We start from the raw sequence: 49,017 nt of genomic DNA, 5'->3' as shown, positions 1-49,017 counted from the left end.
GGGGTGGCTGCACTTCTACAATCACCATCGACCCCACAGCTCAACCGGCGGCAAGCCGCCGGTCACCCGGATGACCAACCTCCCCGGACATCACAGCTAGCGGAGCACCCGGTAACGCAGGTGGGTCACGCCGTTCCCGTCCAGCCGCCGGACCAGGTCCAGCTCGACCGGGTCGGTCTCGGCGAACAGCCGGCGGCCGCCGCCGAGCAGCACCGGGACCAGGTGGATCTCCATCTCGTCGAGCAAACCCGCGCGCAGCAAGGACTGTGCGGCACTCGCGCCGTGCACCATCACCGGCCGCTCGCCGGCCGCCGCCACCGCTTCGGTCACGCACGCGGTGACGTCCGTGTAGAACCGCGCGCTTCCGGGCGGCTCGTCGCCGGGGTCGACGTGGTGCGTCAGGACGTGGATCGGGACGCCGTCGTGGTGATCACCGTTCCAGCGACCGGCCAGCTCGAACGTCCGGCGGCCCGAAATCAGCGCGCCGGTGGCCAGCGCCTCGCGGTAGACCTGGCCGTTGAGACCGTCGCCCAGCCGGTCGTCCAGCCAGTTGAACAGGCGTCCGCCACCACGGCCGAGCTCCTGGCCGGCGCGGTCGTCGGGGCCCGTGACGAACCCGTCGAGGGACATCGACATGTACAGAATCACCGGGGACATGAGAACCTCCTTCACCGGTGCGTCGAACGAGCGGCGCCCGGATCGACAAGGTTCAGCCGTTTTCCCGGGCCCGGCTGATCACCTCCTCCAGACGCAGCGGGCTCGACGGGTGGTGGGTCAGGCAAAGTGGCGTCGCCACCTGGCGGAAGCCGAACGCCTCCCCCGCCACGTAGAACTGCGCGCGCTCCAGGCGTGAGATGTCCGCGACCGGGCTGCCCTTCGCGCGGGCCAGCTCGTTGGCCGCCGCGATCTGGGCCGGGCTGTTGAGGCGGCCGAAGAACTGCGTCATCGCGTTGCCGACCACCTGGTTGTGCAGGCCCTTCGGCGCCTGCGTCGCGAACAGCAGCCCGAGGCCGTACTTGCGGGCCTGGGACGCGAGCACGATCGTGCTGCGCGTGCTCGCCGTCAACGTGCCCGACGCGGCCAGTGTCTGGGCTTCGTCCATCACGAACAACGCCCCGAGCGGCCGCTCGCCCGCCGGGTTGCGCTTGATCCAGGCGAACAGCTCCATCTGCAGCTGGTTGACGAAGTTCTGCCGCTGCTCCTCCGCCGGCAGCCCGACGAAGCTGATCACCGACACCCGCGCCCGGCGCCCCGCGCCCGGGGTCAGCAGCACGCCCGGGTCCACGGGCTCGCCACCGCCGGCGAACAGCGGGTCGTTGACCATCGCCGCCTTGAGCACTTCGGCCAGGTCGGCCGCGATCCGCTTGGCGTCGTTGAGGTTGCTGACGTCCTCGGGCAGATCGGACAGCAGCTCGATCAGCTCCGGCAGGCTGCGCGCCCCGGTCCGCGCGTAGTGGATCACCGCCTGTCGCAACACCGCCAGGCCGATGTTCGCCTTCACGGTCGTCCCGGTCAGCCGGGCCTGCGGCGCCAGCGTCGCCACCGCCACCTCGACGGCCGCCGTGAACTCGTCGGCGTCGTCCAGAACCCCGGCGAAATCGGGCAGCGGCTGGAAAGCGAGCGGCCGCCCAGTCGCCCGCCCGGGCGTCCAGACCACGACGTCCGTCTCCGCCAGATAGCGCTTGGCCAGCTGAGCGTCCTCCGGCCCCCATCCGGCGGGCGGCTCGGGCCAGGCGTCACCGAGGCGGGAGAGGTCGTTGTTCGGATCCAGGACGATCGCGGAAACCCCCAGCAGAGCGCACTCCTCCACGATCCGCCGAAGCAGCACGGTCTTCCCCGACCCGGACCCGGCGAAGACCGCGGCGTGCTTGCGCAGCGCCGAAAGCCCGATCCGCACGGGCTCCCCCGACCCGACGACGGTGCCGAGGGTGACCTCCCCCTCCGCCGGCGGCGGGTGCGTCCCCTCGGCAGCCGACTGCCCCGGCGGCTTCTCCGGCAGGACCGCGGACAACAGCTCCGACCGGCTCGCGGGCCGCCGGTCGATCAGCCACTCGTGCAGCTCACGGCCGCCGGTGCCGAGCATCTTCTGCAACGCCCAGAAGGTGCGGACGTCAGCCGGGCTCGGCGGGACGGTCTTGCCTCCCGCGGTGGTGAACTTGTCGACCTCCTCCCGCGTCTTGGCGCCGCGTCCCCAGGCGTCCCGGAGGATGACGAGGTGGCGGTTGTCCGCTCCCTGCAGCTGCCCCGCCGCGGAACGGGCCTTGCGGAACCGGCTCAGCGCGGCACGCGGATCACGGGCGGCGATCGCCCGGAACGCCCAGTGCTCCTGCAGGTCCGCGGCCTCGTCGAGGGTCCGGGAGAGCCAGGCGTGCACTTCGCTGCGCCCGTTCTGGCGCTCACACGACCACTCCAGGTCATCATCACCGACTTCGGTGACCCAGCAGCGCAAAGCGGCGGAGAGGAGGTCGGGCATCGCCTTGTCCACGGTCTTCTCGGCGAGCAGCTTCTCGGGCTCCGCCTCCGCCTGCAGCTTCTCGAACTCGGCGTCGAGGTCGGCGAACCGGTCGTGCTCCACCGCTGTCCGCACCACCGGAGCGATCGGCACGGCCACCTTCTCGTCGAAGGAGGTGAGCTCCTGTGCCTGCCCGGCGCGCAGGCACAGTTCGATGTGCGCGCCGATACGCTTCAGCAGCTGCCGCGGAGTCCACTGCTCCCAGGGTTCCGCGAACGCCACGGGCGCGACGGGCCAGGTCGGGTGCGGCGGGGTGAACTCCATGGCCTGGTAGGCGACTCCGAGCCGTTTCGCCACCAGGGCCCGGCCGACTTCCGGGTCGAGGATCCGGCCGAGCGTGACGGACTCCCGGAAGCGGTCGGGCACCGTACCCGTCGACTTGCTCTTGATCTGATCCCAGGTGCTGGGCAGGCAGGCCAACACGGTGACGGTCTTGTGGGTGACTTCCCGCAGTCCCATGAGCCCGTCGGCGATCTGCGCCACGAGCAGGCCTTCCTCGGCGTTGTTCCCGATTTCCTGGGTGCGCTGGGCGGACCGGGCGAGGAGGGTGTCGAGCTGGTCTACAGCGATCACGACTGGTCCGGTCAGGGCGAGCAGACGGGTGATCTCCCGTACGAGAACACGGGCGGGCTTCGGCCGTGAGTAGATGTTCCACTGCCGGGCCTCCGGCGTGAGCTGCTCGTCACCGTCGAGGAAGTCGTCACCGATGTATTTCGCACCGCGGTCTTTGCTGGCGATGAGCACGAGGGCGCGCGCGGTATCCCCGCATTCGTCCGCGACCGTCGCGTTCAGGGACTCCACCCCCTCGATGAACGCCTCGACGTCGTCCACGGTCAGGCCGCGCCCGCGCCGGATCCTCGCCTCCACGTCGGCATCGACATGGGCTCGCAGGCACACGCGCAACAAGAACCTCTTCAGCTGCGACTCACCCGAATCGTCCGAGCGGGCCAGCCCGTGACGCAGTGCCTCCGCCGTGTTCTCCCAGAACGCGTCGGCAGCGGTGACGTCGTCGAGGAAGAAGTACCCCCGCGCACGGTGCACCTGCCGCCGGACGAGGCCCAGCAGGTGGGTCTTGCCCACCCCCTTGAGTCCGCGCAGGACCAGACCGATCGGGCTGGGACCGTCGCTGATCTTGGCGTCGCGGATGCCCGTGTCGATCGCGGCGAGGGCGTCGGCGTGCAGGCCGTCGACGTGGTACGGCGAGTCCAGCCAGACGTGATCGGGGGTGTCCGCCCAGTCGAAGCTCAGCGTCGCCAGTGCCTTGAGCTCGTCCATCACAGGGCCTCGATCGAGAGCAGGTGGTTGTCCTCACCGCCGATGCGGATCGCCGCCTCGTGGTCGGCCGCGGTGAGCGCCTTGCGGTTGTCTTCCGGGACGAGATGCACTTTGCCCGCACTGCTCAGCTTCTTGAGCACCGCGTCGACCTCCGCCGCGGGCGCGCCGAGCTTGGGCCGCAGGTCCACCAGTCCGACCCAGCCGCGCGGTTCCCGCACCAGTTCGCGGTAGGCGACGCGGATGCGCTCCTCGAGGGGCACGTTCGAGACCTCTTCCTCGGCCCGCTTGCTGTCAGGTGCTCCCGTGGCCGGCCCGAAGACGTCGAAAAGCCGCTTGTCCTCCCGATGGAGGTACCCGTTCAAACCGCCGAGCAGCACGTACAGCGCCGAAGCCAGAGTGCTCTGCCCCCGCGGCGGCGGCGGGCCGTCGGCCGCCAGCTCCTCCTCGCACCAACCCCAGCCGTCGTCGGTCAGCACGTGCACGAAGCTCTTCCTCGGCCCGGTCGGCTTGCTCTCGACGTACCCTAGATTGTTCAGGTTCGTGCGGGGCCGGCCGGTGAGAGTGAACCCCACCAGCTCCTGCAACTCCTGGTTCGGTACTTCGCGGCCCAGCACCATCAGCGTGAACATCGCCGCGGTTTCCTTGTGCTTCAAGCGATCGGTCATCCGTGATCCCTCCGGTGGTTCGGCTTCGTCGTGCTCTGGGCGCGGGCGTCGAGCGTCCGCAGGAGCCAGTCGATCGACTGGCGCACCTTAGGTGGCGCCGGGTGGTGGTCGCGGCCGTCCGGGAAGCGGGGCTTCACCGCCACCGCGAGGTCCGCCGCCAAGTCGCGGGTCCGCGCGCTGTCACCACCGCCGACGGCTGATTGCAAGGCCGCGACCAGTTCGTCGACCAGGTCCCAGCGGGACGGGCGCAGCCGCGATCCGCGGGCCTGGCCGAGCACCGAGGCCAGATCGGCCTCGTCGTCCGCGTCGACGAGCGGGGTGAACCCCTTCAGCTGGCCGGCCAGGTCGCGGGCGACCCCGTCCAGGCCGCGCGAGCCGCCGAGCCTCAGGTAGCGGAGGTTGCCGACGTAGCCCGGCAGCCCGGCCGCGTCGGTACCCGCCGTGAGCACCGGGATCACCCGGCGGTCCTGGCCGAGCGTGCGGTGCAGGAACAGCTCGACCTCGGCCGCCTGCCAGCGGCTCACCTTGCCGTCGACGAGCAGGCACAGGTGCCGCGCGTCGTCTTCGGCCCGCGCGAGCAGGGAGCGGTCGCCGGACAGGGACTTCACCACCCGGACGCCCTGCTTCTTCAGGGCGGTGACCAGCTCGTCCGCCGTGCCGACCAGCGGGCGCGGGATGCTGACGCGCAGTTCGTGCTTGAACTCCTGCCGGCTCGCCCGCACGGCGGCAACGTAGGCGTCACGGTTTTCGGCCAGCAGGTCGGTCCGGTCGAGCCGGCAGGCGATCACGGCCGCGACCGTCTCGAGCGCGAACCCGATCTGGTCCGCGCTCGGCGTCTTCTCCGAAAGCACCGGCAACTGCTCGCCGAAACTCCAGTAGGACACGTAGGGCAGCGTGAGGTGGCGGGACATCGTCTCCGGCTCGACGGCCTGGTCGAGCCAGGTCCGGTACAGCTCGGTCGTCTCGTCGACGACGATGCGGCGCCACGCTTCCGACCGGTCGTACTCCTCCCGGTTGTCGAACCGCGACAGCACCGGGAGGACGGTCAGCCGGGCGCGGTCGAACGGCAGACCGTTGCGCGCCACGTCGGCGCGCCGGGCAGCCTCCATCGCGCCGAGGATGCTCTGGCGGTTCGCCGTGAACAGCAGCACGAGGTGGTCCGGCAGATGTGCCGTGCAGATCCCGCCGATGTCGGAGATCCCGGTGCGGCTGTCGATGAGCACGAAGTCGTACCGCGCGATCCACTGCTCACGGCATCTCTCGAGGTACTCGCCGAACCCGTCGTCGTACAGGCGATCCCAATCGATCTCCTGCACCTGGCCGACGTAGCCGGATTCCTCGCTGCCGGCCGCGAGGAAGTCGAGCACACCGACGTCGGCCAGTCGCTGGACGTGCGCCTCCGGCTTGAACCGGCCGTGCCGGAAGTCGTCGACGAGGTCGACCACTCCCCCGCTCGGCCGCGCGGGCAGTCGCGGCCGGAAGTAGTCGCTCAGGCCGGGGGCCTCGAGGTCCCAGTCCAGGCAGAGCACGCGGTGACCCCACCGGGCGAGCAGCACGGCGATGTTGGCCAGCGTGAAGCTCCGGCCGACCCCGCCCTTGTAGGAGTAGAAGGTGAAGATCGTTCCCGGCATCGGTCAGAACCTCGGCCTTCGTGCCCGCGTCGGCGGCTCCGGGTCCGGGGTCCGCACCGGGAAGTCGTCCCGCCACTCCGGCGCTCCTTCGATGAGCTCCTCCAGCTCCGCGGCGATCTGCTTGATCTGCTGGTTGAAGTCGAGGTAGGCCGGCGCGGTCTGGAAGTGTTCGAACGGGTGGTTCCACTGCTGCAGGTCACGCGGCCGCCGGGCGTGGGCCCAGTCGGGGAAGTGGCGGGAGTCGCAGAAGATCACCGGGTAGATCAGGCGCCGCCCGGCGCCGAGTGCCTCGCGATCCGCCATCGAATACCACTCGGCCAGGCACCGCTCGTCCCGGAAGTACTTCGGGGAGCAGATCGGCACCAGCACGCGAGAGCGCAGCAGCGCGGAGTGCAGTTCATCCGGCCAGCTCGCCCCGGTGGACACCTGGTCGTCGAAGAAAATCTTGACGTCGTCGAAGAGGTTGTTGTCGAGCACTTCCGACAGGCGCGGGTGAAAGTGGTGGCGAATCCAGTCGGATATGTCACTGGCGGTGCGCCGATAGCTGATGAAGACGTCGTACTCGTACACGCGTGACGCCGCCCCTTCACCGCTCCCACCAAGCGGAGCTCATCCTAGATCCGCCGGACACCGGTGAAGAAGACGGGAAAGCTGACAAACTCTGGACAATAACTGGCCACGCATGAAGTCGTACCGAGAATGGTACCTTGACAAATCGAGAAGCCGCGGATACAAGACGCGAAACATTTCCTGCATACCGATATCCAGGATCGGTGAATCACCGACCGATCCCGAGGGGAACCCGATGTCCGACCGAGAAGTACCCCGGGTGTTCGTCACCTACGCGCACGACACCCCGGAGCACAAAGCTCTCGTGGAAAAGTTTGCGACGTTCCTGCGCGGCGTCATCGGCTTGGACGTGCACCTCGACTCGTGGTATGACAACGTCCGTCGCGACTGGTCGCTCTGGGCCACCCAGCACCTCAGCGAGGCCGACTTCATCCTGGTCATCGCTTCCGCCGAGTACAAGCGCCGGGCCGATGGCACGGCGCTGCCCCACGAGGGGCGGGGATCCCAGTTCGAAGCGGCGATCATCCGGGACAACCTGACCCGTGACCTGCGCCGCGAAACCGAGCGGGTGCTGCCCGTCGTCCTGCCGGGCCGCTCGGTCGACGAGATCCCGACGTTCCTGAACGGTCACTCGACGACCAGGTACCACGTCAGCGAGTTCACCGAAGCCGGCGTCGCCGAGCTCCTCGCGGCGATCACCGGGCAGGGGCAGTACCCGATGCCCCGCCGCGGCGTGTGGCGCGGCGGGGAGCGGGAACCGCAGCCGATGCTCGCCGGCGCGCTGCCGTGGGCCTCCGCCAGCCACGGGGTGCGACGCGGCCCGGCGTCGATCGGCGACGTGGAGTACGAGCACAGCATCGTGCTGCGGCCGACCACGCCAGCGGCCACCGGCCCGGGCTTCGTCGAACTGGACCTCGGTGGCCACTACCAGCGGTTCACCGCGGTCGCCGGAGTGCTCGACGACGCCCGGGATCCTTTCCAGGTCGGGCGTTTCCGCGTGATGCTCGACGGGCGACCACGATCCGAACACGAGGTCGCGGCCGGGAAGCCGGCGACGATCGACGTCGACGTCACCGGCGCCCGCCTGCTCCGGCTCGAGATGTCGCGCCCGGGAGTCGCTGCGTCTCCCTTCGGCTCCGCAGCCGTCGTCATCACGCGGCGGGGACGACCGCCGGAGCTCGCCCTCGGGGATCCGACCGTGATCTAAGGAGTGATGACCACCTTCAGCGCCGAGTTCGCCGCGGCGTTGGCGAAGACTTCGTACGCCTCGTCCATCTCGCCGAAGGTGAACGTGTGCGTGCCCATCTTTTCCGCCGGGATGCGGCCCGACGAGACCATCTTCAGCAGCGTCGGGATCGAGACCGTGTCCACCAGGCCCATGGTCAGGGTGACGTTCTGGATCCACATCTCCTGCATCGGCAGCTCGACCGGCGCGCCGTGGACGCCGATGTTCGCGATGCGGCCGCCCGGGCGGACCAGGGACGCCGCCGTCTGCAGGGTCTGGGGGTAGCCGACCGCCTCGATCGAGACGTCTACGCCGAGGCCGTCCGTCAGGCCCAGCACGTCGGCGCGCGTGTCGGGGCCCGCTTCGATCGCGTCCGTCGCGCCGAAGTCGAGCGCTTTCTCCAGGCGGAACTTGTTGGAGTCCACCGCGATCACCTTCGACGCGCCCCACAGGCCCGTCGTCAGGATCGCCGCCAGGCCGACCGCGCCCGCGCCGACGACCGCCACCGTGTCGCCCGGGCGGACGCGGCCGGCCAGGACGCCGACCTCGTAGCCCGTCGGCAGCGAGTCGGCCAGGAAGATCGCCTGCTCGTTGGTGACGTCGTCCGGGACCGCGTACAGCGACGTGTCCGCGAACGGGACGCGCACCAGCTCCGCCTGGGTGCCGTCGATGAGGTGACCGAAGATCCAGCCGATCCCGCCGACGGTCTGGCAGTGCGACGGCATCCCGCGGCCGCAGTACTCGCAGCGGCCGCACTGGGTGATCGCCGGGACGAGCACCCGGTCGCCGACGGCGAACGCGCGGACCGCGTCGCCGACCGCCGTGACCGTGCCGACCGCTTCGTGGCCGAGGATGCGGCCGTCGGTCACCGCGGCGACGTCGCCCTGCAGGATGTGCAGGTCGGTGCCGCAGATGGTGGTCGTGTCGACGCGCACGACCACGTCGGTCGGCTCCTGGACGACCGCGTCCGGGACGTCTTCCCAGGCCTTCGCGCCCGGACCGTGGTAGACCAGCGCCTTCATCGTCGCCTCCGGCGACCGCCCGGCACCCGCGTCCGGGCACGGCCGCCCACCGAACGTAGGACGGTGGCGGCCGCCCGGCTGTCGCAATATGAGACTGCGGCTCAGGTGTACCAGGTGGGTTCCGGCACCTCGCCGCGCAGCGCGTAGACGCCGACCTCACGCCGCTTGTAGGCCACCGGGTCGTGCAGCGAGTGCGTGCGGAGGTTGCGCCAGAACCGGTCCAGGCCGTACTTGGCCGCGCTCGCCCGGGCGCCGGTGAGTTCGAAGATCTTGGTCCCGATCTCCAGACCGGTTTCGATCACGCGCTGCTTGGCCGCGGCGATCAGCACGGCGAGCTCGCCGCGGGCCTCCGGCGTCAGCTCCTCCCGCGGTGCGTGCAGCACCCGGGAGATCGCCGCGCCGGCCTTGTCGGTGAGGGCCTCCGCCGCCCACAGTTTCGCCTGGAGATCACCGTAGCCGTCGAGGATGTACCACTCCTCGGTCGCGGTGTCCTTGTCGTCGCCGCCGTACGGCCACGGCCGGGTGCGCTCGCGGGTGTAGGCCAGCCCGGCTTCGAGGGCGCCCTGGGCGATGCCGAGGTAGAAGTTGGTGAACACGAGCTGGATCGCCGGGACGTTGAGCGTGTTGTACGTGAGCGGGCGGAACTTCCGGTCGACGTACCCGGCCGCGCTCGCCCACGGCACCCGGACGTCGGTGATGCTGACGCTGCCGGATTCGGTGAGCCGCTGGCCGAGGTTGTCCCAGTCGTCGTGGAAGACGATACCGTCCTGGTTGGACGGTACGATCGCGAAGACGTGGTCCTCGGTCCCTTCGAGGATGCCTTCGAGCACGGTCAGGTCGGACACCTTGCTGCCGGTGGAGAACGACTTGTGTCCGTTGTAGACGATGTCGTCGCCGTCTTCGGTGATGGTGAGGTCGGAGTCGCGCGGGTTGACCGCGCCGCCGAAGAAGAAGTCGCTGGTGGTGTAGAGCTCTTCGACGGCGGCGATCTGCTCGTCGGTGGCGACCAGCCGCGCCGCCCAGGCCCACAGGTAGTGGTAGCCGAGCAGCTGCCCGATCGAGCCGTCCGCGCGGGCGATCTCGCGGGTGACGCGGTAGGCGGTGTCCCAGGTCTGGCCACCGCCACCGTGTTCGGCGGGGCCGAGCAGGGTCACCAGGCCGGTGTCCTTGAGCAGCTGCACTTCCTGGTACGGCGTGGCGTTGCCGCGATCACGCTCGACGGCGTCGACAGCGAGCTTCGCGGCGACGTCCTTCGCCGTCGCGATCCCGCGCGCGCGGGTGTGTTCGGGAGGGGATGGGTCAGGCGGTACAGCGGGTGAAGGGGCTGCCGTCCATGATCCCGAGCACACCGTGACGCTTCGTGGGTGTCAACGGACGTCCGCGCGCTGGGAACCTGCTTCACTCGCTCTCGGCGTTGCGGCTCCGACGTGATGTGAGGGAAGCCGTGGACCTTGTGCTTCCGAACCTAGCCGACCAAGGGCAGCAGCACCTCGTCGACGATCGCCGCGACCTCGGCCTCGGGTACCGGCCCCGCCTCGATGTGCGCGACCAGGACCAGACGCGGCCCGACCGCCGCGACGCGCGCGGTGCCGGCCTCCCCCAGCAACTCCTGGATCAGCTCCTGGCGCGGCCGGAACACCAGCTCGCGGACCCGGTCGAACAGCGCCGGGTGCCGCTCGCGCTGGGTGATCAGCTGCACGAGCGCGCGGCCGTGCGGCTCGTCGAGGACCCGGGCGAACCCGCCGAGCAGCACCATCAGGTCGGAGCGCAGATTCCCGGTGCGCGGCGGACGGGTCTCGCCGAAGCCGGCGGCCGGGTCGGTCAGGGCGGCCAGTACCAGGTCCGCCGTCGTGGACCAGCGCCGGTAGAGCGCCGCCTTCCCGGTGCGGGCGCGCAGGGCGATCTTCTCGAAGCTCAGCTCCTCGAAGCTCGACTCCGCCAGCTCGGCCAGCGTCGACGAGTAGATCGCCCGCACCAGCTCGTCGCCTCGCCGCCGTGTGTCCGGCATCGCCCTCCCTCTCCGTGTACCGTGCTTAGTGAACGATACCGTTCCTTATCGGGGAGTGCCACATGAGCAGGACAGCCCTCACGAACGTCCGGGTCTTCGACGGCGCCGGGCTCACCCAGCCGCGCACGGTCGTGATCGACGGCGCCACCATCGGGGAGGACCCGGCCGGCGCCGAGACCGTCGACGGCGGCGGGGGCGTCCTGCTGCCCGGGCTCATCGACGCCCACGTCCACCTGGACAGCCGCGGGAACCTCGAACAGCTGGCGCGCCACGGCGTCACGACCGCCCTCGACATGGCCTCCTTCTCGGCGTCCCTGCTCGCGTCACTGCGCGATCAGCCGGGACTGACCGACATCCGCAGCGCGGGGCTCCCGGCGATCGGGCCGGGCGGGATGCACGCCCGGATGCCCGGCATGTCGGCCGAAGCCGTCGTCACCGATCCCGGGCAGGCGAAGGACTTCGTCGCCGCCCGGGTCGCGGCGGGGTCCGACTACCTGAAGATCGTCCTGGAGGCACCCGGTCGCGGCGGCCCGGAACTCCCCGCCGCCCGCGCGCTCACCGCAGCCGCGCACGAGGCGGGGCTGCTGGTCGTCGCGCACGCCACTTCCGCAGGCGCGTACACGATGGCCTTGGACGCGGGTGCGGACGTCCTCACGCACGCACCGCTGGGCGCGCCGATCACGGCGGACGACGTCGCCCGCGCCGGGGTCGTCGCGCCGACGCTGATCATGATGAAGGGCGTGTCCGCGACCGCCGGGCGGCCACAGCTCTACGAAGGCGCAAAGACCTCGGTGACCGCGTTGTACCGCGCGGGCGTGCCGATCCTCGCCGGGACGGACGCCAACAACGAGCCGGGCGTGCCGACGGCGGTCCCGCACGGCGCGAGCATGCACGACGAACTCGAGCTGCTCGTCGGCGCCGGTCTGTCCACAGTGGACGCCCTGCGTGCGGCGACCGTCCTGCCCGCGAAGCACTTCGGGCTCGACGACCGCGGCACCGTTCGGCCGGGCCTGCGCGCCGACCTGGTCCTGCTCGACGGCGACCCGGTCGCCGACATCACCGCCACCCGCGCGATCACCCGCGTCTGGTGCGCCGGTATCGAGGTCACGGACCCAGCAGGGCGATAGAGGCGCGCACCGCGAGCTCGGTGACGTCGCCGGCCCGGCCGCCGTCCTCGACGGTTGTCGCGATCAGCTCGCGCAACCCGCCCAGGAGCATGATCGAGAGCTGCCGGGACGGCGGCTTGATGCCGGCCGCCCGCATCTCGGCCGTGTCGGTCAGCCGCTGCGTCATCGCGATGAACCCTTCCATCGCTTCACGCTGCAGGTCACGTGACGTGGCGCCGAGCGCGGGGACGTCGCGGATCCAGCTGAGCGTGATCGCGGGTTCGGCTTCCGCGCAGGCGATCCACGCCTCGATCGCCTGCCGCACCTGCTCGGCCCAGGGCGCGCCGGGGTCCACGGCCTCGGAGATCTGCCGGATCATCTCGCGGTTCGCGTCGGCGAGCAGCGCGATGAAGCACTCTTCCTTGCCGGAGAAGTGTTCGTAGAACGTCCGGCGGGACGTGCGGGCGCGGCGGACGACGTCGGCGACCGTGGTCTCGCGGAACCCGGTCTCGGTGATCGAGGCGGCCAGGCCGTCGAGCAGCCGCTGCCGGAACTGGCCGGTGTCCACCGTCGTCACCGTGGTCACGCTATACCTCCTCGGCCGAGGGATCCTCTTGAAACCGGATGGTACCCCGGCGTACCGTACCGACGGTACGCTCGCGTACCACCAGTCGGGAGAGTCGATGACGACCGTGACACGACCACCAGGCCCCGTGACGCTGCCACCGGGGCCGACGGCGCCCCGCGCCGTCCAGGGCGCCTACGCGCTGACCAGCCCGCTGCGCGGAATGCGCCGCCTGCGGGAGAAGTACGGCGACGCCTTCACCGTGAACGTGCCGATCTTCGGCAACGCCGTCGTGATCAGCGGCGCGGCCGAGGTCAAGCAGCTGTTCACCGCGGGAGCCGAGCTGGTCGACAACCAGGAGGTCAACCTCGGGCGGGTGCTCGGCCCGCGGTCGCTGTTCGCGCTTTCGGGCGAGGAACACCGCCGCCAGCGCAAGCTCTTGGTCCCGCCGTTCCACGGACGCCGGCTCGCCGCGTACGAGAAGATCGTCGAGGAGGAGACCCTCCGGGAGCTGGCGACCTGGCCGGAAGGCCGCCCGTTCGCGACGCTGCCGTCGATGATGCGGATCACCCTCAACGCCATCCTGCGCGCGGTGTTCGGCGCCGAAGGGGCCGAGTTCGCCGAGCTGCGCGCCCTGCTCCCGCCGTTCGTGACGCTCGGCTCGCGGCTGGCCGTGCTGCCGATCACCAAGAAGGGCCGCTGGAACCCTTGGCGGCGCTTCGAGCGGATGCGGCGGGAGTACGACGCGATCGTCGACCGGCTGATCGCCAAGGCCCGCCCGGACGGCGACGACGTCCTCTCCATGATGCTGCAGACCCGCTACGACGACGGCTCCGGGCTGAGCCGCGAAGAGATCGCCGACCAGCTGCTCACCCTGCTCACCGCCGGGCACGAGACCACCGCGACCACCCTGGCCTGGGCGGTCGAACGGCTTCGGCGGCACCCCGGCGTGCTGCGGGACCTCGCCGAAGCCGAGGACGGCAAGCTGCTCGACGCGACGATCCTCGAGGTCCAGCGCACCCGCCCGGTCATCGACCTCACCGCCCGGCAGGTCAAGCAGGACGGCTTCCGGCTGGGCCGGTGGACGCTGCCGAAGGGGTACGTCGTGCTCGTCAGCATCGCGCTGATCCACGACGACGACGCGCTCTTCCCGCACGCCGCGATCTTCGACCCGCACCGCTTCGAGGGCGCGCGCCCGGACCTCTACCAGTGGATCCCGTTCGGTGGCGGCACCCGCCGCTGCCTCGGGGCCGCGTTCGCGACCATGGAGATGACCGTCGTCCTGCGCACCCTGCTGCGCGACTTGACGCTCGAGCCGACCGCCGAGGCGGACGAGCGCTGGCATTCCCGGGGCGTCGCCTACGCTCCGGCCAAGGGCGGGCGCGCGGTCGTGCGCCGCCGGGGAGGTACCGCGTGAACGAGCAGATCGCCGACGTCGGCCGGGGGATTTCCCTGGCGTACGAACGCATCGGGGACACCGGCGCCGAGCCGCTGGTGCTGGTCGCCGGGCTGGGCCAGCAGCTGCACAGCTGGCCCGACGCGTTCTGCGCCGAGCTGGCCGGGCGCGGCTTCCAGGTCGTCCGCTTCGACAACCGCGACGCGGGACGTTCGACGCACCCGCGGTTCCGGCCGTCGAGCCTGCCCGCGATGTTCGCCGGGCGCTTCCCGCCCGAGCAGTACGACCTGAAGGACATGGCCGCCGACACCGTCGGCCTGCTCGACGCGCTGAGCCTGGACCGCGTGCACCTCGCGGGCGTGTCGATGGGCGGCATGATCTCCCAGTCGGTGGCGGCGCTGCACCCCGCGCGGGTCCGGACCCTGACGTCGATCATGTCGACGACCGGGTCCCGCCTGATCGGCCGCCCGGCGTTCTCGACGTTGCGGCTGATGGGCGGGAAACCGCCGAAGTCGCGCGAAGAGGCCGTCGAAAGCGCCGTGAAGATGTTCCGGCACATCGGTTCGCACGGCTTCCCGTTCGACGAGGCTCACGTGCGCGAACGGGCCGGGACGGGCTGGGACCGCGACCCGACCTCGGGCGGGGTCGGCCGTCAGCTCGGCGCGATCCTCAAGTCCGGCAACCGGACGCCGTGGCTGAGGAAGGTCACCGCGCCCACGCTGGTGATCCACGGCGACCGCGACCGGATGGTGCATCCCACCGGCGGCGCCGCCACCGCCCGAGCGATTCCGGGCGCCCGGCTCGAAACCGTCCGCGGCATGGGCCACGACCTGCCCGAAGGCGCCTGGCCGGACCTGCTCGACCTCATCGACGGCCACGCGAGGAGCAGCGATGTCACGGCCCCGTAGCCTCACCGGCCGGCCGGTGGTGATCACCGGTGCGGCGTCCGGCATCGGCCGGGCACTGGCCACCCGCCTGTCCGCGCTCGGTTCCCCCGTCGCGCTGGCCGACGTCGACGAAGCCGGGCTGAAGGCCACGGCGGCCGGGCTGCGCGGGCCCGCGCTCACCCGGGTCCTCGACGTCCGCGACGCGGCCGACCAGCTCCGCTTCGCCGGCGAGGTCCGCGCGTGGCTCCCGGCCCCGCTGGCCGCGGTGTTCAACAACGCCGGCGTCGCGGTGACCTCGACCGTGCTCGAGGCGGTGCCCGAGGACGACGACTGGCTGCACGACATCAACTTCCGCGGCGTTGTGCACGGGACGCGGGCGTTCCTACCGATCCTCGCCGGACAGGGCGAGGGCGCGATCGTCAACACGTCCAGTGTGTTCGGCCTGGCCGGGATGCCGTACCAGAGCGCCTACTGCGCGGCGAAGTTCGCCGTCCGCGGCTTCACCGAGTCGCTGCGCCACGAGCTGCGCGGCACCAGCGTCCGCGCGATCACCGTGCACCCGGGCGGGATCACCACCAACATCGCGCGCAACGCCCGGATGCGGCGCGACCCCGAAGGCCGCGGGCGCACGAAGGACGAGATGGCCGCGCAGTTCGAGGCGATGACCATGACGTCCCCCGAACGGGCCGCGGCGATCATCCACACGGGCGTCGACCGGGGGAAGGCCCGTATCCTGGTCGGGCCGGACGCCTACCTGTTCGACGCGCTCACCCGCGTCACCCCCACCCACTACCACGCCGTGCTCTCGCGCCTGCAGAACCGCGTGCGTGCCCGGCAGACGGAGGCCGTGAAATGACCGAGCACGTCGACGTGCTGATCGTCGGGGCCGGCCTGTCCGGTGTCGGAGCCGCCCACCACCTCCACTCCGCGTTCCCGCGCAAGACCTACACGATCCTCGAGGCCCGCGAAGCCATCGGCGGCACGTGGGACCTGTTCCGCTACCCCGGCGTGCGGTCCGATTCGGACATGCAGACCCTCGGGTACCGGTTCCGGCCGTGGACCAGCGAGAAGGCCATCGCGGACGGGCCGTCGATCCTGCAGTACGTCCGGGACACCGCGACCGAGGCCGGCATCGACCGGCACATCCGCTTCGGGCACAAGGTCGTCCGCGCGGAATGGTCCACAGAGGACGCGTTGTGGACGGTCGAGGCCACGCACGGCGGCGAGCCCGTGCGGTTCACGGCGAAGTTCCTGTACCTGTGCAGCGGCTACTACGACTACGAAGGCGGCCACACCCCGGAGTTCCCGGGCATCGAGGAGTTCGGCGGCACCGTCGTGCACCCGCAGCACTGGCCCGAAGACCTGGACTACACCGGCAAGAAGGTCGTGGTGATCGGCAGCGGCGCGACGGCCGTGACGCTCGTCCCGGCGATGACCGACCGCGCCGAGCACGTCACCATGCTGCAGCGCTCCCCCACCTACATTCTCTCGCTGCCGTCGGAGGACGCGCTGGCCAACCGGCTGCGGAGCCTGCTCGGCCCGAAGCTGGCGTACCCGATCGCGCGCTGGAAGAACGTCGCCGTGAGCACGCTGATCTACCAGCTCAGCCGCCGCCGTCCCGGCGTGGTCAAGGCGATGATCCGCAAAGCCGCGATGAAGCAGCTGCCGCCCGGGTACGCCGTGGACACGCACTTCAAGCCGAAGTACCAGCCGTGGGACCAGCGGCTGTGCCTGGTGCCGGACGGTGACCTGTTCCGCTCGATCAAGCACGGCGACGCCTCGATCGTCACCGACCGGATCGCCGGCTTCACGAAGACCGGGATCCGGCTGGAGTCCGGTGACGAGCTGAAGGCGGACGTCGTCGTCTCGGCCACCGGGCTGCGGCTGCTGGCCTTCGGCGGCATCGAACTGGCCGTCGACGGGCACGTCGTCAAGCTGCCGGAAACCATGGCGTACAAGGGGATGATGCTCAGCGGGGTGCCGAACTTCGTGTTCACCATCGGCTACACGAACGCGTCCTGGACGCTGAAGGCCGACCTCGTCGGCGAGTACGTCGTCCGGCTGCTGCGCCACCTCGACCGGACCGGGCACGACCAGGCCGTCCCGGTGAACGACGACCCGGCCGTCACCGAACGGCCGCTGCTCGACTTCGACGCCGGGTACGTGCTGCGGTCCATCGAGGAGTTCCCGAAGGCCGGTTCCCGGGCGCCGTGGACGCTCGGCATGAGTTACGCCCACGACGTCGTCAAGCTGCGGCACGGCCGGATCGACGACGGCGCGCTGCGGTTCTCGCGGCGGCCCGCCCGAACGGGCAGACTGGGCGCATGACGCCTTCGCCCCGCCGGGCCCGCTGATGCACAGCGCGGGCCTGGTCCTGCACCCCCGCCGCGACTCCGCGGCCGCCGTCGAGGCGGTGCTCGGCTGGGCCGGGAACCGCGGCATCGAGATCCTCGGCATCGCCGACGAGATCGTCCGGCTGAACTGCGCCGCCATCGGGGTGACGTCGGAGGAGCTCGGCCGCCGCTCGGACCTGCTGGTCAGCCTGGGCGGGGACGGCACGATGCTGCGCGCCATGCGGCTTGCCGACGGGCAGCGCGCGCCGGTGCTGGGCGTCAACCTGGGCAAGCTCGGCTTCCTGGCCGAGGTCGACGTGCCGGACCTGCCGAGCGCGCTCTCGGCGATCGACGGCCAGCAGTTCACCGTGGAGCCGCGGCTCGCCGTCGACGCCGTGCTCGACGGACGGCGGATCACGGCGTTCAACGACATCGCCGTGGTGCGCGTGCCGGGCGACGGGAGCGCGGTCGTCGCGGTCCGCGTCGGCGGCCAGCCGTTCGTGAGCTACTCGGCGGACGCGGTGATCGTCGCGACGCCGACCGGCTCGACGGCGTACAGCTTCTCGGCGGGCGGGCCGATCACGAGCCCGTCGGTGGAGGCGCTGCTGGTGACGCCCGCGGCGCCGCACTCGGCCTACAGCCGGGGCGTGGTGCTCTCGGTGCACGACACGGTCGCGCTGGAGGTCCTGCCGACGAGCGGCCGTCTCGCGGTGGAGGTCGACGGCCAGGTCGCGGGCTACGTCTCCCCCGGCGACCGGCTGGACCTGCGCGGCCGCCCGAGCGCGGCCCGGGTGGTCCGCCTCGGGATGACGACGTTCTACCAGCGGGCGCGGCGCAAGCTGCGCCTGACGGACTCGGCGGAGATCCCCCAGGACGGCGACCACTAGACCGAGCGTGGGGTGCGTCACAGCGCGGGTGTGTCTGCGATGGTCACGGAATGGTCACGGGTAGCGTCGCCGACTTCGCCTGAACCTGATGAGCGCCCCCGGAGTGTTTCCACGCATGCTGTCCCCCGCACCGATCCGTCCCTCCCTGCCCGCCCGGCTGCTCGTGCCCGGCGCGCAGGCCGCGTTCGCCGCGGCCGTCGTCCTGCTCGCCGTGCTGCACCTCGACCGGAGCCTGGCGCCGCTCGACCCGGTCACCGCGATGCTCAGCGACTACGCCCTGGTCCCCGGCCGCTGGATGTGGGACGGCGCGCTGATCCTCACCAGCACCGGCTCGGCGTTGCTGCTGGTCGCGCTGTACCGCCGCGGTCTGCTGGCCAACCCGGCGCTCGTCGCGGCGAAGGCACTCTGGTGCGTCAGCCTGCTGACGGTGGCGATCTTCGCGAAGGACCCGCAGGGCGGGGCGATCACCACCACCGGGAAGATCCACCTCTACGCCTCGGCGGTCACCTGCCTGAGCCTGCCGGTCGTCGGCTGGGCGCTCGGCCGGCGGCACCGCGACGACCCGCGCTGGCGCCGCTTCGCCACCTGGTCACGACGGCTGGCGCTGGCCGCGATCCCGTTCTACCTGCCGTTCATCGTCCCGTTCGCGGTGAACGTCGTGCTCGGCGGCCACCTCCCGACCGTGGCCACCGGCCTGGTCGAACGGCTGATGATGGTCCTGGAGATCGCGTTGCTGGCCGTGCTCGGCGTCTGGGCGCACCGCGCGGCGACCACACCCCGGCTCGCCAGGGCCTGAGCCCGCTTAGCCGGGCTGTTCCTTGGTCCGGTGCAGCAGCCAGTCGCGGCCGGTGTCGATCAGCGCGTAACGAACGTCTCCTTCACGGCCGTGCAGCGTGAACAGCATTCGCTTGTCCGTGCGGTCGTGCTCCTCCCACCAGCCGGTGTCGGCGATCGACTTGTGCTCGTCCTCGTAGCCGAGGTGGTCCATCGCGTGGTCGGGCACGGCGACCGCGAGCCGGTTGGCGCCCGGCGACGGCGGCAGGCCGCGCGGCACCGCCCACGACCGCAGCACGCCACCCTCCTCCAACCGCAGGTCGAAGTGGTGCCGGGGCCGCCAGTGCTCGTGCAGCACGAACGCCGGACGCTGCTCGTTCACCCCGTCGACCATCCGCTCCACGATGCCAGAAGTTCTGGGCGCATACCCGTTTTCACCCCTTCGAAACCGTCCTTCCGTGGACTTGACCGGCTCCAGAAAGAGGCGCACGGTGGGGAGTCATGAGCGATGCGGCCGGCATGTTACGAGCGGCGGGTCTGCGGGTAACCGCGCCCCGGCGGGCGGTTTTGACGTGGCTGGCGGAGCACCCTCATTCCACTGTGGACGCCATCGGCACCGGCGTCCGCACCCTGCTGGACTCCGTGTCCACCCAGGCGCTCTACGACGTACTGGGCGCGTGCACGGAGGCCGGCCTGATCCGGCGGATCGAACTGCCGGGCCACCCCGCCCGGTTCGAACGGCGAGCCGGGGACAACCACCACCACGTCGTGTGCCGGGGATGTGGCCGGACCGAGGACGTCGACTGCGCGGTCGGCGCCGCGCCGTGCCTCACCCCGGAGGCCGCCCACGGCTTCGCCGTCGACGAGGCGGAAGTCGTGTTCTGGGGCTGGTGCCCCGGATGTGCCGCGAACCACCACGAAGGAAGAGGACCGCAGTGACGCAGACCCAGCCCGAACCGACCACCACCGATGCCGGCATCCCGGTCGAAAGCGACGAACACTCGCTCACCGTCGGGGCGGACGGCCCGATCCTGCTGCACGACAACTACCTCATCGAGCAGATGGCGCAGTTCAACCGCGAGCGCGTCCCCGAGCGGCAGCCGCACGCCAAGGGCAGTGGCGCCTTCGGGCGGTTCGAGGTGACCGGCGACGTCAGCGCGTACACGAAGGCCGCGGTGTTCCAGCCCGGCACGAAGACCGACCTGCTGATCCGGTTCTCCACCGTCGCCGGCGAGCGGGGCAGCCCCGACACGTGGCGCGACCCGCGCGGCTTCGCGATCAAGTTCTACACCAGCGAAGGCAACTACGACATGGTCGGGAACAACACCCCGGTGTTCTTCCTGCGCGACCCGCTGAAGTTCCAGCACTTCATCCGCTCGCAGAAGCGCCGCGCCGACAACAACCTGCGCGACCACGACATGCAGTGGGACTTCTGGACGCTGTCGCCGGAGTCGGCGCACCAGGTCACGTGGCTGATGGGCGACCGCGGCATCCCGCGGACCTGGCGCCACATGAACGGCTACAGCTCGCACACCTACATGTGGGTCAACGCCGGCGGCGAACGCTTCTGGGTGAAGTACCACTTCAAGACCGACCAGGGCGTCGAGACCTTCACCCAGGACGAGGGCGACCAGATGGCCGCCGCCGACACCGACTACCACACGCGCGACCTGTACGAGGCGATCGAGCGCGGCGACCACCCGAGCTGGACGCTCAAGGTCCAGGTCATGCCGTTCGAGGACGCCAAGACCTACCGCTTCAACCCGTTCGACCTCACGAAGGTGTGGCCGCACGGCGACTACCCGCTGATCGACGTCGGCCGGATGACGCTGGACCGGAACCCGACCGACCACCACACCGAGATCGAGCAGGCCGCGTTCGAGCCGAGCAACCTGGTGCCGGGGATCGGCGCGAGCCCGGACAAGATGCTGCTGGGCCGGCTGTTCTCCTACCCGGACGCACACCGCTACCGGATCGGCGCGAACTACAAGCAGCTGCCGGTCAACGCGCCCGTGTCGCCCGTCCACAGCTACAGCAAGGACGGCGCGATGCGCTACACCAAGGTCGCCGACCCGGTGTACGCGCCGAACTCGAAGGGCGGCCCGCACGCCGACGTCGCGAAGTACGGCCAGCCGGCGGGCTGGCACACCGACGGCGACATGGTCCGCACGGCGTACACGCTGCGCGCGGAGGACGACGACTGGGGCCAGGCGGGCACCATGATCCGCGAGGTCTTCGACGACGCCGGCCGTGAGCGGTTCGTCGACAACGTCGTGGGCCACCTGCTCAACGGCGTCACCGAGCCGGTGCTGCAGCGCGCCTTCGACTACTGGCGCAACGTGGACAAGGACATCGGCGACCGGATCGAGTCGGGCGTCCGCGCGAAGGCCGGCGAGAAGGACCCGAAGGCGGCCGACCAGGCGAACCCGGCCCGGTCGAGCATGCAGAAGAAGGCCTGACGCCCGGGGCGAGTCACTCTCCCGGGTGACTCGCCCCGGTTCGCGGCCCCGGTGTCCCTCGGCTACGTTGGCCTCTTCGCGGGGGAACAGTCAGGGGAGGCCGGGTGAACTTCGCCGGAGCCGCGCTGCCCTTGGCCGCCGGGGTCGCGCTGCTCGTCTTCCTGGTCCGGCTCGCCCGTGAGCCGCGGCGGCTCGGCAACGCCGTCTGGCTCGGGGTCGCGTTGCTGCTCACCGGCGCGTGGCTGCTGCGTGAGGCCCTACACCTCGAGTGGCTGACCCCCATCGTCGCCGTGCTGCTGGCGGCGATCGCGGTGGTCGTCGCGCTGGTGCTGCCCGCCGCGCTGATCTTCAACGGCGTGCAGATGTGGCGGAAGGAAGGCCGCAGCAAGGGAAACCTGCTGTCACTGGCCCTCGGCGTCGGCCTGATCACGCTCGAGGTGCTCTTCTTCGTCCCGCTCGGCCGGTGGGGCACGGCGCTCGTGGCGATCGCCATCGTGCTCACCGGGTACTTTGGGTTCCTGTTCGTGTCGCTACTGGTCTACTCCGTGCTGTACAGCCGGGTCGGGCGCCACCGGGACGTCGAGGCGATCATCGTCCTCGGCTGCGGCCTCGCCGGCGACCGCGTCCCGCCGCTGCTGGCCGGGCGGCTGGACCGTGCGATCCGGCTCTACGAACGGGAACCCGCGCGCCCGCTGCTGGTCGTCTCCGGCGGTAAGGGTCCGGGCGAGAGGGTCACCGAGGCCGAGGCGATGCACGGTTACCTGCGCGAGCGCGGCGTCCCGGAGGACCGGATCCTCCTGGAGAACCAGGCGACGACCACCGAGGAGAACCTGCGGCTGTCGGCCGCGCTGCTCCCCCAGGCCGGCCGGGCGGGCCGCGTGCTGGCCGTGACCAGCAACTACCACGTCTTCCGCACGGCCGTGGAGTGCCGCCGCCTCGGCCTGCCGATCCACGCGACCGGCTCCCCCACGGCGCGGTACTTCCTGCCGAGCGCACTGCTGCGCGAGTTCGCGGCGCTGATCCTGCACTACCGCCGCACGACGATCGCGGCGTGCGTGCTGATCAGCGGGGCGGGCGTCACGCTGGCGATCGTCTAGCCGAGTCCTTCCAGCCACGAGTTCGCTCCCGGGCGGAACCTGAGGGTCTCGACGCCCGCCGCGCGGGCGGCGGCCAGATCGCGGCGCGTGCTGCCGATGAACAGGCACGTGCCCGGCTCCTCCGCGGCGGCGGTGATCAGGCCCGGCGCCGGTGGCAGGCGGGCCGGGTCCGGATCGGTGCGGGCCGCGATGCGCTTCACCCGGTCGGTCAGCGTGTGCACCACCAGGAACGACCGGACCGCCGCGACGGCCAGCCTGCTGACGACGGTGACGCGGGTGCCGGCGCCGGCCATCAGATCCAGGGCCGCCGCCACTCCGGGGGTCGGCCGCGCCGTGGCCACCAGCTCGGTTTCGAGCAGGCTCAGCTGCGCGTGCACCGCCCGCCCGGTGCCCGGGCCGATCTTCACCGCGTAGGCGAGCACGGCGAACGGGTCGTCGGTGTGTTTCACGCTCCACGGCAGCTTTCCTTCGGCCACGAGCACCCGCAGCCGGTCCGCCATCTGGCCCCGCGACGGCAGTTCGGCGACCGGGCCGTCGAACGCCACCAGCACGTGGTCACGTTCGGCGAGCAGGGCCGCGGGCGTCACGGCGCCGGCACCGCCGCGACGGCTTCCACCTCGGCCGTGTAGTCCGGTCCGGCCAGCGCGGCCACCACGGCCAGCGACTGCGCCGGGAAGTCGCCGTCGGGGAACCACTTCGCGAACGCTTCGGCCTGCGCCGCGCGGTAGCCGGGCAGGTGCTCGGTGCCGGCGACGAGCGTCAGCAGCTTGACCAGGTGCTCCGGCCCGGCGCCCTGCGCGGCGAGCAAGGTCTCGAGGTTGGCGAAGATCTGCCGCGCCTGGGTTTCGGCGTCCGTCCCCGCAAGCGCCCCGTCCGGCAGGAGACCGAGCTGCCCCGACACGAACACCAGCCGGTGCCCGGGCGGCACTTCGGCCAAGTGGCTGTAGCGCCCCAGGGGCGGCGCGACGTCCTCGGGATTCCAGCGGCGTGGCTTCATACCGCCATGATCGCATGGTAGGTTTGCCGCCAGATCTGGTTTGCCAAATAAACTAGTTGCGGGGAGTGCATGACCGACCTGCCACCGGCCGTCCTGCTGGACGAGATGGCCCGGCTCAAGACACGGACCCGGGCGGACCGGCACGCGTACGTGCCGCCGCTGCTCCTGTTCGGCGTGCTCGTGCTGCTCGCCCCGCTGTGGTCCGCCGGCGGCCCGGCGCGGTTCGGCGTCGGCATCGTCTGGTTCGGCACTGCCCTGGAGCTGTACTGGCTGGTCGCGGTGGTGGGCGGATTCCTCGCCACGGCGTGCTGGTACCTCTGCCGCGGTTCGCGGCACGGCGTGCGAACCCCGATCCGCGGCTATCTCGCCATCGGCTTCGTCGGCGTCGTCGCGATCTCGTTCGGCTTGCCGGTGGTCGAGTCCTTCACCTACCGGGTCCAACGGTCGCCGTACAGCCAGGTGTCCTTCGCGGTGCCGGTCATGGTTATCGCCACCGTGGCACTGGTCGGGTGCCTGTGGCTGCGATCCACCTTCGAAAGCCGGGCCGCGCGCGCCGCCACCACGGCCGCCGCGGTGCTGGCCGGCCTGATCGCGCTGGGCGCGCTCGACCTCCGCTTCGCGCCGGTGCGGCCCTACGCGCCGCTCGTCACCATCGCGCTCGGCCTGATCGGGCTGGCGTGGCTGGAGCGGAGCCGGGTGCTGGGTGTGATCAGCGGCGTCTTCGCCGCCGCCGCACTGCTGGCGAATCTGTACAACATGCAGAACGTGTTCTTCCACCTCGGCGTCTTCGCGCGCTACGAAGGCCCGCAAACGCAGGCGTTCACGAACACGCTGGTACCGGGGCTCGTCCTGCTCGCCGGTGGGGCCGTGGCGTGGTTCCACGAGCGGGGAGCTCGCGCGTGAGCGACCAGCACCCCGCCGCGGGCCTCGACGAGACCGTGCACCAGCGTCACCGGCTCGGCATCCTCACCATCGCCGCCGAGGCCGGGCAGGTCGACTTCGGGTACCTGCGCCGGACGCTGGACATGACGGCCGGCAACCTCTCCCGCCACGTCACGATCCTCGACGAGGCCGGCCTGATCGACGTCGAGAAGGGTTACGAGGGCAAGCGGCCTCGCACGTGGATCTCGATCAGCCCGGCCGGGCGCAAGGCCCTCGCCGCGGAACTGGCGGCCCTCCGCGCGCTGGTGGCCGCGGTCGAGGGGGCCGTCCCGGCGATCCGGCCGCGGACCACCTAGATCTCCCGCAGCACCGAGCACGCCCGGGCCACCCCGTCCTCGGCTCGCAACCGGGCACCGACGTACTGGGCTCCGCGCCGGAACAGCGGGTTTCCGGTCAGCTCCTGAAGCCGCATCCCCAGGGCGTCCGCGGTCAGGTCGCGCAGCGGCAGCGGGCGGGGGCCCGCACTGAGCCGGGACACCCGGTCGCCCCAGTAGGGCTGGTCGGAGAACACCGGGCAGATCAGGGCCGGGACACCCGCCCGCAGCGCCGCCGCCGTCGTGCCCGCGCCGCCGTGGTGGACCACCGCCGCCGTGCGGGGGAACAGCCAGGCGTGCGGGACGTCGCGGACCGGGAGCACGTCGTCGGCCGGGTCGACGGGGGCGTCCGTGCCGAGCAGGCCGCGCAGGCCCGCTCGCCGCAGGGCCGTGCGGACCGCGGTGAACGTCCGCTCGGCCTCGGCCGGGCGCATGCTGCCGAAGCCGACGTACACCGGCGGCGGGCCGGCGGCGAGGAAGTCCCGCAGCCGCGGGTCCGGGCGCCAGCCGGCGGACGCGTCGAGGAACCAGTAGCCGGTGACGTGCACGCGTGGCGGCCAGTCCGGCGGCCGGGGCACGACGGCGTCGGAAAAACCGCACAGCACCGGGGATTGCCGACGGGGCCCGCGGACCCCGGCGGGCGGCAGGCCGAGCCGTTCGACGCGCCAGGCGTCCACAGTGGACCTCAGCAGCTGCCAGGCGAACGTGTCGACCGCGCCGAAGCTCAGCCTGCGGCCCCACGGCCCGAGCCGCCCGGCCCCCGGCAGCAGCGGGTGCGGGAACGCCCGGGTCGGCACGCTCGGCTGGTAGTGCAGTTCGGCGTCCGGGACGCCGAGGTGCGCGGCCAGGTGCGCGCCGAGGAAACCGAGCGTCGGGGCGAGCACCAGGTCCGCCCCGGACGCTCCACTGTGGACGTCGGCCAGCAGCCGGTCCAGCACCGGCCGCAGCACCTCGCGCAACCGGACGACGAACGTGAGCGGCCCGCCGGCGGTCCACGCCTGCCCGGCGGCCGAGCCGAGGATCTCCCCGGGATCCGCCGACAGGGGCGCGAACTCGAGGCCGTGCTCCGCCACCAGCGCGCGAAAGGCAGGCGCGGCGAGGACCCGCACGCGGTCGCCGTCCGCGGTGAGGCCCCGGCCGAGCGCGACACACGGCTGGACGTCACCGCGCGAGCCGGGCGCGATCACGACCACCAGGCGGCTCATCGTTTCGCCGCGGTCAGGCGGTAGCGCAGCCGGAACGGCAGGCTCGCCAGGACCGCCGCCACCCGGGCGTCGGTGCCGACCAGGTAGCGCGGGGCGGGCCGCCGGGCGGTGAGCGCGCGGACCACGACCTGCGCGGCCCGCCGCGGCGGCACCCCGGTGCGGGCCGACCGTGCGGCACTGCGTTCCGCCGACGCCAGCTGGGCCCCGTAACGCACAAGACCGGCTTCGGGCAACGCGGCGCGCACCTCCTCGGCCGCCTCGCGGGCCCGCGGCCAGATCGCCGTGGCGACCGCCCCGGGTTCGACGAGCACGACGTCGATGCCTTCGGGCGCGAGTTCGGCGCGCAGGCTGTCGGTCAGGCCGACCAGGGCGAACTTCGAGGTGTGGTACGGCCCGATCATCGGCCCGGCGACGCGGCCGCCGATCGAGCCGACCGTCACCACCCGCGGCGTCTCCGCGACGCGCAGGGCGGGCAGCATCACCCGGGTGACAGCGAGCTGGCCGGTGACGTTCACGTCGAGCTGTTCACGGAAGGCGTCCAGGGGAACGTATTCGAGCGGGCCCGGGCGGGCGAGCCCGGCGTTGTTCACCAGGCCCCGCAGGGGTCCGCCGGCAACGACCCGTGCGCCGCACTCGGCGATGGAGGCGGTGTCGCGCAGGTCCATCCGCAGCACCGTCACGGCGTCGCCGTAGGCGCACACGAGTTCCTCTTCGTCGACGTCGGTGCGCACGCTGGCCCACACGTGGGCACCCCTCCGCACGAGCTCGGCCACGCAGGCCGCGCCGATCCCGGAGGACGCGCCGGTGACCACATAGGACGGCCGGGTCACGACGCCGCCCCCGCCGCGAGCACCTGCAGCATGCGGGGCCAGGTCCGGTGCAGCTGCCGCTGCCAGTACGCCCACTGGTGCGTGCCCGCGCCGTAGAGGTCGACCGTCGCCGGGACGCCGAGGGTGCGCAGCCGGTCGGCCATCGCGGTGGTCTGGCCGCCGCACAGGTACTCCAGGAGCATCGCGCCGGGCAGGACGTCGATCGGCAGTTTGCCGTCCAGCGGGCCCGGCAGGCCGTTGCCCGCCGAGAGGTACAGCTCGGTGCCGCGCAGGCGGCCGGCGTTCACCAGCGGGTCGTGCGCCTCCCAGCGCGCGGATTCCCGGCGCCGGTCGCCCCACAGCGCCTCGGGGTCGAGCTTCGCCGACGTCACGATGGCGTCGGTGAGCAGTTCGCCGGTGGGGCCGGTGGGATTCAGGTTCCCGCTGTACGACGCGGCGTAGCGGAACAAGCCGGGCCGGCGCGCGGCGAGTTCGATCGCGCCGTACCCGCCGAGGGAAAGCCCGGCCGCCGCGCGACGGCCGTCCCCGCGGTAACCGCGGTCGATCAGCTGCGGCAGCTCGACCGCGGTGAAGGTCTCCCACTGGTTGAGCACGATGTCCTTGCCGTAGTTCCACCAGTCGCTGAAGAAGCCGGCCGGGCCGGCGCCGGGCATGACGACCAGCACACCGGCGTCGTCGGCGAGCTGCCGGACGTCGGTGTTGGCGCTCCAGCCGCGGTAGTCCTGCAGCCGTGTCTCGCCCGCCAGCAGGTAGACGGCCGGCCACGTCCGATCCGGGTGGGCCGCCCAGTCCTCCGGCAGGATCAGCCGGACCATGGCGTAGCCGCCGACACCGGTGGAGCGCACGGTCAGGTCCACCGTCCGCGGGTCGCCGCCGACGCTGGTCTCGGCGACGACGTGCGACCCGTCGTCGGCGCGCGCGTCCGGCACGTCCGCCCGGGCCGGTGCCGCGGCAACGCCCGACAGAAGACAGCTCAGCGCGGTCAGCAGTGCGAAGCGTTTCATGCGCATACGTATTCCTTTCCCCGGTCGATCGATCGAATCCGGAAAAGTGACGGCGGTCACCCGGAAAACGTTCTGGGCGTGCGCACAAGCTAGAGGAACAGCGGCCCGATCGGCAATTGTCTCGCCGCCGATCGGACCGGACAATGTGAATGGCGGGCGAACAAAAAATCGCCACCCTCCCCCGCACGGGTGAGCCCTCGGTCACCCACCGTGATCATGGCTGGCATACTCACGAGTAACACCGCAGTTCACCGGCCTGATCCGCATGATTTCGCAGGTCACCCGCCGTAGACCAAGGTCGTTTACGTTTTCTTGACGCTCTTCCGGTAACCGATTACCTGTCGTAGCCTTCGCCATGTGCCGCCCGGGCCGGCCTCCACCACCCGCCCCGGCGATGCCCGTCCCACCGCGGGGACCGCGAACCGTTCGAACCCCACCGGAAAGGGCCTGTTCATGACCGCCCGAATTCGCCGACCGTCCCGTTTTCCGCCGGTGCGCGCCGCCGCTCTTCTGGTGACCGCCGCCGCGGCGGTCACCATTTCCGGCGCGGCGGAAAAACCGGAAACGACCCCTCCGGTTTCTGGCCCGCCCGCCGTTTCCCCCGCCCTCCTGCTGCCGCCGGGAACGGTGCCGGACACGCCGCGCGACACCTTCGACGTCGCCGCCGCACTGTCCACTTCGGACCGATCCGACGACGGGACCGGCTGCGCCGACGTCACCCACGGACGGCTCTTGCGTCCCGGCGACGCCGCCGCCGGGCAGGGCTTCCAGTCGGCGGCGTCCGGTGGCCAGGTCTCCGAGCTGGTCGCGCGCACCGTCCGCCCGGTCGACCTCGCGGCCTGGGCGCAGCGGGCCCGCCGGTGCGGCCGGATCACCGTCGACGACCCGCAGGGCACCGCCGTCTCGACCGTCACCGTGCGCCCCGGGCCGGCCGTCCCGGGCGCGGAAACCCTGTCCTACGAGCAGGTCCTGACCCTGCCCGGCCAGCCGGCCGAGCTGCCGGGACTGCGCCTGCGCACCGTCGCCATCGCCGCCGACGACGTACTGGTCGTGCTCCGCGACGCCGGAGCCACCGACCTCGACCTCGACACCCTGGCCGTCGCCGCGTGGCAGCACGCGGCCCCGCGGCTGGGCCGATAGCGAAGGAGGACCCATGTCCCTGAACACTTTGCCCGCGTGCCTGCGGCACTGGGCGACGGTCAAGCCCGACGAGCCCGCGCTGACGTTCGCCGACTACAGCGCCGAACGCGACGGGCGGCGGCAGACCCTGACCTGGCGGCAGCTGGGCGAGCGCGTCGACGCGGCCGCGGGCGCCCTGCCGGTCTCCCCCGGCGACCGGGTGGCCGTGCTCTGCCCGCAGGGAATCGACTACGTCGTCGGCTTCCTCGCCGCGCTCACCGCGGGGGCGATCGCGGTGCCGCTGTTCGACCCCGGCCTGCCCGGGCACGCCGGGCGGCTCACCGCGGTGCTGGCCGACTGCGCGCCCGCGGCCGTCGTCACGACCTCCGCCGCGCGCCCCGCTGTCGAAGCTTTCCTCGACGGCGGCGGAGAGATCGTGGCGGTCGACCGCGCCGACGCGGCTCGTACCTGGCCCGCGCCGGAGGCGAAGGCCGACGACGTCGCGTACCTGCAGTACACCTCCGGCTCGACCCGCTCCCCCGCCGGTGTCGTGCTGACCCACGCGAACGTGCTCGCCAACGTGCGGCAGGCGGTACGGGGACTCGGGCTGGACCCGAGGGAGGCCACGACGGTCTCCTGGCTGCCGCTGTTCCACGACATGGGCCTGGTCCTCGGCCTGATCACGCCGCTGGTCCTGGGCCTGCGCTCGGTGCTGATGGACCCGCTGGCCTTCATCGAGCGCCCGGTCCGCTGGCTGGAGCTGCTCGGCGACCGGCCCGGCGCGTGGAGCGCGGCGCCGAACTTCGCCTTCCACTACTGCGCGAGCCGGGTGCGCGACGCCGACCGCGCCCGCCTGCGTCTCGGCCGCGTCGCCGGGATCATCAACGGCGCCGAGCCGATCAACCCGGACGTCCTCGACCGCTTCCACACCGCCTTCGCCGCGGCCGGCTACCGGCCCGAGAAGACCCGTCCGTCCTACGGCCTGGCCGAGGCGACCGTGTTCGTCACCACCGTCCCGGACGCCGCTCCGCGCGTCACGACGTTCGACCGCGACGCCCTCGGTGACGGGGTCGCGCGGGAGGCGGCCGGCGGTGTCCGGCTGGTCGCCTGCGGCGCGCCGGCGGGCCAGCACGTGGCACTCGTCGACCCGGAGACCGCCGTCGCGCTCCCGGACGGGTCGGTCGGCGAGATCTGGGTCCACGGGCCGAACGTCGGCGACGGGTACTGGCAGAAACCCCTCGACAGCACGGAAACCTTCGGTGCCCGGCTGACCGGGAACCACGGTGACCACAGTGGACTGCCGGAAGGGCCGTGGCTGCGCACCGGCGACCTCGGCGTCCGGCACGAGGGCGAGCTCTACATCGCCGGCCGGATCAAGGACCTCGTCATCGTCGACGGCCGCAACCACTACCCGCAGGACGTCGAGGCGACGGTCGCCGGGGCCGACCAGGCGATCCGCCCCGGCAGCGTGGCGCTGTTCGCGATCGAGGGCACCGACACCGAGACCGCGGTCGTCGTGGCCGAGCACCGCACTCACCGCGACCTGACCGAGCAGTCCGAACGGGACCTGGCCATGACGATCCGGCGGCTCGTGGCCGACGCGCACGGCCTGGCGCTGCGCGACGTCGTCCTCGTGCCGCAGGGCCACGTGCCCCGGACGTCCAGCGGCAAGATCGCCCGGAGCGCCTGCCGCGAGCGCTACCTCGCCCACGAGTACGGAAAGGCCCTGGCGCGATGAGAAACCCGTCGCCCGACGCGCTGCGCCGCTGGCTGCTCGACACCGTCGCCGAGCACACCGGCGTCGACGCCGCCCGCCTCGACCCCGACCGCCCGCTCGGCGACTACGGCCTGTCCTCCCGCCAGGCCGTCGGCATCGCCGCGGACCTCGAAGACCTGCTCGGCACCCGGCTGCCGTCGACGCTGCTGTGGGAAAGCCCGACCATCGACCACCTCGCCCGCAGCCTCACCGGGAGCGACGAACCGGACGTCGCGCCTTCCACCGACCGGCGCCGGACCGACCCGATCGCCGTCGTCGGCCTCGGCTGCCGCTGGCCCGGCGCCGACGGCCTCGGGGAGTACTGGGACCTGTTGTGGAGCGGGCGGGACGCCGTCCGGACCGCCCCGCCGGGCCGCTGGAGCGCCGACGCCGCCCCGGTCGTCGGCGGGTTCCTCGACGACGTCGCCGGGTTCGACGCCGAGCACTTCGGCATCACCCCGCGCGAAGCCGCGACGATGGACCCGCAGCAGCGGATGCTCCTGGAGGTCACCTGGGCGGCGCTGGAACACGCGGGCATCGCGCCGGCGTCGCTGCGCGGCAGCCGCACCGGTGTGTTCACCGGCATCGCCACCCACGACTACGGGCACCTCACCTTGGGCGGCGACGGCGTCGACCTGTGGACGGCCACCGGCGCGGCGGGCAGCATCGCGGCCAACCGGCTGTCCTACGTGTACGACCTGCGCGGGCCGAGCATGGCCGTGGACACCGCCTGCTCGTCCTCACTGGTCGCCGTGCACCACGCCGTGCGCGCGCTGCGCGACGGGGAGGCCGACCTGGCGCTGGCCGCCGGCGTCAACCTGATGCTGCTGCCCGGGCCGACCGCCGCGTTCGCCGCGGCCGGGCTGCTCGCCGGGGACGGCCGCTGCAAGACGTTCGCCGCCGCCGCCGACGGCATCGCGCGGGCCGAAGGGTGCGGGGTCGTCGTGCTCAAGCGGCTGGCCGACGCCGAGGTCGACGGCGACCGCGTGCTGGCGGTGATCCGTTCCTCGGCGGTGAACTCCGACGGCCGGTCCAACGGCCTGGCCGCGCCCAACCCCGTGGCCCAGCAAGCGATGCTGCACGACGCCTACCGCGGCGCCGGGCTCGATCCGTCCACTGTGGACTACGTGGAGGCGCACGGCACCGGCACCCTGCTCGGCGACCCGATCGAGGCGCGCTCACTGGGCGCGGTACTGGGCACGGGTCGCCCGGCTGACCGGCCGCTGCTGATCGGCTCGGTCAAGACGAACATCGCGCACGCGGAGGCCGCGGCCGGGATCGCCGGGCTGATCAAGGTCGTGCTGGCGATGACCCACGAAGAATTGCCGCCGCAGCTGCACTTCGACGCGCCCAACCCGCACATCCCGTTCGACGAGCTGCGGCTGCGGGTCGTCACCGAGGCGACGCCGTGGCCGCGACACGCCGGGCGCGCCACCGCCGGGGTGTCGGCGTTCGGGTTCGGCGGGACGAACGCGCACGTCGTGCTGGAAGAGGCCGCGCCGAGCCCGGCTTCGCACCGCGAGGGCGTCCGGATCGCGCTGGTGTCGGCCCGGACCCGCGATCGGCTGACCGAGCGGGCCGCGCAGCTGGCGACCTGGCTGGAGACGTCGCCGAGTTCCCTCGCCGACGTCACACACACGCTGTTCCGGCGCGACAACGGCGCCAAGCACCGCGCCGCCTTCGTCGCCGGGGACACCGCGGAGCTGGCGTCGCTGCTGCGCGCCGTCGAGGCCGACCCGCTGCCCGCGGGCGCGGCGATCGGCACCGCGCGGGACACGGAAGGCCCGGTGTTCGTGTTCTCCGGCCACGGTTCCCAGTGGGCCGGGATGGGCCGGGGGCTGCTGGACGTCGAACCGGCGTTCACCGCGCAGGTCGACAAGCTCGGCGACCGGTTCACCGAGCACACCGGGCAGTCGCTGCGCGCGCTGCTCACGACATCTCGTTCGCTGTCGCTGCCGGAAACCCAGGCGGCGATCTTCGGCACGCAGGTCGCGCTGGCCGCGCAGTGGGAGGCGCTCGGCGTGCGTCCCGCGGCGGTCATCGGGCACTCGCTCGGGTCGGCGGCGGCCGCGGTGGTGAGCGGGGCGCTGGACGTCGACGAGGCCGTCCACCTGGTGGCGACCCGGGCGCGGCTGCTGGGCACGGTTCCGGCCGGCGGGATGGCCGCGGTCGAGCTGTCACCGGAGGAGCTGGCGGCGTACCCCGGGGTGGAGCTGGCCGTCGACTCCGCGCCGCGGCAGCTCACCGTGGCCGGATCCGCCGAGGTCCTGGACCGGCTGGTCGCCGAACTGGAGGCCGCCGGCCGTACCGCGCGGCGGCTGCCGGTCGAGGTCGCGGGGCATTCGGCGGGTGTCGTCCCGGTGGTGGACGCGCTGCGGGAGGCCCTGGCCGAGCTGGGCGGCCGCCGCCCGGCCGTGCCCTGGTACGACACGGTCCTGGCCGACCCGCGCGAGCTGCCGGACTTCGACGCCGGGTACTGGGCCGCGCACCTGCGCCGCCCGGTCCGGTTCCGCGAGGCGGTGGCGGCCGCGGCCGAGGACGGGCACCGCACGTTCGTCGAGATCGCCCCGCACCCGATCCTGCGGGGTTCGGTGGCCCGGACACTCTCGGCCGCGGGCATCACCGACGCGGTGGTCACGGGGACGCTGCGCCGCGGCCAGGACGAGGTGCGCGCACTCGGCGCGGCAGCCGCGGTCCTGTACTGCGCGGGAACGCGGATCACGCCGGCCGACCCGCACGACGGGGCACGGCTGGCGGACGTCCCCCCGATGCCGTGGCGGCACGAGCGGCACTGGTTCACCTCGACGGCCGGGGGGCCTGCCGAGCTGAACCCCGGCTTCGGATCGGGGTCCGGAGCCGGGGCCGCCGTGCCGCCACGGGTTCCGCTCGGTGCCGCAGCCGCCGCGGGATCCGCCGGCCTGCTCGGTCCCGCGCCCAGTGCGGGGTCCGCGGCCGCCGAGCACCCGCCAGGCCCGCTCGATCGCACACCTCGCGCGGGATCCGCAGCCACACCGCCGCCTGTTCCGCTCGGTCCGGCCCCCCGCGCGGAACTTTCGGCCGCGGGGTCATCGGGTCCGGTCGATCCCCATCGCCGAAAGGGATCCGCGGCCATGCCGCCACCAGGCTCCGCCGGGCCCGAATCCCGCAGGGACACATCGGCTGCGGCGACACCAGATCCGCTCGAACCGGCAGCCGCCGCAGAATCCCCAGCCATCCTGCCCCCAGGCACTGCCCCCCGCAGTGAAGCCGGGCGGCTCACCGAGATCGTCGCCGCCGTCATGGGGTTGCGGCCCGATCGGCTCGATGCCGACGTTCCGCTCGTCGAACTCGGGCTGGACTCGCTGATGGCGAACCGGATCCGGGAGACCGTGCGGCGGGAGCTCGGGACCGAACCCGACGCCGCGGCCGTGCTGCGCGGGGCCACCCTCGCCGAGCTCAACCGGGATCTCGCGCTCCGGGCCGGTGAGTCGCCGCGGCCGGCGCGCGGGCGGGCGTGGGACGCCGCCGATCGGCTGGTGCTGCGGCTGTGGGCCGAGCACACCGGCGGCGAGCCGGGCGGCACGCACGTGCGGCTGTCCGGCACCGACCGGCCCGAAACCCTCGCCACGCTCCTCGCCGACGGACTCACGACCGAGCTGGACACCCCCGTCGGCGCGGCCGACCTGCTGCGGCACGACTCCCTGGCCGCCATCGCCGACGTCGCCCGGGCCGTGCTCGACACCCGGGAGGCACGCGGACCGGTTCACGTCCTCAAGTCGGGCGACACCACGCCGCTGCTGCTGTTCCACCCCGGCGGCAGCACGTGCACCGTCTACCGGCCGCTGCTCGACCGGCTGCCCGAAACCGTGCCGTGCCTCGGGTTCGAACGCGTGCCCGGGGCCAGCGTGGAGGAGCGCGTCGAACGGCTGCTGCCGCTGGTGCGCGCGACCCCGCCGCCCTACCGGCTCGCGGGCTGGTCGTTCGGCGGGGCGCTGGCCTACGGCGTCGCCGCGAGGCTCGCCGACGAGGGCCGGGAGGTGGAGCTCGTCGCGCTCATCGACACCATGCTGCCGCTGCCGGAGCCGGACCTCGACCCGCGAGCGTCGTCGGCGCGGCGGTTCGTGCGGTTCACCGGGTACGTCGAGGGCACCTACGGCCGGGCCGTCCGCCTCGGCCACGACGAGCTCGCACCGCTGCCCGAGGAGGAGCAGATCGAGCTGACCATGCGCCGGGTCGCCGAAGCCGGGCTGCTCAGCCCCGGCGTACTCCGCCACCAGCGTCAGTCCTTTTTGGACACGCTCGCCGCCGAACGGGCGGTGCCGCCGCGCTACGACGGCCGGGTCGTGCTCTACCGGGCGACCGAGCCGTACGCCGCCGGACTGGCCATGGAGCCGCGTTACTCGCGCACCGACCTCGCGGCCGGCTGGGCGGAGCTGGCCCCGGACCTGGAGATCGTGCCGGTGGCGGCGCACCACCTCTCGGTCGTCGACCCGCCGCACGTCGACGTCGTCGCACGGCACCTGGCCGGCCTGCTGTGCCCCTGACCCGGGACGGGGTCCGCGCGTGGCCGCTGCTCGCGGTGCTCGGCGCCGGGCTGTTCCTGGTCGCGGTGGACGCCACGGTCCTGCACGTCGCGCTGCCCGACCTCGTCCGGCAGCTGCGGCCGAGCGCGTCGGCGCAGGTGTGGATCGTGGCGATCTACCCCCTCACGGCCGCGCCGCTGCTGCTGCCGTTCGGCACGCTCGGCGACCGCTACGGCCGGCGCCGGGTGCTCGTGACCGGGTACGCGGTGTTCGGGCTCGCGTCGCTGGCGTGCGCGTTCGCCCCGGGCGTCCCGGCGCTGCTCGCCGCCCGCGCCGTGCTCGGCTGCGGCGGGGCGATGATCATGCCGGCGACGATGTCGCTGCTGCGGGAGCTGTTCCCGGAGCAGCGGCGCCGTCGCACGGCGATCGCGGTGTGCAGCGGGATCGCCGGCACCGGCTCGGTGTTCGGGCCGATCCTCGGCGCGGTGCTGGTCGAGGCGTGGGGCTGGCGCGCGACGTTCCTGGTGAACCCGCCGGTGATCCTGGCCGCCGTCGTGCTCGCCCTGCGCTGGCTGCCGCGGACACCGCCGGGGCGGCGGCCCTGGGACGGCGTCAGCGCGCTGCTCGCGGCGGGCGGGGTGTTCGGGATCGCGTTCGGCGGCCTGCCGGCGGTACTGGCCGGGAGTGTCCTCATCGGACTGTTCGTGCGGCGCCAGCGCCGGTCGGCCGCGCCGTTGCTCGACCTGGCGCTGTTCCGGCGGCCGGGGGTGCCGGGCGCGGTCGGCGGGGTGCTGCTGGTGATGAGCACACTCGTCGGGCTCGGGCTGCTGTTCGCGCAGTACCTGCAGCTGGTGCTCGGCCTGTCCCCGGCGGCGGCGGCGATGCGGCTGCTGCTGGTGCTCGGGGCGTCGGCCGCGGGCAGCGTCGTGGCCCCGGCGCTGCTGGAACGGTTCGGCAACACCCGCGTCCGTGCGGCGGGCTTCGCGGTGACGGCCGTAGCGCTGCTGGCCCCGGCGTGCGGGGCGGACGCACTGCTGAATTTCGCCTTGGTGGGCTTGGGTTTCGGGATGGCGCTGGCGCTGACGTCGAGCACGGACACGCTGCTGTCGGCCACGCCGGCCGCGGAAGCCGGAGGGGCGGCGGCGGTGGAGAAGACGGGCTACGAACTGGGCGCCGGCATCGGCACCACGCTGTTCGGTTCCCTGGCGGCGGCGGTGTACGCGGCGCACCTGGCGGTGCCGCCCGGTCTCCCCTCGGCGGCCCGTCAGCTGGCATCGGCCGGGCCGGCCCAGGCGGAGGTGGCGGCGGCGGGATTACCGGGACCGGTGGCTGCGGACCTCCTCGCGTCGGCCCGGGAAGCCTGCACGGCCGGGCTGCAAGCGTCGGCGGGGGTGGCGTGCGGAGTGTTCACGCTCGCCACGCTCCTGGCCGCCTTCCGCCGGTACCGGTCGTGAGTGGGAAACAGTGTTAGAACACTGTTTCCCACTCACGACCCCGCGCCGTCGGTTGGTCTCGGGGCCTCAGCGGAACCAGCCGCCGCCGCGGGCGGCCGGGCTGCGGGGCTCGATCGGCAGGGAGCCCTGGCTCGGGGGCCACAGCGTGGTCGCCGGGACGTGGCGCAGCCGGCTGCGCAGCGTGTGCAGCGGGAGCGGGCGGCGGCGGGTCAGCATCGTCGTGGTGCGGGGGTGGAGGTCGACGAACGGGTACGTCGCGTGCAGCGCCGCCAGCCGGCGTTCCAGGCGGAGGCTGCGGTCGGTCAGCTCGTCCGGGCCGACGACCGGTTGCACCACCAGGAACTCGCCCGGGCCGAGGCGCACCGCGCGGTCCAGCGGGCGCAGGCCGTCACGCAGGAGGTCGGCGATGTTCTGCTCGGTGTGCATGCGGATCCGGTTGCCGTGACGGTGTTCCACCGCGGTGAGGTCGTCGACCGTCACCAGGACCAGCCCGAGCGGCACCGTGTCCGTCGCGTCGCCGAGCCACGGCGTGATGCCCGCCAGGGTGGGCAGCCCCGTCTCCGGGTCGACCGGGCCTCCCGGCGGCGGCGCCGCGGAGCGGGTCTCGTCCAGCCGGGCCGCCACGTGCCGAATCGCCGCCTCCGCACGGCTTTCGACGTCGACCGCGGCCGGCGCCTCCACCGACGCCAGTACCTCGCCGACCTTGCGCCGCACCGCGGGCGGCAGCCGGTCACCCAGCGCGTCACGCAGCCGGACGACCTCGGCGTACGCCTCGTCGCGGCGCAGCCCCCAGCGGCCGCGGAACAGCCGGGCCGACTCGACCGTCGTCGCCTGCGGGTCGACGTCGTCGAGGTCCTGGGCCACCACGGAAGCGCCGAACGTCGGCGACAGCACCGCGACCGACCACTCGCGCGCCATGCCCTCGTCGGGGCGCAGCAGCACCGGGGTGACGCCGTGGGGCAGGTCCGGGCGCCCCGAGTCGACCATGCCGACCACGGTGACCGCAGCCGTCCGCGCGATCCGGGCGTACACCTCGCGTTCGCGCTCGAAGTAGGGCAGCCGCTGGAAGAGCGCGAAGACGACCGTGTCCGCGCCGCTGCCTTCGGCGAGCGCGGCGCGCTCCACCGCGTGGGACGCGGTCACCAGGGCTCGTTTGGACAGCACGCCGGCGCGGGCCGAGGACACGTCGGGCATCGGGTTCGCTCTCGCCGGGGGAAGGGAGACAACCACCGTAGAAGAACCCGCCGTGACCGAATAGACACACAATGGAGTGAACTCAGAAGTGTTCTCGCTCAGCCTCCTGGGCGACGACCGCGTCGAGATCCCGCAACCGGCGCAGGCCCTGAAGCGGCTGCCGCATCCGGTGGTTCCCGCGCAGCCGCTCGGCGTTGCGGTCGAGGAACGCCCAGTAGCCCGCGGTGAACGGGCAGGCGCGGGGGCCGGTCCGCTGCTTCGGGTCGAAGACGCAGCCGCCGCAGTGGTCGCTCATCCGGTGCACGTACGCGCCGCCGGCCGCGTACGGCTTGGTCCCGACGATCCCGCCGTCGGCGTACTGGCTCATGCCGATCACGTTGGCGGGCATCACCCACGGGAAGCCGTCGACGAACGCCGTGGCGAACCACGCGGTCAGCTCGGCCGGGTCGTAGCCGCGCTGGAGCGCGTGGTTGCCCAGCACCATCAGCCGTTCGATGTGGTGGGCGTAACCACGGTCGCGGACGCCGGCCAGCGCGGTCCGCAGGCAGGCCGCCTCGACGGCGTCCGCGTCCAGCTCCCGCCACCAGTCCGGCAGCTTCCGCCGCGCCTGCAACGCGTTGCGGCGCAGGTAGTCCGGGCCCAGGTGCCAGTACAGGTGCCACACCCATTCCCGCCAGCCGAGCACCTGCCGGACGAAACCTTCGACGCTCTCGAGCGGCGCCGTCCCGTCCCGCCACCGCTGTTCGGCCTGGCGCACGACGTCCAGGGGGTCCAGGAGCCCGAGGTTCAGCGGAACCGACAACAGGGCGTGTGCCATCGCCCAGTCGTGGGTCAGCATCGCGTCCTGGTGCGGCCCGAACACGGGCAGGCGGTGGTCGAGGAACCGGTGCAGCGCCCGCTGGGCCTCGTCGCGGCCCACGGCGAACCGGCGGGGCCCGTCGGCGCCGACGGGGAGGATCGCGCCCTCGCGCTCGGCCCGGTCCAGCTCCGCGCGGACGCGTTCGTCGATCGCATTCTCCCGCGGGTGCCACGGCGCGGGGACGTCGAGGCGGGTGGTCTTCGGCGGTGGCTCCCGGTTGTCGCGGTCGTAGTTCCAGTGCCCGCCCGCCGGCGAGCCGTCCGGTTCCAGCAGCACCTCGAACCGGCCTCGCTGGTCGCGGTAGAAGTCCTCCATGACGAACCGCGTCCGCCCGGAGGCCCACGCCGCGAAGTCCTCTTTGGACCGGACGAACCCCGGCGTCGGCAGGATCTCTTCGACGACGCCTTCGTCGCGCAGCCGCCGGACGAGCGCGTCCGCGGCGTGGGAGTTCGGCTCGTGCACCACCACCGGGCGGCCGAAGCGGCGCAACCCGGTCCGGTAGTCCGGGGCGTCGAGCAGGGTGACGCGGTCGCCGAGGTCCTCGGCCAGCCGGTACAGGGCGGCTTGCACCAGGTGCAGCTTCTGCCGGTGGAACGGCTTCGCGGCGAACGCCGCGGCCGAGCGGATCAGCAGCACGTCCCGGTCGCGGTGCTCCGGCGTGCTGTGGAAGTGCGGGCCGAGCTGGTCGGCGAACAGCCACAGAGCCGTCTGTCCTGACATGCGGCGAACCTAACGCGGACCGGCCGGCTCCGCAGGTCCGGCGGCGTACGTCCGCAGGATTTCCGTGGTGGCGCCCAGAAACCGCGCGACGCTCTCGGCGTGGTCCGGTTCGAGGCCTTCGGTGAGCCGGGTGATCGCGTCGACGAGCGGGGCCAGTGCGGTCCGGACCTCCGCGCGGGCCGGCTCGGTGACGGTGAGGGTGATCCGGCGGCGGTCGCTCGGGTGCGGGCCGCGGCGGACGTGCCCGGCCGCTTCGAGCCGGTCGACGAGCACGGTGGCCGACGCCGAGCGGATCTTGAGCGCGTGGGCGAGCTCGACGGTGCCCATCGGCCCGCCGCCCGCCAGGTGCTGCAGGGCCTGCACGTCGGTCGGGCCCAGCCCGAGCCGCCGGGCCAGGGCCTGCTGCACGTCGTGCGCGAGCGCCAGGAGTTCCCGCAGGGCGAGGTTCACCCGTAGCGCGACGGAGCTGTCTTCCACCCGGCCATCCTAGAGGTCGCTAGACAATCTAGCTAATTTTGCTAGATTGTCTAGCGACCCCGAAGAGAGGCACGTCCGTGGACATCCGTGCGATGAACGCCGAAATGGCGGCGAAGCTGAGCGACGCCCCCGCCGAGACACCACCCGAAGGCGGGTACGCGCTGCGCGTGGTCGAGACGCGCGGGCGCAGCACCGGCACGCCGCGCCAGGTTCCCCTCGCCGTGGTCGCCCGCTCGAACCGCCACTACCTCGTCTCCCCTGTCCGCGACCGCGACTGGGTGGCCAACCTCGCGAGCACGCCGGAATGCGCGCTGCTCTCGGCGGCCGGACGTCAGGAGTGCCGGGCCGAGGAGGTCGGCGGCGCGGAGGCGGCCGAGGTCGTCGCGACGTACCTGGCGGCGATGTCGGTGCCGTGGGCGATCAAGGCGTTCCCCGTCGCGCAGGACGCGACGCCCGCGCAGATCCGCGAGCACCTGCCGGGCATGGCGGTGTTCCGGTTGTCGGACGAGAACTCGGGCAAGGACGAGCGATGAGCGTCGCCATCGCCGGCGGCGGCCCGGGCGGGCTGCTGCTCGGCTACCTGCTCGCCCGCGCCGGCGTCGAGGTCACCGTCCTCGAGTCCCACGCCGACTTCGACCGCGACTTCCGCGGCGACTCCCTGCACCCGTACACCCTCGAGCTGCTCGACCGCCTGGGCCTGGCCGGCGACCTCCTCGAACTCGACCACTTCAAGGCGCGCTCGTTCCGCTTCCACACCCCGGCCGGGACGTACAGCTGCGCCGACTACGACCGCCTCCCGACGCCGTTCGGCTACATCGCCCTGATGCCGCAGGTGCGGTTCCTCGATTTCCTCGCCGAACGCGCGGCCGCGCTGCCGACGTTCACCCTGCGCACGAGCGCCAAGGTCACCGGCCTGCTGGAGGACGCCGACGGGACCGTCACCGGCGTCCGGTACCGGGGCGGCGAGCTGACGGCGTCCCTCGTCGTCGGCGCGGACGGCCGGTTCTCGACCGTCCGCCGCCTGGCCGGGCTGCCGGCGAAGCCGCTGGGCGCCACGACGGACCTGCTCTGGTTCCGGCTGCCGCGCTCCCCCGCCGACCCGGGCGACGCCGACCTCGACCTGTACTTCGGGCGCGACGCCTACGTCGGCGTCCTCGGCGGGGTGCGCGACTGGCAGGTCGGGTACAGCATCGAGAAGGGCAGCTACGCCACCCTTCGGGACAGAGGCGTCGAACCGATCCGCGCGTTCCTGCGCGAGCGCGTGCCGTGGCTCGCCGACCGGGCGCACCTGCTCACCGACTTCACGCAGACGACGTTGCTGTCGGTGGACATCTCCCGCGTCGAGCGGTGGCACCGGCCGGGCCTGCTGCTGCTCGGCGACGCCGCGCACGTGATCTCCCCGGTCGGTGGCAACGGGATCCTGATGGCGGTCCAGGACGCCGTCGCGGCGGCGAACCACCTGGTCCCGGCCCTGCGCCGCGGCGAACCGCCGGACCTCGCCGCGATCCAGGCCGACCGGATCCGGGCGATCGAGCGGGTGCAGGCCGACCAGGTCCGCGTCGAAAAACGGTCGGCGGCGGCCCGCGCCCGCGGCCGGAGCGCGGCCCCGCCGGGCTTCCTCCGGACGCTGTTCGCGATCCCGGCGCTGCGCACCCGCGGCGCCCGGAGCAACGCCTACGGCCCGTTCCCGCCCGCGCTCGACGAATCGGTTCTCGCTCAGCGCCTTCCGTCGTAGGACGTCCAGCCGCCCTGACCTTCGGCGGCCTCGACGTCCGCGTCCGCCGTCGCGGCGTGGGTCATCGCCGCGACCGTCTGCTCGAGCCCCTTCTGCACTTCGCCGCCGTCGGCCTCCCGGACGCTGTGCAGCGTCACCGTGATCCGGGCCGACGCCGGCCCGGCGTCCTCGACGCGCAGCTCGCCGTGGTAGTCGTCCGGCCCTTCGGCACCCCAGCTCAGCGACCGCGTGGCCGCGTCGGTGTGCAGCCACGCCTCGCTTTCGACGCGGTGGCCGTGCACTTCGGCTTCGACGTGCACGCTCTCGCCCCCACGCGGCTCGGCGACCTTCATCTGCGGGAAGTACCGCGGCAGGTTCTCGGGGCGGCTGAGGAAGGCGAACAGCTCGTCGGCGGGCAGGTCCGCCGTCGCGGCGTGCTGGTACTCGGTCATTCTCGGCTCCTCGGCGTCGGCGGCTTCGCCACGCCGGTTACCCAGGTGGTACCGGTTCACACCCGGGCGGTTGGCGAGGCTTCGGGCGGGGAATCCGGATTACATGACGCGCACCGAACCCGCAGCTCCCGTGCCGAGACCGGGGCCAGCCCCCGTCCAGGGCATCGGCATGCTGATCGGCCTCCTGTTCCTGGTTCTCGGCGCGTGCGAGCTGATCCCGGGGGTCACCGCCGATCACCGGCTGTTCGGCGTGTTCGCCGTCTCCGGAGCGTGGACGCTCGTGCACCTGCTCACCGGGGCCGTCGCCGTCTTCAGCAGCCGTTCGTCCGCGCTGGCCAGCCGCTTCCTCGTGGCGGGCGGCGTGCTCTACGTGATTCTGGGGATCGCCGGGCTGCTGCCGCTGCCGGACGCCGTCGACGACTTCATGCCGATGAACACCGCGGGGGTCTGCCTCGCGCTGGGGCTCGGCACCGCGATGGTCATCCTCGGAGCGGGCTGGCTGCGGTACGCGCCCGGTCGGGAACGCTGAGGAACTCCGGGCGCGGGAAGCGCACCAGCGCCGCGGCGAGCAGCACCGCGAGTCCGAAAAGGACATAGCCGTTCCCGGTCAGCTGCTGGAAGAACGACCAGTGGCGCTCCACCTCGCCGCCGCGCGGCCACCACCACTGCGGCCCGGCCACGAACAGGACCGCGCCGGCGCCGGCGAACACCGCGAGCCCGCGCCGCCGGGTGCGGCGCGCCAGCTCCGCCCAGCCCAGCAGCACCACGACGGCCCACACCCAGTGGTGCGTCCACGAGATCGGCGAGACGAGCAGGCCGCCGAGGGCGTTCACCCCGAGCGCGACGGTGCGCTCCCCCGCCACGAGCGCGCGTCGCACACCCACCGCCGTCACCACCAGCACGACCGCCGCCAGCGGCAGCCACCACCCGATCCGCGCGTCGGCGGGCACCCCGGCGCGGGCCAGCAGGCCCAGCAGCGACTGGTTGCCGGCGTAGGTCGGCTCGCCGACGCGGCCGGTGTCCCAGAGCGCCCCGGTCCAGTACCGGACCGAGTCCGCCCCGGCGAGCAGGAACCCGAGCGCCGTCGCCGCCAGGAACGTCACGACGCCGACCACGGCGGCCCGGACGTCCCGGCGGAGCAGGAAGTACAGCAGGAACACCGCCGGGGTCAGCTTCACCGCGGCGGCGACGCCGATCAGCAGTCCGCGCGGCCACTTCGGGGTGTCCACCAGGACGTCCAGCACGACGAGGGCGAGCAGCAGCAGGTCGATCTGGCCCGCGTACACCGTGCGCAGGACCGGCTCGAGCACCTCGGCGAGCAGCAGCACGGCCGTGATCCGCCGCCAGCCACGCAGTCCCGGCGGCAGCACGCCCAGCGCGCCGAGCACGGTCGAGAGCACCACGGCCAGCAGGCCGAGCGTGACCAGCGTCAGCACGAGGCAGGCCAGCCAGTACGGCAGGATCGTCAGCGGCGCCAGCACGATCGCCGCGAACGGCGGGTAGGTGAACAGCAGGAACTGGCCGTCCTGGGTCTGCGGCAGCGTGCCGTACAGGGCGTCGCCGTGCAGCAGCGCGGCCGAGCCCAGCCGGTAGACGTCCAGGTCGACGCGGTACGCCGGGAACCGCACCCGGCCGCCGGTGACCGAGAGGAGCAGCGGCACCAGCAGGAGCAGCTGCGCCCCCAGCAGCACGTACCTGTTCCCCAGCCGTCGCCGCAACCCCCGCACGCGCGCCCCCTTCGTCTCCCACCGCATTCTGTCGGGTCGCCGGGACTGCGCCATCCGGGTATCCCCCGGATCCACCCCGGGGAAATCCGGTTGCCGGGGGTGAGCCGACCGGCCAGCCTGGGCCGATGGGCACTCCGGGCGGCTTCGCCTACCGCGTCGACGAGCGCGGCACCGTGACGATCACCCACCACGGCCGTCCCGCCGGGACGCTCCGCGGGGGCGCCGCCGCGCGCTTCCTCGCGGCCGCCGAGAAGGGCGGCGACCCCCAGCTGCTGATGGCGAAAGCGACGGGCAACTACAAACACGGCAACGAACGCCAGGCCCGCGACCACGCGCGCAACCGAGGGCGCTGAGCCGGCCGCCGCGGGCATACCCTGTCCCCCGGCGTCCCCGGGGGCGGGGCGCCGGGGGGTGAGGAGACGATGGGCGAGCTCGCCGGGCGCGACTGGGAGCTTTCCCTGCTCGTCGCACGGGCCAGGAAGGCCGCGGCCGGGGACGGACAGGCCGTCCTGCTGCGCGGACCGGCCGGGATCGGGAAGACGCGGCTGCTCGCGGCCGTGCTCGACGAGCTCGACCACGTCGCCGCCACCGTGCTCACCGCCCGCTGCCCGGAGTCCGGGTCCGCCGCCTACCAGGCCGTCCGCGAGCTGTTCGCGCCGCTCGGCCCGGCCGCCGCCGAGTCCGCGCCGCTCGCCCGGCCGGCGCTCGCCACCGGGCGCACCGACCCGGCCGGCGACACCTACGCCGTGATGCACGGCCTCTACTGGCTCGCCGCCGACCGCACCGCCGACGGGCCGCTGGTGCTCGCCGTCGACGACGTCCAGTGGTGCGACGAAGCCTCGCTGCGCTGGCTCGGGTTCCTGCTGAGGCGCGCCGAAAACCTGCCACTGCTGGTCATCCTGACCCAGCGGACCGGCCACGGGACGCCCAGCCCGGCGCCGCTGGGCGAGCTCGGCTGCGCGGCCGTCGACCTGGGCCCGCTGCCGGAGGACGCCGTCGCCGACGTCCTCCGGGCCCGGTTCGCGACACCGCCGGAGCCCGCCTTCGCGGCCCGCTGCGCCGAGGTGACCGGCGGCAACCCCTTCCTGCTCGACCGCGTCGTCACCCGGCTGCGGGCCGGGCGCGTCCCGCCGGACGACGCGCACCTGGCCACGCTCGAGGAGCACGGTCACGACGTCGTCGCGCGCACCCTGCTGACCCGCCTGCCGCCCGCCACCCTCGCCGTCGCCCGGGCCATCGCGGTGCTGGACGGCGAAGACCTCGAGCTCGTCGCGGCCCTCGCCGGCACCCAGCCGGGGCCGGCCGCCGCGGCCGTCCGCGCCCTGCGGGCCGACGACCTGCTGCGGCCCGACGACCTCCGCTACACCCACGACCTGATCCGCACCGCCGTCCTCGACCCGGTGCCGGAGGCGGAGCTCGCGGCCCTGCGGACCCGCGCGGCGACGCTGCTCGACGTCCGCGGCCGCGCCCCGGAGGACGTCGCCGTCCTGCTGCTGCTCCTGCCCGGGCCGCCCGAGACGTGGATGGTGACGGTGCTGCGGGAAGCCGCTGCCGTCGCCGAAGAGCGCGGCGCGCCCGCGGCCGCCGCCCGGTACCTGGACCGCGCGCTCGCCGCGGACCAGACGCAGGCCGCGGTGCGGGCCGACCTCGCCCGGGTGCTCGCGCAGGTCGATCCGCCCGCGGCCCTGGCCCACCTGGAGCGCACCCTGGGCCTGGTCCCCGGCCCGCGGGAGCAGGTGCCGCTGGCGGTGCAGTACGCGATGACGTCGATGAGCGCGCAGAACTCGCTCAAGTCGTTCGAGCTGGTCGGCACGGTGCTGGACGCGCTGGAGCGCGAGATCGGCCCGGATCCGGCGCCGGCGGACCGGGCGCGGCGGGCGATCGCGCAGTCCGCGCTGATCATGTCCGGCATCGACGAGAAGAGCACGGTCGGGCCGGTGGCCGAGCGGTTCCGCGATCTGACGCCGCCGCCGGGTGAGACGCCGGAAGAGCGTCAGCTGCTGGCCATGCTCGCGACCCTGCGCACGCTGCGGGGCGCGCCCGCGGCCGGTCTCGCCGCCGAGGCCCGGCAGGTGCTCTCGGTCGGTGACGTCGCCCCGGGCGGCTGGTCGGTGCTGGGCGCGGTGCTCACGCTGCACCTCGCCGACGAGACCGCGACGTCGCTGGCCGCGCTCGACGGGCTGCTCACCCACGCGCAGCGCTCCGGTGAGGCCTGGACGTGCGCGGTCGGCGCGAGCATGCGCGCGCTCGTCCGGCTGGGGACCGGGGACGTCGCCGACGCGCTCGCCGACGCCGAGTTCGCGCACCGGATCGTCACCCAGGAGTCGTGGGGCGAGAACGTCGCGATGACCCAGGCGGTGCTGGCCTCGGCGCTGGTCCGCCACGGCGATCCCGCGCGGGCGCTGGAGGTCGCGCGCAGCGTCACCCGGCCGCGGATCGACCGGTTCACGCTCGAGTACCACTGGCTCCTGATGGCCCGGGCCCAGGCGCTGGCCGGCACCGGGGACGCCGAGGGCGCGCTCGCCGACCTGTTCGCCTGCCGCGACAGCCTGGCCGAAGCGGGCATCGGGAACCCGCTGTTCGCGCCGTGGTGGTCCGACGCCACCCGGCTGCTCCAGCACCTCGGCCGTGACGGCGAAGCGTGGCCGGCCGTCGAGGAGGCCGAGGAGCAGGCCGCCACCTGGGGCACGCCGCGCGCGCTCGGCATGGCCCGGCTCGCGCGCGCGGTCCTCACCCCGGGCGACGCGGGCCTGGACCTGCTCGCCGAGACCGCGGACCAGCTGGCGGCCACACCCGCGCGGCCGGTGTACGCGGAAGCCGAGTACCTGCTGGGCCGGCGGCTGCTGGAACGCGGCGACGCCAAGGGCGCGCGGGACCGGCTGCGCCGCGCCATCGACGTCGCCGTGCGCTGCCAGGACCGGCCCCGGCTGGACCTGGCGGTGACGGCGCTGGCCGACGCGGGCGGCCGGATGCGGCGCGGCACCGGCTCCCCCGCCGACACCCTCAGCGGCAGCGAGCGGCGGGTCGCGGAGAAGGCCGCGGCGGGCGCGACCAACCGCGAGATCGCCGAATCGCTGTTCCTGACGGTCCGGACCGTGGAGCTGCACCTGACGAACGTGTACCGCAAGCTGGGCCTCAAGGGCCGAGCCGGCCTGGCCGGCGCCCTGCAACGGCCGCCTTCGCCGCGGTAGCGCGTTTTCCTCGCTGCGGGTGCTGTGTGCAGCCGCCCCGGCGGACACCCTTCTCGCCGCGGACTCGCGCGTGCCCACCACGGTGCGCTGCGAGGACCGACCGCCCTCGCCGCGCACCACACCCGGACAGGTCCACCGGGCCGGTCATACAGCCGAGACAGGGACCTCGCCGCTCCAGCGAGCACCCCACCCACCGCAGCCTCGCGCACGCCCACCACAGCGCGCCCTGCACCGACCACCCTCACCGCGAAGCACCCCACCCGGACAGGTCCAGCGGGCCCGGCCATGCAGCCGAGACAGGGACCTCGCCGCTCCAGCGAGCACCCCACCCGCTGCGCGGTCGCGCGTGCCCACCACAGTGCGCGGCCTGCACCGACTGCCCTCTCCCGGACAGGTCCGCCGGGCCGGTCACGCGGCCGAGACAGGGACCTCGCCGCTCCAGCGAGCACCCCACCCGCTGCGCGTTCGTGCGTGCCCACCACGGTGCGCGCCCTGCACCGACTGCCTCGCCGCGAAAGCGCCTCCGGGAGATGTCCGCCGGGCCGGTCATGCGGCCGACGCGGGGACCTCGCCGCTCCAGCGGACACCCCACCGTAGACGCGCACGCCCACCACGGTGCGGGGCGAGGACCGACCGCCCTCGCCGCGATAGCGCCCCTCCCGGGCAGGTCCGCCGGGTTGGTCGTGCAGCCGAGGCGGAACCTAACCGCCCCAGCCGGCTGCAGACTCGCACGCGGCGAGGCGAGCACCTCGGCATGCGGATAACCAGCGCCCTTTCCGCGCCGCCCGGGCTGCGGCATGCTGGCCACGTGGCCTACGACGTGCAGAAGATCCGCGAGCACTTTCCCGCGCTGAGCGAAGGCGCCGCCCACTTCGACGGACCGGGTGGTTCCCAGGTCCCCGACGTCGTCGGCGAGGCGGTGGCCGGCACGCTGTGCTCGGCGATCGCCAACCGCGGCTTCGTCACGCCCGCCGAGCGGCGCGCCTCCGACGTCGTCGCCAAGGCTCGCCAGGCCGCGGCGGACCTGCTCGGCGCGTCCCCGGAGGGCGTCGTCTTCGGCCGGAGCATGACGCAGCTGACCTACGACTTCGCCCGCACCCTGGCCAAGAACTGGGGCCCCGGCGACGAAGTCGTCGTCACCCGGCTCGACCACGACGCGAACATCCGGCCCTGGGTGCAGGCCGCCGAGGCCGTCGGCGCCACCGTGCGCTGGGCGGACTTCGACCCCGCGACCGGCGTCCTCGCGACGGACGCCGTCGCCGGGCTGCTGACCGAGCGGACCCGGCTCGTCGCCGTCACCGCCGCGTCCAACCTGCTCGGCACCCGGCCCGACGTCACCGCGATCGCCGCCGCGGCGCACGACGCCGGTGCGCTGGTCTACGTCGACGGTGTCCACCTCACCCCGCACGCCGTCGTCGACGTCGCGGCGCTGGGTGCGGACTTCTACGCGTGCTCGCCGTACAAGTTCCTCGGCCCGCACCTCGGGATGGTCGCCGCCGCGCCGGCGTTGCTGGAGACGCTGCACCCGGACAAGCTGCTGCCCGCGACGGACGCCGTACCGGAACGCTTCGAGCTGGGCACCCTCCCGTACGAGCTGCTCGCCGGGACGACGGCGGCCATCGACTTCCTCTCACACCTCGATCCCGGTCCCGGCCTGCGCCGCGAACGGCTGCCTCGGTCACTGAAAGCGTTGGAGGAGCACGAAAACGCGCTGCTCACGCGCCTCGAGACGGGCCTGGCCGCCATCCCCGGCGTCACCCAGTACGGCGCGCCCGACCGGCACCGCACGCCGACCGTGCTGTTCTCCATCAAGGAGGTCGCCCCGCAGCAGGCCTACATCTTCCTGGCCGAGCAAGGGGTGAACGCGCCCGCGGGCACCTTCTACGCGATCGAGACCGCCCGTCACCTCGGGATCGGCGACGCCGGCGCGGTGCGCGCCGGGATCGCCCCGTACACCACCGAAACCGACGTCGACCGCCTCGTCTCCGGCGTGGCCGCGCTGGCCGTCGGCTGAGGGTCGTGGGGGGGGGACACTGTGTTTAACATGGTTAGACAAGCACACCCCGAGCGGGGCCGGGGGGTGGCGGCCGGGCGGGGGGGGCCCCGGGCCCCCCCCCGGGGGGGGCGGGGGGGGGCCGGGGGCCCCCC

At 73.1% G+C, this 49,017-nt stretch carries 43 protein-coding genes; 23 read left to right on the top strand and 20 right to left on the bottom strand.

Annotated features, from left to right (window positions below; genetic code table 11):
• Window positions 1-96: 96 nt before the first annotated feature.
• Genes ACGFMK_RS38415 through ACGFMK_RS38395 form a run of 5 tightly spaced genes read right to left on the bottom strand, consistent with a single transcriptional unit; the run spans window position 97 to window position 6,653 of the window.
• The gene (locus tag ACGFMK_RS38415; protein ID WP_392773996.1) at window positions 97-657 is read right to left on the bottom strand and encodes a dihydrofolate reductase family protein; all 561 of its coding nucleotides are present in this window, start codon (window positions 655-657) and stop codon (window positions 97-99) included.
• A gap of 52 nt (window positions 658-709) precedes the next feature.
• A complete protein-coding gene (locus ACGFMK_RS38410) occupies window positions 710-3,787 on the bottom strand; it encodes an ATP-binding protein (RefSeq protein ID WP_392773994.1) in 3,078 nt (1,025 codons plus the stop codon).
• Window positions 3,787-4,452 carry a hypothetical protein gene (locus ACGFMK_RS38405; RefSeq protein ID WP_392773992.1) on the bottom strand — a complete coding sequence of 222 codons (666 nt, stop codon included), beginning with the start codon at window positions 4,450-4,452 and terminating at the stop codon, window positions 3,787-3,789. Before ACGFMK_RS38405 ends, ACGFMK_RS38410 begins: the two co-directional genes overlap by 1 nt.
• Window positions 4,449-6,083: a CATRA system-associated protein gene (locus ACGFMK_RS38400; protein WP_392773991.1), complete on the bottom strand. Its 1,635-nt coding sequence runs from the start codon at window positions 6,081-6,083 to the stop codon at window positions 4,449-4,451. The genes ACGFMK_RS38405 and ACGFMK_RS38400 overlap by 4 nt, the downstream gene beginning before the upstream one ends.
• 3 nt (window positions 6,084-6,086) lie before the next feature.
• Window positions 6,087-6,653 carry a TIR domain-containing protein gene (locus ACGFMK_RS38395; RefSeq protein WP_392773989.1) on the bottom strand — a complete coding sequence of 189 codons (567 nt, stop codon included), beginning with the start codon at window positions 6,651-6,653 and terminating at the stop codon, window positions 6,087-6,089.
• A gap of 235 nt (window positions 6,654-6,888) precedes the next feature.
• Here ACGFMK_RS38395 and ACGFMK_RS38390 point away from each other — a divergent pair, with 235 nt between their 5' ends.
• Window positions 6,889-7,860 carry an SEFIR domain-containing protein gene (locus tag ACGFMK_RS38390; RefSeq protein ID WP_392773987.1) on the top strand — a complete coding sequence of 324 codons (972 nt, stop codon included), beginning with the start codon at window positions 6,889-6,891 and terminating at the stop codon, window positions 7,858-7,860.
• Here ACGFMK_RS38390 and ACGFMK_RS38385 read toward each other — a convergent pair.
• The 3 genes from ACGFMK_RS38385 to ACGFMK_RS38375 all read right to left on the bottom strand — a co-directional run bounded on the left by ACGFMK_RS38385 (window position 7,857) and on the right by ACGFMK_RS38375 (window position 10,908).
• The gene (locus ACGFMK_RS38385; protein ID WP_392773985.1) at window positions 7,857-8,900 is read right to left on the bottom strand and encodes an alcohol dehydrogenase catalytic domain-containing protein; all 1,044 of its coding nucleotides are present in this window, start codon (window positions 8,898-8,900) and stop codon (window positions 7,857-7,859) included. The genes ACGFMK_RS38390 and ACGFMK_RS38385 overlap by 4 nt on opposite strands.
• A gap of 101 nt (window positions 8,901-9,001) precedes the next feature.
• Window positions 9,002-10,165 (bottom strand): acyl-CoA dehydrogenase family protein, encoded by a 1,164-nt coding sequence (locus ACGFMK_RS38380; RefSeq protein ID WP_392773998.1) that lies wholly within the window; start codon window positions 10,163-10,165, stop codon window positions 9,002-9,004.
• A 200-nt stretch (window positions 10,166-10,365) separates the two neighbouring features.
• Window positions 10,366-10,908: a TetR-like C-terminal domain-containing protein gene (locus ACGFMK_RS38375; protein ID WP_392773984.1), complete on the bottom strand. Its 543-nt coding sequence runs from the start codon at window positions 10,906-10,908 to the stop codon at window positions 10,366-10,368.
• Window positions 10,909-10,970: 62 nt separating this feature from the next.
• Between ACGFMK_RS38375 and ACGFMK_RS38370 the strand changes: the two genes are divergently transcribed.
• Complete coding sequence (locus tag ACGFMK_RS38370; protein ID WP_392773982.1) at window positions 10,971-12,035, top strand: amidohydrolase family protein; 1,065 nt, start codon at window positions 10,971-10,973, stop codon at window positions 12,033-12,035.
• Here the strand turns inward: ACGFMK_RS38370 and ACGFMK_RS38365 are convergent.
• On the bottom strand, window positions 12,013-12,600 hold the full coding sequence (locus ACGFMK_RS38365; protein WP_392773981.1) for a TetR/AcrR family transcriptional regulator: 588 nt from the start codon (window positions 12,598-12,600) through the stop codon (window positions 12,013-12,015). The two genes, ACGFMK_RS38370 and ACGFMK_RS38365, sit on opposite strands and share 23 nt — an antisense overlap.
• Window positions 12,601-12,697: 97 nt before the next feature.
• On the opposite strand from ACGFMK_RS38365, the gene ACGFMK_RS38360 reads away from it, so the two are divergent.
• From ACGFMK_RS38360 to ACGFMK_RS38335, 6 genes are all read left to right on the top strand, one after another.
• Window positions 12,698-13,996, top strand: a complete 1,299-nt coding sequence (locus tag ACGFMK_RS38360; protein ID WP_392773979.1) for a cytochrome P450 — start codon at window positions 12,698-12,700, stop codon at window positions 13,994-13,996.
• Complete coding sequence (locus ACGFMK_RS38355; RefSeq protein ID WP_392773977.1) at window positions 13,993-14,883, top strand: alpha/beta fold hydrolase; 891 nt, start codon at window positions 13,993-13,995, stop codon at window positions 14,881-14,883. The genes ACGFMK_RS38360 and ACGFMK_RS38355 overlap by 4 nt, the downstream gene beginning before the upstream one ends.
• Window positions 14,867-15,718, top strand: a complete 852-nt coding sequence (locus ACGFMK_RS38350; RefSeq protein ID WP_392773975.1) for an SDR family NAD(P)-dependent oxidoreductase — start codon at window positions 14,867-14,869, stop codon at window positions 15,716-15,718. The genes ACGFMK_RS38355 and ACGFMK_RS38350 overlap by 17 nt, the downstream gene beginning before the upstream one ends.
• Entirely contained in the window at window positions 15,715-17,190 is a 1,476-nt protein-coding gene (locus tag ACGFMK_RS38345; protein WP_392773973.1) for a flavin-containing monooxygenase, read from the top strand. Before ACGFMK_RS38350 ends, ACGFMK_RS38345 begins: the two co-directional genes overlap by 4 nt.
• A gap of 25 nt (window positions 17,191-17,215) precedes the next feature.
• Window positions 17,216-18,082, top strand: coding sequence for an NAD(+)/NADH kinase (locus ACGFMK_RS38340; protein ID WP_392773971.1), 867 nt, complete (start codon window positions 17,216-17,218; stop codon window positions 18,080-18,082).
• Between the two features lie 115 nt (window positions 18,083-18,197).
• Window positions 18,198-18,878 (top strand): DUF998 domain-containing protein, encoded by a 681-nt coding sequence (locus ACGFMK_RS38335; protein WP_392773969.1) that lies wholly within the window; start codon window positions 18,198-18,200, stop codon window positions 18,876-18,878.
• A 6-nt stretch (window positions 18,879-18,884) separates the two neighbouring features.
• Here ACGFMK_RS38335 and ACGFMK_RS38330 read toward each other — a convergent pair whose 3' ends face one another.
• Window positions 18,885-19,250, bottom strand: coding sequence for a DNA polymerase ligase N-terminal domain-containing protein (locus tag ACGFMK_RS38330; RefSeq protein ID WP_392773967.1), 366 nt, complete (start codon window positions 19,248-19,250; stop codon window positions 18,885-18,887).
• A 107-nt stretch (window positions 19,251-19,357) separates the two neighbouring features.
• On the opposite strand from ACGFMK_RS38330, the gene ACGFMK_RS38325 reads away from it, so the two are divergent.
• The 3 genes from ACGFMK_RS38325 (at window position 19,358) to ACGFMK_RS38315 (ending at window position 22,412) form a co-directional block, all read left to right on the top strand.
• Entirely contained in the window at window positions 19,358-19,795 is a 438-nt protein-coding gene (locus ACGFMK_RS38325; protein WP_392773965.1) for a Fur family transcriptional regulator, read from the top strand.
• On the top strand, window positions 19,792-21,315 hold the full coding sequence (locus tag ACGFMK_RS38320) for a catalase (RefSeq protein ID WP_392773964.1): 1,524 nt from the start codon (window positions 19,792-19,794) through the stop codon (window positions 21,313-21,315). Before ACGFMK_RS38325 ends, ACGFMK_RS38320 begins: the two co-directional genes overlap by 4 nt.
• 104 nt (window positions 21,316-21,419) lie before the next feature.
• Window positions 21,420-22,412 carry a YdcF family protein gene (locus ACGFMK_RS38315; protein ID WP_392773962.1) on the top strand — a complete coding sequence of 331 codons (993 nt, stop codon included), beginning with the start codon at window positions 21,420-21,422 and terminating at the stop codon, window positions 22,410-22,412.
• On the opposite strand, the gene ACGFMK_RS38310 is transcribed toward ACGFMK_RS38315, so the two are convergent.
• Together ACGFMK_RS38310 and ACGFMK_RS38305 are read right to left on the bottom strand one after the other, a co-directional pair.
• Entirely contained in the window at window positions 22,409-22,999 is a 591-nt protein-coding gene (locus tag ACGFMK_RS38310) for an HAD family hydrolase (RefSeq protein ID WP_392773961.1), read from the bottom strand. The genes ACGFMK_RS38315 and ACGFMK_RS38310 overlap by 4 nt on opposite strands.
• Complete coding sequence (locus tag ACGFMK_RS38305) at window positions 22,996-23,409, bottom strand: RidA family protein (RefSeq protein ID WP_392773959.1); 414 nt, start codon at window positions 23,407-23,409, stop codon at window positions 22,996-22,998. The genes ACGFMK_RS38310 and ACGFMK_RS38305 overlap by 4 nt, the downstream gene beginning before the upstream one ends.
• Window positions 23,410-23,478: 69 nt before the next feature.
• On the opposite strand from ACGFMK_RS38305, the gene ACGFMK_RS38300 reads away from it, so the two are divergent.
• Together ACGFMK_RS38300 and ACGFMK_RS38295 are read left to right on the top strand one after the other, a co-directional pair.
• Window positions 23,479-24,312 carry a hypothetical protein gene (locus ACGFMK_RS38300; RefSeq protein WP_392773958.1) on the top strand — a complete coding sequence of 278 codons (834 nt, stop codon included), beginning with the start codon at window positions 23,479-23,481 and terminating at the stop codon, window positions 24,310-24,312.
• Window positions 24,309-24,647 carry a transcriptional regulator gene (locus tag ACGFMK_RS38295; protein WP_392773956.1) on the top strand — a complete coding sequence of 113 codons (339 nt, stop codon included), beginning with the start codon at window positions 24,309-24,311 and terminating at the stop codon, window positions 24,645-24,647. Before ACGFMK_RS38300 ends, ACGFMK_RS38295 begins: the two co-directional genes overlap by 4 nt.
• On the opposite strand, the gene ACGFMK_RS38290 is transcribed toward ACGFMK_RS38295, so the two are convergent.
• From ACGFMK_RS38290 to ACGFMK_RS38280, 3 genes are read right to left on the bottom strand one after another with little or no spacing between them, the layout of a single operon-like run.
• The gene (locus ACGFMK_RS38290; protein WP_392773955.1) at window positions 24,644-25,870 is read right to left on the bottom strand and encodes a glycosyltransferase; all 1,227 of its coding nucleotides are present in this window, start codon (window positions 25,868-25,870) and stop codon (window positions 24,644-24,646) included. The two genes, ACGFMK_RS38295 and ACGFMK_RS38290, sit on opposite strands and share 4 nt — an antisense overlap.
• Window positions 25,867-26,700 (bottom strand): SDR family NAD(P)-dependent oxidoreductase, encoded by an 834-nt coding sequence (locus ACGFMK_RS38285; protein ID WP_392773953.1) that lies wholly within the window; start codon window positions 26,698-26,700, stop codon window positions 25,867-25,869. The genes ACGFMK_RS38290 and ACGFMK_RS38285 overlap by 4 nt, the downstream gene beginning before the upstream one ends.
• Window positions 26,697-27,704 carry an alpha/beta hydrolase gene (locus ACGFMK_RS38280; protein WP_392773951.1) on the bottom strand — a complete coding sequence of 336 codons (1,008 nt, stop codon included), beginning with the start codon at window positions 27,702-27,704 and terminating at the stop codon, window positions 26,697-26,699. The genes ACGFMK_RS38285 and ACGFMK_RS38280 overlap by 4 nt, the downstream gene beginning before the upstream one ends.
• A 453-nt stretch (window positions 27,705-28,157) precedes the next feature.
• Between ACGFMK_RS38280 and ACGFMK_RS38275 the strand changes: the two genes are divergently transcribed.
• The 4 genes from ACGFMK_RS38275 to ACGFMK_RS38260 are packed head-to-tail and all read left to right on the top strand — an operon-like array spanning window position 28,158 to window position 36,535.
• Window positions 28,158-28,844 carry a DUF5642 family protein gene (locus ACGFMK_RS38275; RefSeq protein ID WP_392773949.1) on the top strand — a complete coding sequence of 229 codons (687 nt, stop codon included), beginning with the start codon at window positions 28,158-28,160 and terminating at the stop codon, window positions 28,842-28,844.
• A gap of 13 nt (window positions 28,845-28,857) precedes the next feature.
• Entirely contained in the window at window positions 28,858-30,561 is a 1,704-nt protein-coding gene (locus ACGFMK_RS38270; RefSeq protein ID WP_392773947.1) for a fatty acyl-AMP ligase, read from the top strand.
• The gene (locus ACGFMK_RS38265; RefSeq protein ID WP_392773945.1) at window positions 30,558-35,102 is read left to right on the top strand and encodes a beta-ketoacyl synthase N-terminal-like domain-containing protein; all 4,545 of its coding nucleotides are present in this window, start codon (window positions 30,558-30,560) and stop codon (window positions 35,100-35,102) included. Before ACGFMK_RS38270 ends, ACGFMK_RS38265 begins: the two co-directional genes overlap by 4 nt.
• Window positions 35,093-36,535: an MFS transporter gene (locus ACGFMK_RS38260; RefSeq protein WP_392773944.1), complete on the top strand. Its 1,443-nt coding sequence runs from the start codon at window positions 35,093-35,095 to the stop codon at window positions 36,533-36,535. Before ACGFMK_RS38265 ends, ACGFMK_RS38260 begins: the two co-directional genes overlap by 10 nt.
• 66 nt (window positions 36,536-36,601) lie before the next feature.
• On the opposite strand, the gene ACGFMK_RS38255 is transcribed toward ACGFMK_RS38260, so the two are convergent.
• From ACGFMK_RS38255 to ACGFMK_RS38245, 3 genes are all read right to left on the bottom strand, one after another.
• Window positions 36,602-37,729, bottom strand: a complete 1,128-nt coding sequence (locus ACGFMK_RS38255; protein ID WP_392773942.1) for a DICT sensory domain-containing protein — start codon at window positions 37,727-37,729, stop codon at window positions 36,602-36,604.
• Between the two features lie 82 nt (window positions 37,730-37,811).
• Window positions 37,812-39,308 carry a cryptochrome/photolyase family protein gene (locus tag ACGFMK_RS38250; RefSeq protein ID WP_392773940.1) on the bottom strand — a complete coding sequence of 499 codons (1,497 nt, stop codon included), beginning with the start codon at window positions 39,306-39,308 and terminating at the stop codon, window positions 37,812-37,814.
• 9 nt (window positions 39,309-39,317) lie between these two features.
• Window positions 39,318-39,785 carry a MarR family winged helix-turn-helix transcriptional regulator gene (locus ACGFMK_RS38245; RefSeq protein ID WP_392773939.1) on the bottom strand — a complete coding sequence of 156 codons (468 nt, stop codon included), beginning with the start codon at window positions 39,783-39,785 and terminating at the stop codon, window positions 39,318-39,320.
• Between the two features lie 77 nt (window positions 39,786-39,862).
• On the opposite strand from ACGFMK_RS38245, the gene ACGFMK_RS38240 reads away from it, so the two are divergent.
• Both ACGFMK_RS38240 and ACGFMK_RS38235 read left to right on the top strand, forming a co-directional pair.
• Entirely contained in the window at window positions 39,863-40,318 is a 456-nt protein-coding gene (locus ACGFMK_RS38240; RefSeq protein WP_392773937.1) for a nitroreductase/quinone reductase family protein, read from the top strand.
• Window positions 40,315-41,520 (top strand): FAD-dependent oxidoreductase, encoded by a 1,206-nt coding sequence (locus tag ACGFMK_RS38235; protein ID WP_392773936.1) that lies wholly within the window; start codon window positions 40,315-40,317, stop codon window positions 41,518-41,520. The genes ACGFMK_RS38240 and ACGFMK_RS38235 overlap by 4 nt, the downstream gene beginning before the upstream one ends.
• Here ACGFMK_RS38235 and ACGFMK_RS38230 read toward each other — a convergent pair.
• Window positions 41,502-41,951, bottom strand: a complete 450-nt coding sequence (locus ACGFMK_RS38230; protein WP_392773935.1) for an SRPBCC family protein — start codon at window positions 41,949-41,951, stop codon at window positions 41,502-41,504. The genes ACGFMK_RS38235 and ACGFMK_RS38230 overlap by 19 nt on opposite strands.
• A 169-nt stretch (window positions 41,952-42,120) precedes the next feature.
• Between ACGFMK_RS38230 and ACGFMK_RS38225 the strand changes: the two genes are divergently transcribed.
• Window positions 42,121-42,480, top strand: a complete 360-nt coding sequence (locus tag ACGFMK_RS38225; protein WP_392773934.1) for a DUF4383 domain-containing protein — start codon at window positions 42,121-42,123, stop codon at window positions 42,478-42,480.
• On the opposite strand, the gene ACGFMK_RS38220 is transcribed toward ACGFMK_RS38225, so the two are convergent.
• Complete coding sequence (locus tag ACGFMK_RS38220; RefSeq protein WP_392773932.1) at window positions 42,431-43,678, bottom strand: glycosyltransferase 87 family protein; 1,248 nt, start codon at window positions 43,676-43,678, stop codon at window positions 42,431-42,433. The genes ACGFMK_RS38225 and ACGFMK_RS38220 overlap by 50 nt on opposite strands.
• 125 nt (window positions 43,679-43,803) lie before the next feature.
• Between ACGFMK_RS38220 and ACGFMK_RS38215 the strand changes: the two genes are divergently transcribed.
• The 3 genes from ACGFMK_RS38215 to ACGFMK_RS38205 all read left to right on the top strand — a co-directional run bounded on the left by ACGFMK_RS38215 (window position 43,804) and on the right by ACGFMK_RS38205 (window position 48,883).
• Window positions 43,804-44,031: a hypothetical protein gene (locus tag ACGFMK_RS38215; protein ID WP_392773930.1), complete on the top strand. Its 228-nt coding sequence runs from the start codon at window positions 43,804-43,806 to the stop codon at window positions 44,029-44,031.
• A gap of 69 nt (window positions 44,032-44,100) precedes the next feature.
• On the top strand, window positions 44,101-46,869 hold the full coding sequence (locus ACGFMK_RS38210; RefSeq protein WP_392773929.1) for an ATP-binding protein: 2,769 nt from the start codon (window positions 44,101-44,103) through the stop codon (window positions 46,867-46,869).
• Window positions 46,870-47,677: 808 nt separating this feature from the next.
• Window positions 47,678-48,883 (top strand): cysteine desulfurase-like protein, encoded by a 1,206-nt coding sequence (locus tag ACGFMK_RS38205; RefSeq protein ID WP_392773927.1) that lies wholly within the window; start codon window positions 47,678-47,680, stop codon window positions 48,881-48,883.
• Window positions 48,884-49,017: the final 134 nt, after the last annotated feature.

It is taken from the genome of Amycolatopsis sp. NPDC049252, from assembly GCF_043197175.1.
In the GTDB taxonomy this organism is placed as follows: domain Bacteria; phylum Actinomycetota; class Actinomycetes; order Mycobacteriales; family Pseudonocardiaceae; genus Amycolatopsis.
The sequence above is the reverse complement of the archived record's forward strand: the minus strand, read 5'-3'. Positions and strand labels throughout refer to the sequence as shown.

Excerpts from the sequence above, each read along its gene's own strand:
- ACGFMK_RS38290 (WP_392773955.1), bottom strand. The coding sequence starts at position 25,870 with ATGAGCCGCCTGGTGGTCGTGATCGCGCCCGGCTCGCGCGGTGACGTC.
- ACGFMK_RS38340 (WP_392773971.1), top strand. The coding sequence starts at position 17,216 with ATGCACAGCGCGGGCCTGGTCCTGCACCCCCGCCGCGACTCCGCGGCC.
- ACGFMK_RS38275 (WP_392773949.1), top strand. The coding sequence starts at position 28,158 with ATGACCGCCCGAATTCGCCGACCGTCCCGTTTTCCGCCGGTGCGCGCC.
- ACGFMK_RS38250 (WP_392773940.1), bottom strand. The coding sequence starts at position 39,308 with ATGTCAGGACAGACGGCTCTGTGGCTGTTCGCCGACCAGCTCGGCCCG.
- ACGFMK_RS38385 (WP_392773985.1), bottom strand. The coding sequence starts at position 8,900 with ATGAAGGCGCTGGTCTACCACGGTCCGGGCGCGAAGGCCTGGGAAGAC.
- ACGFMK_RS38415 (WP_392773996.1), bottom strand. The coding sequence starts at position 657 with ATGTCCCCGGTGATTCTGTACATGTCGATGTCCCTCGACGGGTTCGTC.
- ACGFMK_RS38235 (WP_392773936.1), top strand. The coding sequence starts at position 40,315 with ATGAGCGTCGCCATCGCCGGCGGCGGCCCGGGCGGGCTGCTGCTCGGC.
- ACGFMK_RS38215 (WP_392773930.1), top strand. The coding sequence starts at position 43,804 with ATGGGCACTCCGGGCGGCTTCGCCTACCGCGTCGACGAGCGCGGCACC.
- ACGFMK_RS38280 (WP_392773951.1), bottom strand. The coding sequence starts at position 27,704 with ATGAAACGCTTCGCACTGCTGACCGCGCTGAGCTGTCTTCTGTCGGGC.
- ACGFMK_RS38270 (WP_392773947.1), top strand. The coding sequence starts at position 28,858 with ATGTCCCTGAACACTTTGCCCGCGTGCCTGCGGCACTGGGCGACGGTC.
- ACGFMK_RS38300 (WP_392773958.1), top strand. The coding sequence starts at position 23,479 with ATGACCGACCTGCCACCGGCCGTCCTGCTGGACGAGATGGCCCGGCTC.
- ACGFMK_RS38325 (WP_392773965.1), top strand. The coding sequence starts at position 19,358 with ATGAGCGATGCGGCCGGCATGTTACGAGCGGCGGGTCTGCGGGTAACC.
- ACGFMK_RS38370 (WP_392773982.1), top strand. The coding sequence starts at position 10,971 with ATGAGCAGGACAGCCCTCACGAACGTCCGGGTCTTCGACGGCGCCGGG.
- ACGFMK_RS38410 (WP_392773994.1), bottom strand. The coding sequence starts at position 3,787 with ATGGACGAGCTCAAGGCACTGGCGACGCTGAGCTTCGACTGGGCGGAC.
- ACGFMK_RS38390 (WP_392773987.1), top strand. The coding sequence starts at position 6,889 with ATGTCCGACCGAGAAGTACCCCGGGTGTTCGTCACCTACGCGCACGAC.
- ACGFMK_RS38345 (WP_392773973.1), top strand. The coding sequence starts at position 15,715 with ATGACCGAGCACGTCGACGTGCTGATCGTCGGGGCCGGCCTGTCCGGT.
- ACGFMK_RS38305 (WP_392773959.1), bottom strand. The coding sequence starts at position 23,409 with ATGAAGCCACGCCGCTGGAATCCCGAGGACGTCGCGCCGCCCCTGGGG.
- ACGFMK_RS38400 (WP_392773991.1), bottom strand. The coding sequence starts at position 6,083 with ATGCCGGGAACGATCTTCACCTTCTACTCCTACAAGGGCGGGGTCGGC.
- ACGFMK_RS38375 (WP_392773984.1), bottom strand. The coding sequence starts at position 10,908 with ATGCCGGACACACGGCGGCGAGGCGACGAGCTGGTGCGGGCGATCTAC.
- ACGFMK_RS38360 (WP_392773979.1), top strand. The coding sequence starts at position 12,698 with ATGACGACCGTGACACGACCACCAGGCCCCGTGACGCTGCCACCGGGG.
- ACGFMK_RS38350 (WP_392773975.1), top strand. The coding sequence starts at position 14,867 with ATGTCACGGCCCCGTAGCCTCACCGGCCGGCCGGTGGTGATCACCGGT.
- ACGFMK_RS38265 (WP_392773945.1), top strand. The coding sequence starts at position 30,558 with ATGAGAAACCCGTCGCCCGACGCGCTGCGCCGCTGGCTGCTCGACACC.
- ACGFMK_RS38330 (WP_392773967.1), bottom strand. The coding sequence starts at position 19,250 with ATGGTCGACGGGGTGAACGAGCAGCGTCCGGCGTTCGTGCTGCACGAG.
- ACGFMK_RS38210 (WP_392773929.1), top strand. The coding sequence starts at position 44,101 with ATGGGCGAGCTCGCCGGGCGCGACTGGGAGCTTTCCCTGCTCGTCGCA.
- ACGFMK_RS38405 (WP_392773992.1), bottom strand. The coding sequence starts at position 4,452 with ATGACCGATCGCTTGAAGCACAAGGAAACCGCGGCGATGTTCACGCTG.
- ACGFMK_RS38225 (WP_392773934.1), top strand. The coding sequence starts at position 42,121 with ATGCTGATCGGCCTCCTGTTCCTGGTTCTCGGCGCGTGCGAGCTGATC.
- ACGFMK_RS38230 (WP_392773935.1), bottom strand. The coding sequence starts at position 41,951 with ATGACCGAGTACCAGCACGCCGCGACGGCGGACCTGCCCGCCGACGAG.
- ACGFMK_RS38335 (WP_392773969.1), top strand. The coding sequence starts at position 18,198 with ATGCTGTCCCCCGCACCGATCCGTCCCTCCCTGCCCGCCCGGCTGCTC.
- ACGFMK_RS38255 (WP_392773942.1), bottom strand. The coding sequence starts at position 37,729 with ATGCCCGACGTGTCCTCGGCCCGCGCCGGCGTGCTGTCCAAACGAGCC.